This window comes from Algoriphagus sp. SE2 (assembly GCF_039563885.1).
In the GTDB taxonomy this organism is placed as follows: domain Bacteria; phylum Bacteroidota; class Bacteroidia; order Cytophagales; family Cyclobacteriaceae; genus Algoriphagus.
Genome location: NZ_JBCLWJ010000002.1, coordinates 173,014 through 230,684 on the forward strand (window position 1 = coordinate 173,014; position 57,671 = coordinate 230,684).

At 36.6% G+C, this 57,671-nt stretch carries 47 protein-coding genes (2 of these 47 only partly in view); 28 read left to right on the forward strand and 19 right to left on the reverse strand.

Features of this window, described 5'->3' with window-relative positions; translation table 11 throughout:
• Nucleotides 1-569: the beginning of a serine hydrolase domain-containing protein gene (locus tag AAGF08_RS02920; RefSeq protein ID WP_343509449.1), read on the reverse strand. It extends 655 nt beyond the left edge of the window; 569 of the gene's 1,224 nt are visible here — the first part of the coding sequence; the start codon lies at nt 567-569; the stop codon falls past the left edge of the window.
• A 126-nt stretch (nt 570-695) separates the two neighbouring features.
• The gene (locus AAGF08_RS02925) at nt 696-1,271 is read right to left on the reverse strand and encodes a DJ-1/PfpI family protein (RefSeq protein ID WP_343509450.1); all 576 of its coding nucleotides are present in this window, start codon (nt 1,269-1,271) and stop codon (nt 696-698) included.
• A 116-nt stretch (nt 1,272-1,387) separates the two neighbouring features.
• On the opposite strand from AAGF08_RS02925, the gene AAGF08_RS02930 reads away from it, so the two are divergent.
• On the forward strand, nt 1,388-2,224 hold the full coding sequence (locus tag AAGF08_RS02930) for a lysophospholipase (protein WP_343509451.1): 837 nt from the start codon (nt 1,388-1,390) through the stop codon (nt 2,222-2,224).
• Here the strand turns inward: AAGF08_RS02930 and AAGF08_RS02935 are convergent.
• The 3 genes from AAGF08_RS02935 to AAGF08_RS02945 all read right to left on the reverse strand — a co-directional run bounded on the left by AAGF08_RS02935 (nt 2,209) and on the right by AAGF08_RS02945 (nt 5,769).
• Entirely contained in the window at nt 2,209-2,994 is a 786-nt protein-coding gene (locus AAGF08_RS02935) for a hypothetical protein (RefSeq protein ID WP_343509453.1), read from the reverse strand. The two genes, AAGF08_RS02930 and AAGF08_RS02935, sit on opposite strands and share 16 nt — an antisense overlap.
• A 37-nt stretch (nt 2,995-3,031) precedes the next feature.
• Nucleotides 3,032-3,523: a VOC family protein gene (locus AAGF08_RS02940; RefSeq protein ID WP_343509454.1), complete on the reverse strand. Its 492-nt coding sequence runs from the start codon at nt 3,521-3,523 to the stop codon at nt 3,032-3,034.
• An 80-nt stretch (nt 3,524-3,603) separates the two neighbouring features.
• On the reverse strand, nt 3,604-5,769 hold the full coding sequence (locus AAGF08_RS02945) for an alpha-glucuronidase family glycosyl hydrolase (protein WP_343509455.1): 2,166 nt from the start codon (nt 5,767-5,769) through the stop codon (nt 3,604-3,606).
• 170 nt (nt 5,770-5,939) lie between these two features.
• On the opposite strand from AAGF08_RS02945, the gene AAGF08_RS02950 reads away from it, so the two are divergent.
• Nucleotides 5,940-9,143: a UvrD-helicase domain-containing protein gene (locus tag AAGF08_RS02950; protein WP_343509456.1), complete on the forward strand. Its 3,204-nt coding sequence runs from the start codon at nt 5,940-5,942 to the stop codon at nt 9,141-9,143.
• Nucleotides 9,136-12,000, forward strand: a complete 2,865-nt coding sequence (locus AAGF08_RS02955; RefSeq protein ID WP_343509457.1) for a PD-(D/E)XK nuclease family protein — start codon at nt 9,136-9,138, stop codon at nt 11,998-12,000. The genes AAGF08_RS02950 and AAGF08_RS02955 overlap by 8 nt, the downstream gene beginning before the upstream one ends.
• A 37-nt stretch (nt 12,001-12,037) precedes the next feature.
• Here AAGF08_RS02955 and AAGF08_RS02960 read toward each other — a convergent pair whose 3' ends face one another.
• Nucleotides 12,038-12,490 carry a YciI family protein gene (locus AAGF08_RS02960; protein ID WP_343509458.1) on the reverse strand — a complete coding sequence of 151 codons (453 nt, stop codon included), beginning with the start codon at nt 12,488-12,490 and terminating at the stop codon, nt 12,038-12,040.
• Nucleotides 12,491-13,794: 1,304 nt separating this feature from the next.
• Between AAGF08_RS02960 and AAGF08_RS02965 the strand changes: the two genes are divergently transcribed.
• From AAGF08_RS02965 to AAGF08_RS02980, 4 genes are all read left to right on the forward strand, one after another.
• Nucleotides 13,795-14,160: a response regulator gene (locus AAGF08_RS02965; RefSeq protein WP_343509459.1), complete on the forward strand. Its 366-nt coding sequence runs from the start codon at nt 13,795-13,797 to the stop codon at nt 14,158-14,160.
• A gap of 336 nt (nt 14,161-14,496) precedes the next feature.
• Nucleotides 14,497-15,291 (forward strand): ABC transporter permease, encoded by a 795-nt coding sequence (locus AAGF08_RS02970; protein ID WP_343509461.1) that lies wholly within the window; start codon nt 14,497-14,499, stop codon nt 15,289-15,291.
• A gap of 3 nt (nt 15,292-15,294) precedes the next feature.
• The gene (locus AAGF08_RS02975) at nt 15,295-16,047 is read left to right on the forward strand and encodes an ATP-binding cassette domain-containing protein (RefSeq protein WP_343509462.1); all 753 of its coding nucleotides are present in this window, start codon (nt 15,295-15,297) and stop codon (nt 16,045-16,047) included.
• Nucleotides 16,044-17,027 (forward strand): MlaD family protein, encoded by a 984-nt coding sequence (locus AAGF08_RS02980; protein ID WP_343509463.1) that lies wholly within the window; start codon nt 16,044-16,046, stop codon nt 17,025-17,027. The genes AAGF08_RS02975 and AAGF08_RS02980 overlap by 4 nt, the downstream gene beginning before the upstream one ends.
• Before the next feature lie 14 nt (nt 17,028-17,041).
• On the opposite strand, the gene AAGF08_RS02985 is transcribed toward AAGF08_RS02980, so the two are convergent.
• Nucleotides 17,042-18,112 (reverse strand): endonuclease/exonuclease/phosphatase family protein, encoded by a 1,071-nt coding sequence (locus AAGF08_RS02985; protein WP_343509464.1) that lies wholly within the window; start codon nt 18,110-18,112, stop codon nt 17,042-17,044.
• A gap of 157 nt (nt 18,113-18,269) precedes the next feature.
• On the opposite strand from AAGF08_RS02985, the gene acnA reads away from it, so the two are divergent.
• Nucleotides 18,270-21,044 carry an aconitate hydratase AcnA gene (acnA, locus tag AAGF08_RS02990; protein ID WP_343509465.1) on the forward strand — a complete coding sequence of 925 codons (2,775 nt, stop codon included), beginning with the start codon at nt 18,270-18,272 and terminating at the stop codon, nt 21,042-21,044.
• A 327-nt stretch (nt 21,045-21,371) separates the two neighbouring features.
• Here the strand turns inward: acnA and AAGF08_RS02995 are convergent, their stop codons facing one another.
• Nucleotides 21,372-22,157: an energy transducer TonB gene (locus AAGF08_RS02995; RefSeq protein WP_343509466.1), complete on the reverse strand. Its 786-nt coding sequence runs from the start codon at nt 22,155-22,157 to the stop codon at nt 21,372-21,374.
• Nucleotides 22,158-22,354: 197 nt separating this feature from the next.
• Here AAGF08_RS02995 and pgi point away from each other — a divergent pair, with 197 nt between their 5' ends.
• Entirely contained in the window at nt 22,355-23,998 is a 1,644-nt protein-coding gene (gene pgi / locus AAGF08_RS03000) for a glucose-6-phosphate isomerase (protein WP_343509467.1), read from the forward strand.
• Nucleotides 23,999-24,055: 57 nt separating this feature from the next.
• On the opposite strand, the gene AAGF08_RS03005 is transcribed toward pgi, so the two are convergent.
• The 4 genes from AAGF08_RS03005 to recQ all read right to left on the reverse strand — a co-directional run bounded on the left by AAGF08_RS03005 (nt 24,056) and on the right by recQ (nt 29,536).
• Nucleotides 24,056-24,514, reverse strand: a complete 459-nt coding sequence (locus tag AAGF08_RS03005; RefSeq protein WP_343509468.1) for a gliding motility lipoprotein GldH — start codon at nt 24,512-24,514, stop codon at nt 24,056-24,058.
• Complete coding sequence (locus AAGF08_RS03010) at nt 24,507-25,922, reverse strand: regulatory iron-sulfur-containing complex subunit RicT (RefSeq protein WP_343509768.1); 1,416 nt, start codon at nt 25,920-25,922, stop codon at nt 24,507-24,509. Before AAGF08_RS03010 ends, AAGF08_RS03005 begins: the two co-directional genes overlap by 8 nt.
• A 132-nt stretch (nt 25,923-26,054) precedes the next feature.
• Nucleotides 26,055-27,344: a phosphoribosylamine--glycine ligase gene (gene purD / locus AAGF08_RS03015; RefSeq protein ID WP_343509469.1), complete on the reverse strand. Its 1,290-nt coding sequence runs from the start codon at nt 27,342-27,344 to the stop codon at nt 26,055-26,057.
• Between the two features lie 14 nt (nt 27,345-27,358).
• Entirely contained in the window at nt 27,359-29,536 is a 2,178-nt protein-coding gene (gene recQ, locus AAGF08_RS03020) for a DNA helicase RecQ (RefSeq protein WP_343509471.1), read from the reverse strand.
• A 99-nt stretch (nt 29,537-29,635) separates the two neighbouring features.
• On the opposite strand from recQ, the gene AAGF08_RS03025 reads away from it, so the two are divergent.
• Nucleotides 29,636-30,604: a KpsF/GutQ family sugar-phosphate isomerase gene (locus AAGF08_RS03025; RefSeq protein WP_343509472.1), complete on the forward strand. Its 969-nt coding sequence runs from the start codon at nt 29,636-29,638 to the stop codon at nt 30,602-30,604.
• Between the two features lie 7 nt (nt 30,605-30,611).
• Nucleotides 30,612-31,685 (forward strand): mannose-1-phosphate guanylyltransferase, encoded by a 1,074-nt coding sequence (locus AAGF08_RS03030; protein ID WP_343509473.1) that lies wholly within the window; start codon nt 30,612-30,614, stop codon nt 31,683-31,685.
• 14 nt (nt 31,686-31,699) lie between these two features.
• Here AAGF08_RS03030 and rlmB read toward each other — a convergent pair whose 3' ends face one another.
• Both rlmB and AAGF08_RS03040 read right to left on the reverse strand, forming a co-directional pair.
• A complete protein-coding gene (rlmB, locus tag AAGF08_RS03035) occupies nt 31,700-32,476 on the reverse strand; it encodes a 23S rRNA (guanosine(2251)-2'-O)-methyltransferase RlmB (RefSeq protein ID WP_343509474.1) in 777 nt (258 codons plus the stop codon).
• Nucleotides 32,449-33,684 carry a GWxTD domain-containing protein gene (locus AAGF08_RS03040; protein WP_343509476.1) on the reverse strand — a complete coding sequence of 412 codons (1,236 nt, stop codon included), beginning with the start codon at nt 33,682-33,684 and terminating at the stop codon, nt 32,449-32,451. The genes rlmB and AAGF08_RS03040 overlap by 28 nt, the downstream gene beginning before the upstream one ends.
• Nucleotides 33,685-33,745: 61 nt before the next feature.
• On the opposite strand from AAGF08_RS03040, the gene AAGF08_RS03045 reads away from it, so the two are divergent.
• Entirely contained in the window at nt 33,746-34,522 is a 777-nt protein-coding gene (locus AAGF08_RS03045) for a methyltransferase domain-containing protein (RefSeq protein ID WP_343509477.1), read from the forward strand.
• 71 nt (nt 34,523-34,593) lie between these two features.
• Here the strand turns inward: AAGF08_RS03045 and AAGF08_RS03050 are convergent, their stop codons facing one another.
• Nucleotides 34,594-37,578, reverse strand: a complete 2,985-nt coding sequence (locus tag AAGF08_RS03050; protein WP_343509478.1) for a DUF2723 domain-containing protein — start codon at nt 37,576-37,578, stop codon at nt 34,594-34,596.
• 169 nt (nt 37,579-37,747) lie between these two features.
• Here AAGF08_RS03050 and trxA point away from each other — a divergent pair, with 169 nt between their 5' ends.
• The 13 genes from trxA (at nt 37,748) to AAGF08_RS03115 (ending at nt 49,909) form a co-directional block, all read left to right on the forward strand.
• Nucleotides 37,748-38,062 (forward strand): thioredoxin, encoded by a 315-nt coding sequence (trxA, locus tag AAGF08_RS03055; protein WP_343509479.1) that lies wholly within the window; start codon nt 37,748-37,750, stop codon nt 38,060-38,062.
• A gap of 91 nt (nt 38,063-38,153) precedes the next feature.
• The gene (locus AAGF08_RS03060; protein WP_343509480.1) at nt 38,154-39,575 is read left to right on the forward strand and encodes an MBL fold metallo-hydrolase; all 1,422 of its coding nucleotides are present in this window, start codon (nt 38,154-38,156) and stop codon (nt 39,573-39,575) included.
• Between the two features lie 97 nt (nt 39,576-39,672).
• The gene (locus AAGF08_RS03065; protein ID WP_343509482.1) at nt 39,673-41,076 is read left to right on the forward strand and encodes a hypothetical protein; all 1,404 of its coding nucleotides are present in this window, start codon (nt 39,673-39,675) and stop codon (nt 41,074-41,076) included.
• A gap of 20 nt (nt 41,077-41,096) precedes the next feature.
• Nucleotides 41,097-41,678 carry a YeeE/YedE thiosulfate transporter family protein gene (locus AAGF08_RS03070; protein WP_343509483.1) on the forward strand — a complete coding sequence of 194 codons (582 nt, stop codon included), beginning with the start codon at nt 41,097-41,099 and terminating at the stop codon, nt 41,676-41,678.
• A 12-nt stretch (nt 41,679-41,690) separates the two neighbouring features.
• Complete coding sequence (locus AAGF08_RS03075) at nt 41,691-42,176, forward strand: DUF6691 family protein (RefSeq protein ID WP_343509485.1); 486 nt, start codon at nt 41,691-41,693, stop codon at nt 42,174-42,176.
• A 256-nt stretch (nt 42,177-42,432) separates the two neighbouring features.
• Nucleotides 42,433-43,596 (forward strand): MFS transporter, encoded by a 1,164-nt coding sequence (locus AAGF08_RS03080; RefSeq protein WP_343509486.1) that lies wholly within the window; start codon nt 42,433-42,435, stop codon nt 43,594-43,596.
• 5 nt (nt 43,597-43,601) lie between these two features.
• Nucleotides 43,602-44,318 (forward strand): acyl-ACP thioesterase domain-containing protein, encoded by a 717-nt coding sequence (locus AAGF08_RS03085; protein WP_343509487.1) that lies wholly within the window; start codon nt 43,602-43,604, stop codon nt 44,316-44,318.
• An 83-nt stretch (nt 44,319-44,401) separates the two neighbouring features.
• Nucleotides 44,402-45,457, forward strand: a complete 1,056-nt coding sequence (locus AAGF08_RS03090; RefSeq protein ID WP_343509488.1) for a c-type cytochrome — start codon at nt 44,402-44,404, stop codon at nt 45,455-45,457.
• Entirely contained in the window at nt 45,454-46,806 is a 1,353-nt protein-coding gene (locus tag AAGF08_RS03095) for a hypothetical protein (protein ID WP_343509489.1), read from the forward strand. Before AAGF08_RS03090 ends, AAGF08_RS03095 begins: the two co-directional genes overlap by 4 nt.
• Nucleotides 46,807-47,261: 455 nt before the next feature.
• Entirely contained in the window at nt 47,262-48,251 is a 990-nt protein-coding gene (locus AAGF08_RS03100; protein WP_343509490.1) for an acyl-CoA desaturase, read from the forward strand.
• A 4-nt stretch (nt 48,252-48,255) separates the two neighbouring features.
• Nucleotides 48,256-49,449, forward strand: coding sequence for a DEAD/DEAH box helicase (locus tag AAGF08_RS03105; RefSeq protein WP_343509492.1), 1,194 nt, complete (start codon nt 48,256-48,258; stop codon nt 49,447-49,449).
• Nucleotides 49,450-49,458: 9 nt separating this feature from the next.
• The gene (locus AAGF08_RS03110; RefSeq protein WP_343509493.1) at nt 49,459-49,722 is read left to right on the forward strand and encodes a cold-shock protein; all 264 of its coding nucleotides are present in this window, start codon (nt 49,459-49,461) and stop codon (nt 49,720-49,722) included.
• Nucleotides 49,715-49,909, forward strand: a complete 195-nt coding sequence (locus AAGF08_RS03115; RefSeq protein ID WP_296704718.1) for a cold-shock protein — start codon at nt 49,715-49,717, stop codon at nt 49,907-49,909. Before AAGF08_RS03110 ends, AAGF08_RS03115 begins: the two co-directional genes overlap by 8 nt.
• Nucleotides 49,910-49,992: 83 nt before the next feature.
• Here the strand turns inward: AAGF08_RS03115 and AAGF08_RS03120 are convergent, their stop codons facing one another.
• Entirely contained in the window at nt 49,993-51,009 is a 1,017-nt protein-coding gene (locus AAGF08_RS03120; protein WP_343509494.1) for a 2-hydroxyacid dehydrogenase, read from the reverse strand.
• A gap of 5 nt (nt 51,010-51,014) precedes the next feature.
• The gene (locus tag AAGF08_RS03125) at nt 51,015-52,193 is read right to left on the reverse strand and encodes a hypothetical protein (protein ID WP_343509495.1); all 1,179 of its coding nucleotides are present in this window, start codon (nt 52,191-52,193) and stop codon (nt 51,015-51,017) included.
• A 160-nt stretch (nt 52,194-52,353) separates the two neighbouring features.
• On the opposite strand from AAGF08_RS03125, the gene AAGF08_RS03130 reads away from it, so the two are divergent.
• Complete coding sequence (locus tag AAGF08_RS03130; RefSeq protein ID WP_343509496.1) at nt 52,354-52,791, forward strand: Dabb family protein; 438 nt, start codon at nt 52,354-52,356, stop codon at nt 52,789-52,791.
• Here AAGF08_RS03130 and AAGF08_RS03135 read toward each other — a convergent pair whose 3' ends face one another.
• Entirely contained in the window at nt 52,792-53,199 is a 408-nt protein-coding gene (locus tag AAGF08_RS03135) for a hypothetical protein (RefSeq protein ID WP_343509497.1), read from the reverse strand.
• Nucleotides 53,200-53,302: 103 nt separating this feature from the next.
• On the opposite strand from AAGF08_RS03135, the gene AAGF08_RS03140 reads away from it, so the two are divergent.
• Nucleotides 53,303-53,908, forward strand: a complete 606-nt coding sequence (locus AAGF08_RS03140) for an alpha-ketoglutarate-dependent dioxygenase AlkB (RefSeq protein ID WP_343509498.1) — start codon at nt 53,303-53,305, stop codon at nt 53,906-53,908.
• A gap of 49 nt (nt 53,909-53,957) precedes the next feature.
• Here the strand turns inward: AAGF08_RS03140 and msrA are convergent, their stop codons facing one another.
• Entirely contained in the window at nt 53,958-55,064 is a 1,107-nt protein-coding gene (gene msrA, locus AAGF08_RS03145; protein WP_343509499.1) for a peptide-methionine (S)-S-oxide reductase MsrA, read from the reverse strand.
• Nucleotides 55,065-55,338: 274 nt separating this feature from the next.
• On the opposite strand from msrA, the gene AAGF08_RS03150 reads away from it, so the two are divergent.
• Nucleotides 55,339-57,671: the 5' portion of a PQQ-dependent sugar dehydrogenase gene (locus tag AAGF08_RS03150; protein ID WP_343509500.1), read on the forward strand. 319 nt of this gene lie beyond the right edge of the window; 2,333 of the gene's 2,652 nt are visible here — the first part of the coding sequence; its start codon is at nt 55,339-55,341; its stop codon lies beyond the right edge, outside the window.

Sequence of the window (57,671 nt, forward strand, 5' to 3'; positions counted from 1 at the left end):
ACTCGGGCGGCAATATTTTCATGAGGCGTATAATATAGGCCCTGAAGTACCTCTTGATCTACCTTCGACTGCCCTAACCCATGGGAGAAGCCTGCTGTATGACTCATTAATTGATGAATTCTGATTGGAGATTTTGCTGGTTCAAGCCCGCCTTCAGAACCTAATTGGGGATTCTTGGCTACCATTACGTTTTTAAATTCAGGAAGATATTTTGAAAGCGGATCATTCAATTGGAAATACCCTTCTTCATAAAGCATCATAAATGCAGTGGTAATTATGGGTTTTGTCATGGATTGGATAAAAAAGATCTGATCCAAATTCATTGGTTCCTTCGAATTAATATCCCGAACACCCATTGAGTTTTCATGCGCTTTCTCTCCATTTTTATAAATCAATGTTACAACTCCTGCCAAGCGACCTTCGTCAATTTCGGTATGGAGAAAATTATCATATCTGCTCAGTCGTTCTTTTGAAAGACTACTCTTCTCATGAATTACAGTTTGTGAAAAACCTGCATTAGAAATGAAAAGTATCGCTGTAAGGAGTGTTAAAAACTTATTTTTTAGCATTTCGGGCAACTTATTGTTTTTAAAATTTCAATTAATCTATCAAGGTAAGGATTTCAAGGATTAAAAAATCAAAAAAATAAGCCCTTTTAGAAAATCCAAAAGGGCTTATTATTCCGCTATCCCAAATTAAATCTCTATTCTAACTCCTAAAACTTTTAGAAATTCCCGGATCCATGCTGCATGTCCAGGCCATGCAGGAGAAGTTACTAAATTACCGTCAACATAAGCGTCCGTAGCAGGAATATTTTGGAATTCACCTCCAGCTATTTTCACTTCCGGTCCCACAGCCGGATAGGCTGTTAGCTTTCTGCCTTTAACTACTCCTGCAGCGGTTAAAATCTGAATCCCATGGCAAACTGCCGCCACTGGCTTATTTTTATCAAAGAAATGTCTTACGATCTCCAAAACTTTTTCATTGAGCCTTAAATATTCCGGAGCTCTACCCCCTGCAATAGCAATTCCAACATAATCTTCTGGTTTTACATCCTCAAAGGAATAATTCAGAGTAAAATTATGTCCTGGTTTTTCCGTATATGTTTGGTCTCCTTCGAAATCATGAATTGCAGTCTTGATTGTTTCTCCTTTCTTTTTGCCTGGGCAAACTGCATGAACCTCAAATCCAACCATTTCGAGCATCTGGAATGGGACCATGGTTTCATAGTCCTCTGCAAAATCTCCTGTTAGGAATAATATCTTTTTCATTTGAGTTTAAAGTTTAAGATGAAAAATTTCATTTACGAATTAATAACGATATTGAAAATGAAATCATTCGCTTATTAGAATTAATCTTTCCATTACAATTCATAACAGATTATTTTATGAATCATTTAGAAACTTCCTATACAACCCATGATGGGTTGAAGTTATATCTTCAGGCTTGGATGCCTGAAAAGCCAAAGGCTGCAATATTACTAGTTCATGGGTTGGGAGAGCATAGTAGTCGATATTTGCACTTGGTAGATAGACTTCATGCGATCGGGATGGCAGTTTTTACTTTTGATGGAAGGGGACATGGAAAATCAGACTTACCAAAACCTTCTGCATATTTTAATTCCTATGAGGATTACCTGAAAGATATTGATGCACTTTATGGTAAGGTTCAAAAGTATGTGCCTGGAGTCTCAACATTTATTTACGGACACAGTATGGGTGGAGGCTTGGTTGCTGCCTATGTTTTAAAATACCAACCGAAGACACATGGAGTCATATTAAGCAGTCCTGCAATTAAGGAAACTGAAGGGACTTCCAAACTTTTGATAGCAATATCAAGCCTAATCAGTAAGTTGTTTCCTCGAATGAAAGCTCTTAAACTAGACGCAAACAAGGTTTCTAGAATCCCTGAAGAAGTTGAGAAGTATTTAAATGACCCCTTGATTTATACCGAGGCTATTCCAGCAAGGACAGGTTATGAGCTATTGCAAGTAATGAGGTATATTCAAGAAAATGCGACTGATTTTAAATCTCCTCTATTATTGATTCATGGTTCGGATGATGGGTTGACCAATCCCAAAGGATCAGAAATATTATTCAAAAAATCTAAATCAACTGATAAAACCCTCCAGGTTTTTCCAGGAGGTTATCACGAGTTGATCAATGATTTGGACCGGGAAAAGGTCTTCGATCTAGTTGTTGATTGGGTTCAGGAACGAATTTGAGATTTGGGTGTCCCAAGAAGATACAACAGATTGGCAGGGCCTGATTTTATTCGTCCTACCTCCCAATTGAATCTCCCCTGGTTTTTTACTCTCCTAATCAATTCCTCCATTTCAGTTATTGAATAAGTTCTTAAACAAGAGACCATTCCATCCCACCAGACAAACAAAGGAACAATCGGGATAAGGTAGGTAAAAAGTATTCTTAAGAAGGAAAATGGCTTTATAAAAGGAGTGGTAATGAGGACAGTTAAAGGAGAAAAAAACATAGCTAAAAAACTGGGAATACTTCTTTCTTGTCCTTCAGCAGCAAAAATTGGCTGATGCTCATTTACCGCGTTTTCAAGTATTTGGATAGCATCTACAGGTTTGAAATGATGTAAAGAAAGAAACAGTGTTCTCAAGCCTTCAAAATTAGAAGGTATAGATTTGGCATCAATTGATTCTAGAGAGTAGGAAATATTATCTGCTTGTTTTGAACTATATTCAAATGCTTTTCGATTTGGGAAATAGTCTGTCAGAATGATTTTTAGATTTGGTTTCTTTTTAATCAGCTCGGCATTGATGGATAGGATTCCACCACCACCTCCTGAGGCAAGATCAACAATCGTATCTGTGGGAGAAGATTCCAAACCTTTTTCTATTAAAGGAACGAGAGGAATAAACATACCAGTCTTGTTGGTTAGAAATTGAAGAAAATCGGTTCCAAAATCCCTAAGAAAAGAGGGGAACCACTTTTGATCTTCAAATTCAAATAAATTTATTCTGTCCATTTCTCAGCAATTCCTTGCTGAATTTAAGGCTTTTAAATCAAATTTCTCCAAGTAAGCTATTGATATTCAATTGTCTGGTATACATATGAATTGAACCATCGGAGTTCTTAGGCCAATCAGCTTTTGGTCGATCCCAATACAATTCAACTCCATTTTCATCTGGATCATCCAAATATAGAGCTTCTGAAACTCCATGATCTGCCGCCCCTGTGAGAGGGTAATTAGCATCGATCAGTCGCTTTAGCAAAACAGCCAAATCCCTTCTCCTCGGTAACAGAATAGCGGTATGAAAAAGACCAGCTGAATTTTTTGGAGCCGGTTTGCCTCCTTTGCTTTGCCAAGTGTTTAAACCTATGTGATGATGATAGCCCCCTGCTGAGATGAAGGCCGCATCTTTGCCATACATAGTGACCAATTCAAATCCCAAAAGACCTTGGTAAAAATCCAGTGATTTCTGGATATCGGAAACTTTAAGATGAATATGTCCTATTCTAGATGCTGCTGGTATTGTATAAGGAGGTAATTCCATGGTTTAATGTTCAAGAGGTCATCTAATATAAAAAGTAAATGAACGCCTTTGTCAAATAAAATTTTCGGTAAAAATTCCTGTTACCAAGAAGGTCTAATTCCTGGTGCATTTGGGAATGAAAGACTTTTATAGTATTCTAAATCACCTACAGGTTGCTCAATATTGTTTGGAAATGGTAAATGAGAGATTGATTGAAAATAAAGCAAACAGCTATTTCTCCACCATTCGGCCTCTTCAACCTGAATCGCCAAAAGTTGTTCTACATGATGAAACCGTTCTGGATCAATCTCTCCTTCTAGGCTTGCCCAAGTCTTTTCCATTTCCCTTGCTTTTTTAACCCCTGAGTCGTAATGATTTGCTATTCCTTCCCAGAGAGTCATTCCATTTTTCAGTTTAAAATCCCAAGGCAAATGATGAAACCATAGCAAGAATTTTTCAGGAATCTCATTCGGATCAGACCAATTATGAGTTATTTCTGGTGCATATTGAGCAAGAGCATTACTTCCAGTGGAGGTTCTATCGAATCCTATTCCCAAGCTATCCGCTCGGTGGTAATAAAGGGAAGTCCAATCTGCTCTTCCGCCTGTAACCCAAGGCCCCGGGCCGTAATGATGGCTTCTACCCATAATATGATGCAAGCCCAATGGAGTCATATAGTCTACTGCAGCTTCGTGTGATTCTAGCATAATTTTTTCCACTTTTGTAAGAACATCAGGGTTGTCTCCAAAAGTTAATTTAATCCATTCCTCCGCTATTGTTTTAGAATCCAATTCCGGATTCCATGCCAGTTTCCCGAATGCATACCAATTGGCTTGGCCAAACAAATGCCCTGTCCAGTTTCTGTCAGTACCGATATTAGAGACTCCCGCGATTAAGGTTTTATGATTTTTATTGATTGGAGTTTCAATAACTGAGGCAACGGTAGCGTTTTGATTAGGCTGGTATGTTTTACTTTTTAAAACTTCTTCCCACATAGGAGCAAGAAATACCAGCTGGGTGGCCTGTCCCAAATATTCTTGGGTGATCTGGAATTCCATTCCCAGTTGGGTGTTATTGACTGCTCCGAATAATGGATGAAATGGCTCGCGGGGCTGAAAGTCAATCGCTCCGTTTTTCACCTGGATAATGACATTTTCCTTGAACTTACTATCCAAGGGTTCGAATTCCAGATTGGCTTGCTTATGACGATCTTCATCTACCTCATGGGAATACACAAAGGCTCTCCAAATTAGAAGGCCGCCATGTGGAGCAAGTGCATCAGCGAGCATATTGGCTCCTTCAGCATGGTTTCTTCCGTACTCATGTGGCCCTGGCTGTCCCTCCGAATTCGCTTTAACAAGGAAGCCACCAAAATCAGGAATATAAGAATACATTTCATCGGTCTTTTCTTTCCAGAATTTAATTACATCTGGATCTAAAGGATCAGCTGTTTTCAAGCCTCCAATTTGGATCGGAGCAGAGAATCGAGCTGTTAAGAAAACTTTGATTCCATAGGGTCTAAATAAATCTGCCAAGACCTTTGCTTTCTTCATGAAATCCGTAGTCAGAATCAACGCATTTGCATTGACATTCGTGAGGGAAACAGCATTGATTCCTAGTGAAGCATTAGCTCTGGCATAGTCAATATATCGAGGATCCACGTAGCCGGGAAGCTTATGCCAATCCCATATTGAGAAACCGGCATACCCTCTTTCAACAGTCCGATCTAAGTTGTCCCAATGATTTAACATACGGACTTTAACTTTCGGACTATCAGTTATTTTTATTGATTTATTAAAAGTTTTGGTTTGGATAGAATTTAGCAAATTATATACTCCATATAATACGCCTACTGGTTTATTTCCTATAATCGCATAATAGGTTTTTCCTTCAAAATCCAATGGTCCTCTCCAATAACCATCCTGACCAAGATTACTGATTTCGCCTTGCTGTGTAAGTGATAATACTTGTGAAAGTTGATCTCGTGTCCCCATCCAAATCTTAGAATTGCTAAGTCTTTCGTTGGTATAGACTGGTGCTTGATTTAGCATCTTATCTGAGGCTAAATCCAATTCATTTTTTATTGCCTGATAGGTAGGGTTTTCTCCAAAAAAATATATCCCATCCATCAAGGTTTTGAATTGTGATTTTAATTCAGGATTTTGAATAGGCCTGTAATCCAGCCAGAGGTTATATCCATCATTTGCAGAAACACTGAAGAATAGGCTGATACTAATAAATATTGAAAGGAGGGTAGCTTTTAGCATTGCTTTGGGTTTAGATTTAAAAATTCAAAAAATATCCTCTAAAAACAACATCAAATCTTTTGAAAGGTTAAAAGAGTTCATTCCATTATTGTGACAATCTTTGTCAAGATCGATTTTAATGTAGGTTTAAACTAACTCCCTTCCTTATATTAGAATCTTTCATTTTTATTATGGATAAAAAACCATTTATTATTTATAAATCTTCAGCGGGATCGGGGAAGACTTACACGCTGACCCTGGAGTACCTCAAACTTGCTTTGCAAAACCCTTACGTCTTTAGGCATATTCTTGCAGTGACTTTTACAAATAAAGCCACCCAAGAAATGAAGGAAAGGATTTTGGAAGAATTAAAAAGACTTCGAATTCAGGTGAATCCAGGTGAAAAAATGGATTTGGAACTAATGAATTCATTGAATGTGGATGAGTCTGGTTTAATGGTTTTGGCCCAACAAACGCTGACCGCAATTCTTCATGACTATAGTAGGTTTTCGGTGAGTACGATTGATAGTTTTTTTCAGAAAGTTGTTCGGGCTTTTGCAAGGGAAATAGACCTGAATGCCAAGTTTGATGTGGAAATGGATCAGGATGCAGTGTTGGAGCGGGTGGTGGATCGAGTGGTTATGTTGGTCATGGAAGATAAATTCTTGCATAAATGGCTTGTAGATTATGCATATGAGCAGATCCAAAATGGAAAGTCCTGGGACATACGCAGAAACATTCGAGGCCTTGGCAAACAGATTTTTCAAGAGGATTTTAAGAAATATGCTCCTGAAGTCAAGGAGTTTTTGAAGGACAAAGAAAATATAACCTTACTTCAGTCTTTTGCTAGAGAGCGGAAGAATGAGATTGTCACTCTTTCAAAAGAACTTGGAAAACAAGCTGAATTGATACGAATATCAAATGGCTTGGAGTGGAAGGATTTTAATAGGGGTTTTATAAAAATACTGGAAAAACTAGGAGATCGAATCAATCCATTACCGGATTTGACGGACGCGACTTTAGCTAAAATAGATAATCCTGAAAGCTGGCATACCAAGTCAAGTAAAAAGATTGATGCGATTCTAGCATCCTATGATCAAGGGTTGAATCAAATTTTACATCAGATTGTAGCCTTGACTTCAAAATGGAATACGCTTCAGGCAATAGCAAAAAACAGCTATGTCTATGGGGTTTTCAGAAATCTGTTGGATGAACTTACACTCATCAAAGACGAGGAAAATATTCTTTTGATTTCGGATGCAAACGAATTTCTAAAAGAAATTACCAAAGGAAATGATACTCCTTTCATCTATGAAAAAGTGGGGAATCAGTATAAAAACTATTTGATTGACGAATTTCAGGATACTTCAGGGTTCCAATGGGATAGTTTTAGGCCTTTGTTGGAAAATTCCCTTGGAAGTGGACAGACAAATTTGTTGGTTGGTGATGTGAAGCAGTCTATCTACCGTTGGCGTGGAGGTGAGATGAAATTATTGCTTTCACAGGTCGAAGATGATATTGGGAAGGAAATCATTCAACTTGAAAACCTCGATACAAATTTCCGTAGCCTCCCAAATATCATCAATTTCAACAATGCTGTTTTTAAGGCTTTGCCAAAGGCCATGGAGCATGTTTTAAGTTCCAGTTATGGAGTTGAGAATCCTCAGATTTTATCAAAGGCATATTCAGACTCCTTTCAGAAAATCTCTCCAAAAAAGGAAACGTCCGACTTCAAAGGAAAAGTTAAACTTGAATTCATAGATCCTAAAGATGAAGAAGGAAATTTCGAGGAGTTAGCCTTGTCCAAACTACCTTCACTGGTTATGGAGTTGCAAGATCATGGATATGCGCCAGAGGATATTGCTTTTCTAGTCAGAAGAAAATCAGAAGGTGAGGCGATTGCAGATTGTTTGATGAGTTATGCAGCTGAAAATTCAGACACTAGCTATAGTTTCGATGTGCTTTCGGACGAATCCATGTTTTTGAACAAAGCAGCCTCGGTGAAAGCCTTGATTTCTGGCTTCAATTACCTGCACAATCCAGCAGATAAAGTTCAGTATAAAACCATGTGGTATTATCTGGCTGTTCTGATGAATAAGCCCATTGATCATGATCTTTTTGCATTGGATAAAATGCCATCCTTTTTGGAAAAGCAAGTAATGGCTTTCAAAGAAAAGGAGGTTTTATTGCTTCAGTTACCGCTGATGGAGGCTTTGGAGGAGTTGATTCAGATTCTTGGTCTAATGGAATTGGAGCTTGAGAAAGCTTATATCTCTGGATTCAAGGAAGCCGTTTATGACTTTACATCCAATAACCGTGCAGACCTGAGTAGTTTCCTAGATTGGTGGGAAATCAATCAAAACAAGCGCACCGTCAAAATTCCGGAAGGGCATAATGCAATGCGAATTCTGACAATTCACAAATCTAAAGGTTTGCAATTTAAAGTGGTGGTGATTCCATTTCTCAAATGGACCATCTTTGATACGACCAAAGACAATGTGGTTTGGTCTCCATTTGAAGACCATGAAAAGGGTCTTTCAGCTATTATCCCTTTGACCTTGAATGGAAATTTGGCTGATTCTGATTTTAGAGAAACTTATGCGGAGGAAGCTACAATGGCATATTTGGATAGTTTGAATATGCTTTATGTAGCACTGACACGAGCTGAGGATGTTTTTTATGGATATGTGCCTTTTAAGGAAAATATCGGCTCACAAAATTACATTGATGTTCAATTGCAACAGCTAGTCCAATCTCAACCTAATTCAGATGAGAGCTTAAGCCTAACATCTTTTTTTGACCTAGAGTCAAAAATATTTGAAATTGGAGATTGGCCTGATAGTCAGGTGAAAGCTATTTATCCCAAAAAATCTCCTGAACTTCGCTGGGCTTATAAAAACTGGTCTGAACTTCTGAGGCTGAAGAAGTATGCTGTCGATTTTTCTGAGGAGGGAATAGAGCAGCGGAAGAAGCAGAATTTTGGATTGATCGTGCATGAGATCCTGGAGCTATCTGTAAATAAAGATGCTGCGATGCAGAATTTACAGGCATTTTATTTTGAAGGAAGATTAAACGAAGTAGAAAAGCAACTTGTGGAAAGTCAACTCGAAAAGCTTTTTAAGGACTCGCTCTTTGCTTCTTGGTTTGGGAAGTCAGGTATTCTTTTGGCTGAGCAGGGTATCCTTCTTCCTGGTGGAAAGCAGAAAAGGCCTGATCGAATTATAATGAAAGATAAGGAAGCAATGATTGTGGATTTTAAGACTGGTGAGGCCCATAGCCGCTATGCAGATCAAGTTAGAGAATATATGGGATTGGTTTCCAAATTAGCCCAAAAGCCAGTTAAAGGTTATCTATGTTATTTAGAAACGGGGCTTATAGAAGAAGTTTATGCATAGTTTTTTAAGAAATACGGCAAAAGAAATTCTCGAAAGTGGAGTTGATCTTCAAAAGCTTACTGTGGTTTTGCCAAATAGGAGAGCAGGATTGTTTTTTACAAAGCATTTGGGAACTCTGATCAGTGAACCTACCTGGATGCCAGAAGTAAAAACTATTGAGGAGATTTTCTATGATTTGGCTGGAAATAGACCTGCTGATGATCTAACCTTGATTTTTGAATTATATAGGGTCTATCAAGATCTAAATCCAGAAGCGGAGACCTTCGATCGATTTTATTTTTGGGGAGAAATGATCCTGAAGGATTTTAATGATGTGGATCAGTTCATGGCAAATCCTGAAAAGCTTTATCACCATTTGTCTGAAATCAAAGCGTTTGAGTCAGATTTAAGTTTTTTGAATGAAAGTCAAGTTGATTTGATTAAGCAATTTTGGTCCTCTTTTCAGCGTCAGGATAGAGATCATCAGGAAAAGTTTTTAAAGTTCTGGCAATTGTTAAGCCCACTTTATTCTAGTTTTCAGTCATCTTTGGCAGTATCTGGCTTGGCTTATTCAGGTATGCTGTATCGAAAAGTTGCGGAATCATTAAAATCTATTTCCCGACCGGAAAAAGTTCATCATTTCATTGGCTTTAATGCTTTTACAGGAACAGAAGAGGCACTGATCAAACATTATATCACAGAATTCAAAGCAAAAATCTACTGGGATATAGATTCTTATTATTTGGATGATAAAGTTCAGGAGGCTGGCTTGTTTTTTCGCGAGTATCAAAAAGACAAAGTCTTTGGTCCAACATTTCCTAAACATATTCCAACTCAGATAGAGGATAGAAAGGCAGCAATTAAAACTTATGCCACACCCCTAAAAGTAAATCAGGCCAATTTGGTGGGATCGATTTTAGAAAAAATCCCGGCTGATGAATCTTGGGAGGAGACTGTGGTGATTTTGCCAGATGAGCAAATGCTTTTCCCTGTACTTCATACGCTTCCGGATCAGGTAGATAAAGTGAATGTAACCATGGGGTATCCTGTGAAAAATGCTCCTGTTTATTCCTTTTTAGAAGCCGTTCTGGAAATGCAGCGATTTATCAAAGTGGAAGATGGAAAGCTTTTATTTTACCATGTTGCCGTTAAAAATTTACTTAGCTCGATTTACCTAAAAAGTGAAAACCCTGAGTTTACTGAAAAGCTCCTAGAAGAAATGCAGCTTTTGAATCAGATACAGGTTTCTGCAGAAAAGCTTCATTTAGGTGGAGAATTATACCAGTTGATCTTCCAAAAGTTGGAAAATGACTCTCTGTTTCCTTACCTAGCTAATTTAATAGAAGCTTTAGCGGAACGATTGGAAGATGAACCTTTGCAGCGTTCCTACCTTTACCAATGTTTCAAGCAATTAACGCGATTGCGGGATGTTTTTGCAGATCAGGAAATCCTTTCCATCAATCGAGAGTTTTTTATTCGCCTTTTTCGTCAAATTTTTCGGGAAGTTAAATTGCCTTTTGAAGGAGAACCGCTTCAAGGGTTGCAGATCATGGGTGTGCTGGAATCCCGAAATCTAGACTTCAAGCGTGTGATTATTTGCAATATGAATGAGGATAGTTTTCCGCCTTCTACGGGTTTGAATTCAATGATCCCGTTTAATATCCGAAAAGCATTTGGTTTGCCAGTTCAGGAGCAAAATGATTCGATCTATGCCTATACTTTCTATAGACTATTACATAGTGCTGAAGAAGTCCATATGATTTACACCACAGCTTCTGACCAAGGTAAAGCTGGAGAAAAGAGTAGATATTTACAGCAAATGGCTGTTGAACTCGGAAGAGAAATTGGAGAGGAAGTGGTTTTTATTCCAATTGATCAGAAATCTCCAGAAGCAATAACCATACACAAGAACTCTGAAGTTTTGAGTTTGCTTGATAGGTATCTGATCAATGAGAATGGTAAATCGCAAACTTCTTTTTCACCTTCTGCACTCAGCGTCTTTCTGGACTGTAAGTTGAAATTTTACCTACAATATCTCGCAAACATTCAGGAAAAACAGGAAGTGAGTGAAGAGATCGATGCAGCTGTATTTGGAAATCTGGCTCACCTGAGCATGGAAATTCTATACCAGGATTGGGCAAACCGAAAGAAAAGAAATGTGCTGGAGAAGTTTGATTTTGAGGATATAAGGAAGAATTGGGTGTTTCCGGCAATAGAAAAAGCCATTCGTAAGTTTTACCATTTGGAAGGGGAGGCGGATACAAAGCTGAATGGGCAAATGGCGATAGCTAGAGATGTGCTTCAGAAATATCTGCATCAGATTTTGAAAATCGATGAAGCTGATGCTCCATTTAAATTGATTTCTTTGGAGAAAGAGAAAAAGTATATGGCAGGTTTCAAGATCAACACCCTAAAAGGAGAGCAAATGGTTTCACTTAGGGGTATTATCGATAGGGTAGATGAGCATAATGGTTCGGTGAGGTTGATTGATTACAAATCTGGGCAGGATAATAAGACTTTTCCCGATGTAGCGTCTCTTTTTGATCGGGAACACAAGTCTCGGAATAAAGCTGCCATGCAAACGATGTTTTATGGATTAATATATCAGGCAACTAATCCTGAAAATACACTTCCCCTCAAACCTGCTATTTTCAATTTGAGAGAAATGTTTGGAGATGAATTCAACCCGTACTTGCAATTGAAATTGCCATATAAATCAGGAGTTGAAGTTGAGGATTATAGAAAATTCGAGGAACAGTATAGAGCTGGTTTGAAATCACTTTTGGAAGATATATATAATCCAGATGTTCCTTTTGACCAAACTGAGGATCTGAAGAAATGTGAATATTGTACTTATAAGGAGATTTGTGGTCGTTAAAAAAACGAGGAAAGACTTGAGGAAATAGCTTTTTCCATTAAATGATTTCCTTTGCCACCTTGGAATGCATTTCATTCATCATCATTAAAGCTGCAGATCCATACCATTCTTTCAGGTCCATTTTTAAAACTCCAGCTTGAATAGAAGGGTCGGATTCAGTTAAGGCTTTTGCTTCCTCAATACTTTCTACCGCAAAGAAATAAAGACCTCTCAGTTCATCATTTCCAAAAAATGGGCCAGCCATTACCAATTTCCCTTCTTGAGCCATTCGATTGATATTGGCAAGATGGCTTTCTTGGAGCTTTGATCTTTCTGCTTCTGAGTAATCTGCAACTTTATCACCCCGATATAGGAATGCAATTACATATTTTTTCATTCCATACTGATCGGCTCCGACTTCTTCGGCCAACTTTGGATCATATTCTGATTGCGCGAATGAGAATTGTGTGGTGATAAAAATCAGCGAAAAGAGAACAAGAAGATTTTTCATAGAAATATGAGGTTAATAAATCAAGATAGAGCTTACCTTTTTGATTTGATTCTCAATTTTAAGGATTGAGTCTTTATATAAGTTTCGGATTTTAAATGCGGATATGCAAATTCCATCAAGCATTCAAAGGGGAGGAGGGATTTGCTATTAAGAAATCAGTTTATAGGAAGAGATTGGGTTTACTTTTTGAATAGTTTCCTTGAAAACCTAAAGATCGGATAAGCTTCTAAAAAGATAGCTTTTCGAATAGCACATAATTTTAAAAGATAAGATGTAGTAAATTATTATAGACATGTCTAGGGCATTGGAGATAAACAGCAACTCCAAATAAAGTGCAAAAGCAGTGGCAAATGAAACCTCAGGATTGGGATAACTTTACTCCTTTCGGGAATAACCCATATTACCAGAAGTTCACCTAAAAACGGTGATCAAACTTTTATTTTTCTGGGTTATATTTTATCAGTTGTATTCTGATTTGATTACCAATTTAATCCATGAAAACAAGGCGATATATAGCAAGAAAAATCAATAAAAATTTAAAGTATTTTGAGCTAAACTGGTCTTTTACAGAATCAAAAAATGTTTGATTTAAACTCTCTATTCCAGACTCTATTTTGTATCCTATTTTTCGAAAGATCGATCACCTCAAGAATGATTAAATTTCATCGTAGTTGAACCAAGTTGAGAAAGTAAATTTTTTGGAAAAAAAACCTAAGACCAATATTTGAAATCTATACATTCTCTTATTTACACCCAAATATGTTATTGCTTTAATCATGTTGATTGAACTTATATTTTGGATAGGGTAGGGAGCAAATACAATTGATTTTAATATCTGCAATTGACATTTGAGATATCTGAATTCTGGATATAAATCGAGATAGAAATTTTTAAAATCAGGCTCTTTACATTAAGATTTTATATTATTTTTTCGAACTTGAGCATCAAAAGGGAATTTGAAGTTGGAATGATATCTGCTTACAATTCTATTATAATTTGTAATTTTTACCCCTAATTAAAACTTTATTTGAATTAAACTAAATAACTGATTAATAATTTTTTAAGTACAGTTTAGTCTTGGCAAAATTTGATACAACTAAAAAAATTAGGCTAGACTAAAAAAAGAAATTCGAGTATTTTTAATTCAAAACCTCTTTTTTAACTCCCTTTTTCAAAATTCTAAATTTCTAAGTTTTAATAATTAGAATGTTGTTTTAATAAAATTGGAATTGCTCTAGATTTATTGATCTTTGAAAAGAAGTTTATAAGTATCTTTTTCTTAATTATGGTTTATGTCGCAATCTATGAGTAAGCGAATTATATCAATTGATGATGATAAGATTCAACATTTCTTGATCAAGAAAAGAATTCAATTTGTCGACCCTTCTACTGAAATTTTTTCTTTTGAAAACCCAGAAAGTGCATTAGAATGGTTAGTTGAAAATCCATCTGATTTGATCTTTATGGATTTGAATTTTCCTGAAATTTCCGGATGGGATTTGATAGTGAAAATAGGTGAAATTTCTAATTCTCCAGTTGTTATTTTAACAGGAAATATTGGACATGAGGAAATTGAAAAAATGAAAGCTTTCCCTCAAGCGATTCGGCTTATTGAGAAACCAATTTCAAATGAAAATTTAATTGAGATTTTTCAATTTTTGAATTTTTAAAAATGCTAAAACTATAGTTTATTTAGGTGGATCTTGATGTCAAAATATTAAGATCAAAGTCTTAAAAATCCCTATTAATTTTTTGGCAAAGAATTTGAATTATTCTTTTGAGTTAATGTTTTTTCTTTTTGAGATTGATATTGATCCTCAAAAAATCAAACCGTAATTAATAATTTCTAACTATTTTATTTTAGACCTTTTTAAAAATTCGCATTAGGTTTGTTGAATAGTTGAATTGAATGATTTTACCTTTCAAAAGTATTAATATCCATTTTGGCATTATTAGTAAAAAGCCTTTGGAGATTTTTACTTATTTTCAAGCGTTTAAATTAACCTATGGCTGAAGAAGCAGACAGAAAGCCTTTGCTTTCTAAAAAAATAGATAAATTTTTTACAGGTTTAGCAAGTGCCTGGAGTTTTGTGAGCCGGTTCTTTAAGGAAGTATTTCTACCTCCTTATGAGCTGAAGGAAGTTGTGCACCAATGTTATCGTATTGGAGTTGAATCGTTGCCCCTGATTTCTCTTACTGGTTTTATTGTAGGAATAGTGTTTACAAATCAGTCAAGACCATCACTCTCGGAATTTGGTGCAACTTCATGGTTGCCGTCTTTAATTTCAATTGCCGTTGTGCGTGCTATGGGGCCCTTGGTAACTGCACTGATTGCAGCAGGTAAAATGGGGTCTAGTATAGGTGCCGAAATAGGTTCAATGAAAGTGACTGAGCAAATCGATGCAATGGAGGTATCAGCCACTAATCCATTTAAATTCCTAGTTGTAACCAGAGTATTGGCAACAACTTTTATGATACCTATTTTGGTGATGTATACAGATTTTGTGGCTTTAATGGGATCATTCCTGAGCGTGAACGCAAATGAAATGGTCAGTTTAACCACGTTTTTTGTTCAGGTTTTTGAATCTATAAGCTTCTTGGATATCAGTTCTTCTGTTTTGAAATCACTGCTGTTTGGTTTTACTATTGGAATAGTAGGATGTTATAAAGGTTATAATTCTTCCAAAGGAACAGAAGGAGTGGGACGAGCTGCGAATTCTGCAGTTGTAATGGCCATGTTTTTGATATTTATCGAAGAGCTGCTTGTTCTTCAAATTGTGAACGCAATCCGAATGATGTAAACCATGGAAGAAAAAGTAGTTGAAATACAAGGTTTAAAAAAGTCCTTTGGAGATTTAGACGTTCTAAAAGGAGTAGATCTGGATTTACATAAAGGTGAAAACCTTGTTGTTCTAGGCAAATCTGGCTCTGGAAAATCCGTCTTGATCAAGATTATGGTAGGATTGCTAAAGCAGGATGAAGGGTCTATGCGAGTGCTCGGTCAGGAAGTATCAACTTTAAAAACGAGAGAATTGAACGAGCTGAGGCTCAAAATAGGTTTTTCCTTCCAAAATTCTGCCCTATACGATAGTATGACAGTGAGGGAAAACATGGAATTTCCCCTTGTGAGAAATATCAAGAATCTTACAAGAGGAGAAATATCCAGAAAAATTGAAGAATTATTAGATAGTGTTGGGCTTCCTCAATCGATCGATCAGATGCCATCAGAGTTATCCGGTGGTCAGAAAAAAAGAATTGGGGTTGCAAGAACCTTGATCTTAAATCCGGAAATCATGCTTTACGATGAACCTACAGCAGGTCTGGATCCAATCACTTGTATGGATATCAATAATTTAATCCTTCAAGTCAGGGAACAGTATAATACTTCGTCTATTGTCATTACCCATGATCTAACTTGTGCAAAAGTAACGGGAGATCGTCAGGCTGTATTATTGGATGGACAATTTAAAGCCATGGGAAGCTTTGATGAAGTTTTTGCTCATGCAAAAGATGGGCGAGTCAAATCATTTTACGATTATAATTTTATTGATTCATGAAAGGTGAAAATAAACGCAACGTCTTAGTAGGCATTTTTGTATTTATCGGGATTGCCATTTTGGTAGCCGGTATTTTGACCTTAGGTGGCCAGCAAAAGAAATTTGTAAAATCAATCCATTTAAAAGCTGTATTTGATGATATAGGTGGATTGCAGTCAGGGAATAATGTTTGGTTTTCCGGAGTAAAAATCGGAACGGTCAGGAAAATCAATTTTTATGGAGACTCTCAAGTTGAGATTGAAATGAATGTTGAAGAAGAAGTAGTTGAATTTATTCGAAAAGATTCAAAAGCGACCATTAGTTCTGATGGTTTGATAGGTAACAAAATCATCCTCATTTACGGTGGTACAACGATGGCACCTCCTGTAGAAAATGGAGATAGATTAGAATCTGTGATGCCATTAGATACTGATCAGATGATGGAAACGCTTCAGGTCAACAATGAAAATCTTGTAGAAATTACGAACGATTTGAAAGTACTTACGAGTAAATTAGCTTCTGGAGAAGGTATTGTTGGAGCTGTTATGACTGATTCGACCTTAGCACAAAATTTCAAAGCGATCATCAGTGATTTGAGTCGTGCTTCTGCAAATAGCAATAAAATGATCGCTGAACTTAACACTTTCACTTCCAAATTGAATCAAGAAGGAAACTTATTCAATGAATTGGTGTCTGATACAACAATGGCTTCAGAAATGAGAGCGACAATAGGAAGTTTGAAAGCAGCAGCAGAAAACTCTGAAAAGATGTCTGAAGAATTGACTTCACTCACAGAGAAGTTTAATTCGCCAGATAACTCATTTGGAGTCTTGTTAAACGATGAAGAATTTGCAAAAAATCTCAAGCAGACGATGATTAACACAGATTCCGCGACCTACAATTTAAATCGTGGATTGGAGGCTTTGGAGTATACATGGCCATTTAAGAAGGGATTTAAGCGAAAAGCTAAGGCGGAAGAAGAAGCCGCAAAGAATAATTGAAAAATAAAAGGTCCTTATGGGCCTTTTTTATTTTTCTTTATTTTCCCTTTTACCATTTTCTCTTCAGCTTCTTTTTTGTCATCACCACTAGCACTTAACTTTTCAACAGTTTTTTCGGATTTCAATGAGGCTTTTATACAAATGGGAAAATGATCTGATCCTATACCAGACATGACTTTTAGTTCACCCAAACCAAAGTGCTTACTCAAAAATATATGATCTAGAGGCCATCTCATCAATGGGATTTTAGCGTGAAAAGTACTAAAAAACCCTCTTCCTCTCCGAGGATCTGCCATACCTGATATTTTAAGAAATAATTTGGTGGTATAACTCCAAGCGACATCATTTAGATCCCCGATGACCATAGACGGTTTTGGATTGTTTTTAGCTTTTTTTCCTACTATTAATATTTCGGCATCTCTTTCTGAACTTTTCAGATTCTCTGTTGGTACTGGAGGGGTGGGATGAATAGCGTATATAGTTATTACCTTTCCATTTCTGAGTTTTACCTCCAGTTCAATTGAAGGAACATCGTCATCGATCAAATATTCTATTTTGGAATTGATAATCTCAAGTTTACAATAAAGTGCCATTCCATAGGTATTATCCTTTGGAATTAAAATCCTATTAGGATAATTTTCTTCAATTGAACATATCCCTTCAACCCAGTTTTTATCTGTTTCTACTAGGAAAACTAGATCTGGGCTGATCCGATTGATTAGCGATACTACCTTGTAATAGGATTTATTTGACTGAAGTACATTTCCAACTAAAACATGAATTCCATTATTTTTTTCGAATGGAACTGAGTCAATCATTTTTTTTCCAATCGAAGTGAATGTCTTTACTTTGAAAAACAAGTGCAAGGCTGCAGGAGATAATACCACCAACCAAATCCATTTTTCAATTGGGTTTTGATCAAAGTCTATCTTTATCCATATGATTCCACATAGGAGTATTAATACTAACTTTTGAAGTTGGGGGTAATCAAAGATTCTTATCCACCAATAATCCCACTTGATAAAGGGAATCAACGTAGCAATTATTAAAAAGGCACTAAAAATTCGTAGACTATAAATAGGCATACACTTTGAAATTTAAAAGAGTAATATATCCAAGAATCTATAAAAAATGACCCAATTCTCATTCAATTCTAAAATACAACGATGTTTTAGGAATTGTCTAACAAATAATTTGGTTAAATTTTAGTAGGCTTTTCATTTAAACAAAATCATTTTTATCATGAACCAAGATACATTTCATATTAAGTCAACTTTAAAAACTGAATCTGGAAGCTATGAATATTGGAGTTTGGATAAGCTTCAGCAAGCTGGACATTCCATCAAGAAATTACCATTTTCGATTCGGATTTTATTAGAAAATGCACTTCGGAATTTTGATGGTTTTTCAATTACTAAAGATCATTTAAATACACTTTTAAATTGGAAGCCTGAGGCTTCGGATCTCGACATTCCTTTTAAACCCGCTAGAGTATTAATGCAGGATTTTACTGGTGTACCTGCCGTAGTTGATATTGCATCATTACGGTCTGAAGCAAAAAGAAAAGGTAAAAATCCAGAGAAGATTAACCCATTGATTCCAGTAGACCTCGTGATTGATCACTCTGTTCAAGTAGATTATTTTGGCACCAATTATAGTTATCAAAGAAATGTGGAAGTTGAATATGAGCGAAATGCAGAACGCTATCAATTTTTAAAATGGGCTCAAAAGTCCTTTAATAATTTTTCTGTTGTTCCACCAGGAATGGGGATTTGCCACCAGGTAAACCTTGAATACTTAGCGCAGGGCGTGATTTTGAGAGATGGGAAGGTTTTTCCAGACACCTTAGTAGGAACAGATTCTCATACACCAATGGTCAATGGAATTGGCGTTGTAGGATGGGGAGTAGGAGGGATTGAGGCAGAAGCTGCTTTACTTGGTCAGCCTATATTTTTCATTATGCCTGAGGTAGTTGGATTGAAATTAACTGGGAAACTTCCTGCTGGAACCACTGCTACAGATATGGTTTTGACCATTACAGAGCTCCTTAGAAAGCATGGGGTAGTAGGAAAGTTTGTTGAAGTCTACGGACCGGGGCTCGATAATTTATCAGTTCCTGATAGAGCTACTATTTCCAATATGTCTCCAGAGTTTGGCTGTACAGTTTCCTATTTCCCTATCGATGATAGGACATTGGACTACATGACAAAAACCAACCGAAGTAAAGAACAGATTAAGTTGGTAGAAGATTATTGCAAGGCAAATTTATTATGGAGAAAAGATGAGGATTTAATTGAATACTCTTCAGTAGTTGAATTGGATTTGGGAACTGTGGAGGCAACTGTCTCCGGCCCTAAAAGACCTCAGGATAAAATCCTAGTCAAGAACTTTAAATCAAAATTTGAAGAATTGTTAGACTCTGTCCATGGCCGTCAATACATTCCAATTGAAAATCGAGAAGAAGGTCGTATGCTGGCAGAGGGTGGTGCCCAATCCTCAAAAAAAGTAAAAGATTCCCCACAGGACGTTGCTTACAAAACGGAAGTGACGAATGGGTTGAAATCAGTTACCATTGATTTAAACTATGAAAAATTTACACTTTATGATGGATCTATTGTAATAGCAGCCATTACTTCTTGTACGAATACTTCCAATCCTGCTGTGATGTTAGGAGCAGGGCTGGTCGCTAAAAAAGCAATAGAAAAAGGATTGGATGTGAAACCGTGGGTAAAAACATCATTGGCACCAGGATCCAAAGTAGTTACTGATTACTTGAGTAAAGCAGGTTTGCTGGATGAACTTGAAGCATTGAAATTCCATACTGTTGGCTATGGATGTACCTCCTGTATTGGTAATTCTGGACCCTTACCAGTCCATATAGCAAAAGCAGTAGAAGAGAATGATATGGTTGTCGCCTCTGTGTTATCTGGAAATAGAAACTTTGAAGCAAGGGTTCATCCACAAGTTAAAATGAATTATTTAATGTCCCCCATGCTAGTTGTGGTTTATGCACTGGCTGGCAGAGTGGATATGGATCTTTATAATGAGCCAATCGGTTTTGACCCGAATCAAGAACCAGTTTATTTAAAAGATATATGGCCTACTACTGATGAAATCGATGAGATTTCCAGGAAAGTTCTGAGCCCGGATGACTATGCAAAAAATTATGGAGAGATTTTCGAGGGAAATGAAATCTGGAAAAATTTAGAATCTGGTGAAGGAGCTATATATCCTTGGGATGAAAAAAGTACTTATATCAAAGAAGCACCTTTCTTTAAAGGTATTTCCATGAATCTTGAAAGACCCAAGGATATTTTAGATGCAAGAGTTTTGCTTAAACTGGGAGATTCTATTACCACAGACCATATTTCTCCTGCAGGTTCATTTAAGCAGGATTCCCCAGCAGGTAAATACTTGGTTGGAAGAGGTGTTCAAAGACCAGACTTTAATTCATATGGTTCCAGAAGAGGTAATGATGAGGTAATGGTTCGTGGAACTTTTGCTAATGTTCGGATTAAAAATCAGCTCTCTACCCAAGAAGGAGGATTTACAAAATACATTCCAGAGGATAAGGAAATGTCGGTTTTTGAAGCATCTGAGAAATATCAAGCTTCTAATACGCCATTGATCGTATTAGCTGGAAAGGAATATGGATCCGGATCATCGCGTGATTGGGCTGCAAAAGGAACTAATTTATTGGGTATTAAAGCCGTAATAGCTGAAAGCTATGAGCGAATCCACAGAAGTAACTTGGTTGGTATGGGGGTAATGCCACTTCAGTTTAATGCAGGAGAAAGTTCAGAAAGTCTTGGATTATCTGGTTTTGAGTCATTTAGCATTCAGGGAATAGAATATGGATTAAAACCAGGCCAAAGTTTTGAGGTAAAGGCTGTAGATAAGGAGGGGAATAAAAAAGAATTTACTGTGAAATCCAGATTGGATTCAGAGGTAGAAATTGCCTATTATCAACATGGAGGAATTCTGAACTATGTATTAAGAGATTTTTTGAAAGATTAACCAATTGATTCAAAAAAAATAACCCGTCTTCTCTGACGGGTTATTTTTTTAGCTTAATTTAAATCGAATTGGTATATACAACCAAGGTTCCACCGGGTTTCCTTCCAAATCTCTTCCGTGCAAAAACCTACCTTTTTAAGACCCCGCGACTCGAATACTTTCTATTTCTTCTTGATTAAACTACCCCTCTTCAATAAAAGAAAACCTAGAAATTCTCACCAATTGATTTGATGGCGCAAATATTCGTTCTAGGGTAATGCTATTTGCATCTTTGTTAGTAACTCTTTTGAAATGAATGCCAAAAAACTAACTAATGATGAAATTAAATTACCGGTAGAAATAAAATCCAACGGGTAGATAGAGCCAGGCCTTAACAGTCTCCCCATTATAGTTTATTGCCGGATTATATTGACCTCGAAATAATTCACCTACCCTGAGCGCTTCCTCTGTTAATATTCCAGGAAAGTCATTGATGTTGGCAACTTCTGTTTTTACTCTCTGTCCATTTTCATCGATCAAAAATGCGAGAATCACCGTTCCTTCCATTCCTTGTTTTTGAGCTTCAGAGAGAAACCGTAATTCTTTTAAAACAAATTTTTTCCAATCCTTGTCATTTGGAAACAAGGAAGGTTCGAAGTCATTTTTATTCGATTTATAACGGTTTGCTGCTGACTTTCTCCATATTTCATAAACATTGTTTCCTCTATTGATTACGTGACCTACTTGTATCCCATTTTCATAGTAGAAAGTCAGTTTTCTTGAATTTGACTTGCTTCCTTCTGTCCTTAAAATAAGGTTTCCGTCAAGATCAAATACTTTCACAACCTCTTCAAGTTCTCCGTTTTGTTTATTTATTCTGGTTTGAATTGTTTTGACGACCCTGTTTTGTAAATCGCTTATCTGAGTAAAGGTCGAACCATCTTCGTTAGTGTTCCTTAGTTGAGTATATTTGGTTTTTGGATCAGAAATGGACAAAGTCTGAAAAAAATGCTCATTTAATGGCGTGATTTCAAAGTCTTGGGCAATACTTTGAAAGGATACAAAAAACCCAGAAAGGATTAGAAAAACTTTTCCTAATTGAATTCTTTGCTCATTTAAATACGATTTTATCATTTTGATTAAATCTATAGAAATTCTATTTTTTTTCTAGACTCCAAATTTATTCAAGAGAAGTCTATTGGTTTAATCTTTTTAAATTGAATTGATTAGAAAATTGAAATTTCTGAGGTAAAAATTGAAGTACAAAAACGCTTTTATCCCCCAAGATAAGTCTTAATTTTGCCATTCACATTTGTACTTTTATCCATATAATGAAATCTATTAATCCTACTACCACCCCAGCTTGGTCAAGATTAAAACAACTCGCGGAAGACCATAAAGACCTCAAAATAGTATCACTTTTAGGAGAGAATGAGCGATTTGAGCGATTTAGCTTACAATTAGAAGATATCTTAGTCGATTTTTCGAAGAATAAAGTCAACGATGACATTTTAAAAGCACTTTGTGATTTGGCAAGAGAGACTGAATTACATATTGCTATTGAGGACATGTTTACTGGTAAACCTATTAATAAGACTGAAGATCGAGCTGTTCTTCATACTGCGTTGAGAAATAAATCTGATCATGCTGTTTTTGTAAATGGAGAAAATGTGATGCCTGAGATTCAGAAAGTATTGGATCAAATGAAGGTGTTTTCTGATAAGGTTCAAAATGGAAAATGGCTTGGGTATACCGGAAAGCCTATCAAATCATTAGTAAATATAGGAATCGGTGGTTCAGATCTTGGTCCTGTGATGGTTACTGAGGCTTTGAAACCTTACCAAAATCCAGATTTGAGCTGCTATTTTGTTTCCAATGTGGATGGAACTCATATAGCAGAAACATTAAAGAAGGTGGATCCGGAGACGACGCTTTTCTTTATAGCATCTAAAACTTTTACAACTCAAGAAACAATGACCAACGCCCATACAGCGAGGGATTGGTTTTTGGAATATGCTAAAGACGAAATGGCTGTTGCAAAGCATTTCGTTGCACTTTCGACAAATGCAAAAGCAGTTAAAGCTTTCGGAATAGATCCCCAAAATATGTTTGCCTTTTGGAATTGGGTTGGAGGAAGATATTCACTTTGGTCTGCTATTGGACTTTCGATTGCTTGTACCGTAGGGTTTGAAAATTTTGAGCAAATGCTTTATGGAGCACATGCTATGGATAATCATTTCAGACATTCCATGTTTGACCGAAATATTCCAGTAATTCTTGCCTTAATAGGTATTTGGAACACAAACTTTCTTGGAGCTTCTTCAGAAGCAATTTTACCATATGATCAATACATGCATCGTTTTGCGGCATATTTCCAACAAGGTAATATGGAAAGCAATGGGAAATATATAAATAGACAAGGAGAGAAGGTAAACTATACCACAGGCCCAATTATATGGGGAGAACCCGGAACCAACGGACAACACGCTTTTTATCAATTGATTCATCAAGGAACACATTTAATTCCATGTGATTTTATTGCGCCTGCTATTTCTCATAATCCAATCGGTGATCATCATCAGAAATTACTTTCAAATTTCTTCGCACAGACTGAAGCCCTAATGAAAGGTAAAACTTTGGAAGAAGTTAAATCAGAAATGACAAAAGCTGGAAAGTCGGAGAAAGAAATCGAAAAAGTTGCTCCACATAAAGTTTTTGAAGGAAATAAGCCAACGAATTCTATTCTAGTAAAGAAAATTACGCCTTACACTTTGGGTCAGCTGATAGCGATGTATGAACATAAAATATTCGTTCAAGGAGTGATTTGGGATATCTTTAGCTTTGATCAATGGGGTGTGGAGCTTGGAAAGGTTTTAGCAAATGGAATTTTGCCAGAACTTAAAGGAGATGAGAAAGTAACTTCCCATGACGATTCCACCAATGGATTGATAAATGCTTATAAAAAAATGAGATAATTAGCCTCAGGTAATAAACAGAGCCCATTTTCAGATTTCTGAAAGTGGGCTTTTTGTTTATTGTTTTAAAATTTTTAAACCAACAGCTTCAATACCTTGTAGTTGGTTCTCTCTCATGTACTGAAGTATTATAACTGATTTGGCCCCTTCTTTAAATTGGAAAGGAAGGGAGTCATAAAATGTATAGGTATTCCCAAATCCATCTCCCATTGGTTCTCCTGTTTTTGAATCGAATAAGGGGATATTTACTAATTTATTTTCCAAAACAGTCCCTAAGGAATCTTTACTTAAAATTCTGACATAGCAATTTGAAAAAGCGTATTCTTCATTGAACCTAATTGCAATTAAACTAGTATGACCAGAAGGATTTATTTTTCCTAAATCAAATTGAAGACTATCTTCTATCCCCCAGCTCTGAGAGATAATTGGTTTAAATTCTTCGAAAATCCGATCTTGCGAACAAGAGGACAGAATCATCACCAAAAGGCAATAAAGGAAAACAAAAAATCTATTCATTTTCAGGTGAATTAGGATTTGGTCCTTGGTTTTTTCTAGGAGGAAATTTTCTCTTTCCAGCTGGTTTTCTCTCCTTATTTTTGACTTGATCCATTTTCTTTGATTCACCAGCTACTGGTTTTGCTTCAGCAGTTGGCTTTGGGTTTGGCTTTTTATCCCCCTGTCTTTTAGGAGGATTTGTTCCTTGGATAGGAGGCCCTCCTTTTTGATTTCTATTTCTATTCCTGTTTTTGTTTCTATTTTTTTTGCTTCTTGAATCATTACCTTGATTTTGTGAAGCTTTCGGTTGCTTGTTATCCTGTCCCTGTGTAGGATTTATATTTTGATTAGAATTAGATTCAGAGGCTTTCTGAGGTACGTTTTCGGATTTCGGGCCTCTATTTTTATTTCTTGATTTTCTTTTCTTTTTATTAGGGGTATTGGAAGAAAACTTTTTGTCTAGAAGTTCTAATTCCCGAGTTGACTTAGCAGCAAGATCCTCAATATCAGAGGCTTCATTTACCTGGAGATTAAATACTTTCTTGCCTTTTTGGTTTATTTCAAGGATTTCTTTTACCCTCTCACAGGTGATACTGTGCCAATCATTTTCATTATTGTAGCTAAACCACATCATCTTTCTAAAGATGTCGGTCTTTTGAAGTTTGGCTGGACCTGACTCTGTCATAAGCGGTCTTTCAATCTGAGGGATATCCTTTATGGCATCCATATAGGTATCTAACTCGTAATTGAGGCAGCATTTCAGTCTTCCGCATTGGCCGCTTAGTTTTCCTGGATTAAGAGAAAGGTTTTGATATCTGGCAGCAGAAGTACTTACATTCTTGAAATCTACCAACCAGGTGGAGCAGCATAGTTCTCTGCCGCAAACTCCTAAACCACCAATTCTTCCTGCTTCTTGCCGAAGGCTAATTTGCCTCATTTCAACGCGAATTCTGAATTCACCGGCAAGGACTTTAATCAATTCTCTGAAATCAACGCGTTCATCAGCGGAATAATAAAAAGTAGCTTTTGAATTATCAGCCTGATATTCTATATCAGACATTTTCATTTTTAGTCCAAGTTCGTCTACTATCTGCTTACATCGATATAGGGTAGGAATTTCCCTATTTTTAGCTTCAGTCCACTTTTCAATATCTTTTTCTGTTGCTATTCTATAAATTCTGAGAATCTCATCATCATTTTTTATTTTTCGCTTTTGCATTTGAAGTCGCACAAGCTCTCCCTGAAGTGAAACATATCCAATGTGATGACCGCTTGGGACGTCGACTACTACAGGATCGCCAGTAGTAAGTGATAAAAAATCCACATTTCGGTAGTAATCTTTTCTTCCTCCTTTGAACTTTACTTCTACAATATCAAACGTATCGACCTCAGGAATCCCCATGTGGCTAAGCCAGTCAAAGGAATTCATTTTATTGCAATCGCTCGTCCCACAACTACCATTGTTTTGGCAGCCACCGGATCCTCCAGAAGAGGTGGAGCAAGTTGTACATCCACTCATAAGTATATAGTTACAGGACCGTAATCCTGGATAAAATTGGGTTTACTTCATTAATTTTAAGATATCTTGACCGATATCTTTTCTGTAATATGATTTTTCCCAGTGAATTTTTTGAACTGTAGAAAAAGCATTCTTTAGGGCATTTTCAAGGGTTTTCCCCAACCCGGTGCATGCTAACACTCTTCCTCCTTGATTAATTAATTCTCCCTTTTCATTGGTGGAAGTACCCGCATGAAAAACAATAGTATTTTCAGTTAAGCTAGGTAAAGTGATAGGGAAGCCTTTTTGATAGGCTTCTGGATAACCACCACTTACCATTACTACTGTAGTAGCATATTCAGGTGAGATTTCAAGATTATAATTTTCTAGAGTACCTGTTCCAATTCCTTCCAGTAATTCCACAAAATCACTGGTGATTCTTGGTAAAACAGCTTCTGTTTCCGGGTCACCCATTCTTACATTATATTCGATAACGTAGGGCTGGCCATTATTATTCATAAGACCTATGAAAAGGAATCCTTTATATGGAATATTTTCTTTAGCTAACCCTTCGACAGTTGGTTTTACTACCAACTCCTCAACCTTATTCATATAAGCATTATCAGCAAAAATAACAGGACTAACAGCTCCCATTCCTCCGGTATTCAAACCAGTATCTCCTTCGCCGATCCTTTTATAGTCCTTTGCTTCTGGAAGGATTTTATAGTTTTTCCCATCTGTGGCAACAAAAACTGAAAGCTCAATACCGTGAAGAAATTCCTCTACTACAACTTTAGCAGAAGCCTCTCCAAATTTTTGATCCAACAGCATTTCCTTGAAAGAGTCTTTTGCTTCTTTCAAAGATTGGCAAATTAATACGCCTTTTCCTGCAGCAAGTCCATCAGCTTTTAAAACAATTGGTAATTTTTGGGTTTCCAAATAAGCGAGTCCTGCCTCAATTTCATTTGCGGTAAAGGTTTCATATGCAGCTGTTGGTACATTATTCCTCTGCATGAATCTTTTGGAAAAATCTTTACTTCCCTCCAGTGTTGCCCCTAATTGAGATGGGCCAACTACCGGAATGTTTGATGTTTGATCATCTTTAAGCAGGAAATCGACTATGCCTTTTACCAATGGTTCTTCAGGGCCAACTACCACCAAATCAATAGCATGATCTAGGATAAAATTCTTTATCCCCTCAAAATCTGTAATTGAAAGCTGAATGTTTTTTGCAATACTTGCCGTTCCCGCGTTTCCCGGTGCGACGTATAGTTGTGAGCATTTAGGACTTTGTACTATTTTCCAGGCGAAGGCATGCTCTCTGCCTCCACTTCCTAATAAGAGTATATTCATTGACTCAATTCAAGTTAATTGGCATGTTCGGAGATAAACTTAATCCGATAGACCCTCAATTCATCTTCTGCAAAATCCTCATCTTCCAGTTCCTCTAATGCCTCTTTGATACGATCAGTTTCTGCATTCATGAAATAATCATGAAGAAGGTCTTCACGCTCCTCATCCATGATGTGTTCGATGTAATAATCGATATTTAATTTAGTACCACTGTAGATGATTTGCTCAATTTCCTGCAATAATTCAGACATACTGATGTTTAAATTGTCTGCAATTTCATCTAAGTCGATTTTACGATCAATTTGTTGAATGATAGTGATTTTTATTTTTGATCTCGATCCTGCCGACTTCACTACAACCTCTGAGGCAGTCTCAATTTCGTTTTCTTCGACATAAGTCGAAATGATTTTTAAGAATGACGATCCAAATTTAGCGACTTTTCCCATACCAACGCCGTTGACTTGGGCAAGTTCTTCTCTTGTTGTTGGATAAATAGTCGCCATTTCTTCCAAAGAAGGATCCTGAAATATCACATATGGAGGCAACCCTTTTGATTTTGCTACTTTTTTTCTTTCTGCTTTAAGTAGTTCAAATAGTTTTTCATCATAAGCAATGCCTGCTTTTATATCCACATCTGCAGTACCATCTGAATCTTCATTTTCATAATCATGATCTTTGTAGAGATTGACTGAGTAAGGAGAATCTAAAAAGGATTTCCCTTTTTCTGTTAGTTTTAATACCCCGTAAGATTCAATATCTTTTTCGAGTAGGGCAAAAATCATCGCTTGACGAATGATAGAAGTCCAATATTTTTCAGGAACATCTTTTCCTTTACCGAAAACAGGAAGCTTATCGTGCTTGTAACTTATTACATATTCCGTAGGCTCGCCAATGATCACCTTTACCAAGTGATCTAAACCAAAGCGTTCATTTGTTTGAAGTGCCGCTTCGAGAGCAGTCTGGATATAATCCATTCCTTCAAAAATTTCACGCTCTCTCTTACAGTTATCACAGAAACCACAATCTTTTTCGAAAGTTTCCCCAAAATAGTTCAAGATGAATTTCCTCCTACAAACCCCAGTTTCTGCATATGCAGCCATTTCCTGAAGTAATACTCTGGAGTTTTCTCTTTCAGTTACAGGCTTATCTTTATTGAATTTGTCAAGTTTGACAATATCCTCATATCGATAAAACATCAGGCAATGTCCCTCTAAACCATCTCTTCCTGCCCTTCCAGTCTCTTGGTAGTACCCTTCCAAGGATTTGGGAACATCATAATGAATAACATAACGCACATCTGGTTTGTCTATACCCATTCCAAAAGCGATGGTAGCAACTATTACATCCAACTCTTCATTTAGAAAGTCATCCTGATTTTTGATCCTTACAGCTGAATCTAAGCCTGCATGATAGGGAGCTGCATTTATTTGATTGACTTGAAGAAGATGTGCAATTTCTTCTACTTTCTTCCTGCTCAAACAATAAATGATACCCGACTTACCTTTGTGGGATTTGATAAATTTAATCAGATGTTTTTTAGATTCATTTTTCATCTTTGGCCTAACCTCATAATACAGGTTGGTTCGGTTGAAAGATGATTTAAATAAATCAGCCTCTTCCATTTGAAGATTCCTTTGAATATCCTGCTGAACTTTAGGAGTGGCAGTTGCAGTCAAAGCGATTATTGGAAGGTTAGGGGCTATTTGTGCTACTATAGATTTTATTTTTCTGTATTCAGGTCTGAAATCATGTCCCCATTCCGAAATACAGTGTGCTTCATCAATCGCAACAAAACTCAGTTTTGCTGATTTCAGGAAGGCTACATTTTCTTCCTTTGTAAGAGATTCGGGTGCTACATAAAGAAGCTTTGTTTTCTCATTCAATACCTCATTTTTCACTTTTGTAGCCTCAGATTTATTGAGGGTAGAATTCAAAAAATGAGCATTTATACCTAGAGCATTTAATTGATCGACCTGATTTTTCATAAGTGCGATCAATGGAGATATTACTATTGCTGTTCCTTCAGAGACCACTGCTGGGAGTTGATAACATAAAGATTTTCCAGCACCTGTCGGCATTATAACGAAGGTGTTCTTTTTACTTAGCAAATTGTCTACGATGAACTCTTGGTTGCCACGAAACTGGCTAAAACCAAATATTTTCTTAAGTTCAGATTTTACTTTTTCTTCCACTTGAAACAGGTGCTTTAAGGAGTGCGGTGAGCCTGTAAACAGGAATGATTGATTACATTTTATACCTTTGTACTAAATTACTAATAAAAGCAGGTAAAATTGAATTTAATTAAAAATATTAGAAATACAGCCACCCGGGTATTGCAAAATGAAGCGAACGCTGTTTTAAATTTGATCGAATATATAGATGGTGATTTTGAGTCCTGTGTGGAAAGGATTTTAAATTCTACTGGAAGAGTAGTAATTACTGGTGTAGGAAAAAGCGCGATAGTCGCCAATAAAATTGTCGCTACTCTGAATTCAACGGGAACTCCTGCTTTATTCATGCATGCAGCAGATGCCATTCATGGTGATTTGGGCATGATTCAAGGAGATGATATTGTTATTTGTATTTCTAAAAGCGGAAATACTCCAGAAATAAAAGTATTGGTCCCTCTTTTAAAAAAATCAGGTTCTGTTTTAGTTGCATTAGTAAGTAATGTGAACAGTTATTTAGCTGAGCATGCCGATTATGTATTGAATGCTACCATCGGAGAAGAGGCATGCCCCCACAATCTAGCTCCTACGACTAGTACCACGACACATATGGCAATGGGAGATGCCCTCGCAGTTTGTCTATTGGAGGCGCGTGGGTTTACATCCGAAGATTTTGCAAAATACCACCCAGGGGGATCATTAGGAAAACAGTTGTATCTCAAAGTAAAAGATTTGCTAGGTAAAGATCAGATTCCTATGGTTGGGGAAGACTCTGGTTTAGCTGAGGTTATTATTGAAATCTCTGGAAAGCGGCTTGGTGCCACTGCCGTTGTAAATGATAAAGGTGAGTTGAAAGGTATCATTACAGATGGAGATTTGAGGAGGATGTTGGAAAAGAGTTTGGATATCCAAAAGTTGAAAGCTCGTGATATAATGACGGTAAATCCAAAAACAATTTCAAAAGATGAATTTGCTATTAGAGCATTGAATCTCATGAAAGATTATAACATTACACAGTTAGTAGCAATTGATGGAAATAAAATTTCAGGATTTGTTCATATTCACGACTTAATGAAGGAGGGGATTGTCTAAAATTGATATGCAGGAAGAACCTTATATTGTAATTATGGCAGGAGGGATTGGCTCCAGATTTTGGCCATATAGCCGGAATGATCGGCCAAAACAATTTTTAGATGTTTTGGGGACAGGGAGAACATTGCTTCAAATGACTTTTGATAGACTTAAGGAAATTTCTTCTCCAGATAAAGTTTTTGTGGTGACCAACAAAACTTATTTTGATTTAGTAAAAGAGCAATTACCTGAATTAGATGATAAACAGGTTTTGTCAGAACCTCTCCGTCGTAATACGGCTACTTGTATTGCTTATGCTAGCTATAAAATCAATAAAATTGATCCGAAAGCGATAATACTGGTTGCACCAGCAGATCATTTGATAACGCAAGAGAATAAATTCAGGTTAGCAATAGAAAAGGCTATTATCGGGGCCAAAATGGAAGGAAGGTTGATTACAATGGGGATTAAGCCCAATAGACCTGAGACTGGATATGGTTACATTCAATATTTAGAAAAGGCTGGTGAAGAAATTTTTAAGGTTAAAACATTCATAGAGAAACCTAATGTGAAATTAGCTAAGACCTTTTTGGATAGTGGGGATTTTGTCTGGAATTCTGGAATGTTTGTTTGGAAAGTCAGTAGCTTGATTTCGGCCTATGAAAAGTATATGCCTGATGTTGCGGAAGTATTTAATGAAGGGGAAGAGTTTTTAGGAAATGAAGGAGAGTCAGAATTTATTGTCAAAGCATACTCTTTGCTTAAAAATATCTCCATAGATAGTGGGATCATGGAGCAATCAGATCAAGTATATGTTATCCCTGCAGACTTCGGTTGGTCAGATTTAGGCTCTTGGAAAAGCCTTTTTGAATTGAAGAAAAAAGACCGAAAGAACAATGTGATAGAAGGAAATGTAATTCTTTATGATACTGAAAACTCCTATATCAAGGTTAATGGTGATAAATTAGTCGTAGTTCAGGGTCTGGATAATTATTTAATCAATGAAACTGATAATGTGATTTTGATCTGTAAACTGGATGCTGAAAAAAAATTCAGGGAATTTGTCGCAAATGCAAAAAAGAAGGGGAAGGACTTTATTTGACCTTCCCCAATAATTTATTTTTGCCTTTGTCTCATTGCTTCGTATATAGCCACTCCAGCTGAAACTGAAACGTTCAAGCTTTCAATTTTTCCAAGCATAGGGATATTTACTTTTTCATCCACTATGCCCATAAGTTCGTTAGAAATCCCATCTTCTTCTGAACCCATAACCAATGCTACAGGATTTGAAAAATCAGCTTCATACATACTTTTTGTGGTTTTCTCAGTAATGGCCACTAATGTTAATCCTGATTTTTGAAGATCTCTGCACGTATAAAAAAGATTTTTCGACCGAACCACCGGTAGGAAGTTCAATGCACCAGCCGAAGTTTTTACTGCATCTGAATTAATCTGTGCACTTCCTTTAGCCGGAATCACAATTGCATCGACTCCTGCACATTCTGCCGTTCTAGCAATCGCACCAAAGTTTCGAACATCAGTAATTCTATCCAAAATCAAAATCAATGGAGCCTTTCCTGAAGAAAAACAGGTTTCTATTACATTATCCAGTGAGGCATATGCAATAGAAGAAATATATGCCACCACGCCTTGGTGATTTTTCCTGGTAATTCTATTGAGTTTCGCGTCCGGGACTCTTACAACAGGTACTCCATCGGCTTTGCAAAGCTTCAATAATTCTTTGATTAAATCATTGTTCAATTCTTTCTGAACAAGTACTTTATCGATTTCTTTGCCAGCATGGATTGCCTCCATTACAGCCCTTGTGCCAAAAATAAAATCTTTTTCAGTTGCTCCTTTGTCTATCAGAAAGCCATCTTTCCGCTTCTCCATATGGAAATGTTTTTAAACCAAACAGGCTGATAAGCTTTGGAGCGGTTCAGCGTGTAATAGTGTGGGGTTAGAATATTCTTTACTCGGACAAAAGTAAAGCGAATTTTTGAACTCTCATTCAATCCGCCATAAGACCATACCTCACGGTCTAAATAAAAATTCACTTCATTAGGTGGTCCCATTACAATATATACCATACCCTTGTCTGTCTTCCAACCTTCCTTAAAGTCTGTAAATAAGATGTTTGCAAACTCTGTTTGCCGAAAATATTCTCTGATTAAGTCTTTTGCAATGTCTGGGTTTCTTGTAAGATTATACCAATATTCATCCAAAGCTTTCTTTTTATCTTCAGCTAAAAGTAAGGCCTCATGCTCTTTTCGAGTTGAAATATAAGTAACCATTTGAATCATCTCTTCCCAATCTTTAACTTTAGGAAAGGCCTCATTTGTCGTTTTTAGCAATAAACCAGAGGTTGATGCTGTATCACTTTGAAAAAAATAATATCCTTCATCATCTAGACTTTTTGGAACATTTGTGAGGAAGTTACCTCGATCCATCACCTCTAATTCTTTTGGAACTGATGCTGGTTTTGTTTCCATTGGAGGATAGGGAACATCAAAGGAAACAGGGTAATAAAACTCATGGAGGTTAGGTCCAGACTCAGATTTAAACAGAAGGGATTGGCCTTTTGTCAAGAAATTCTGATCAAAAGGAATGTTATTGGCATAATATGCACCAAAGGAAGGCTGACCAAAAATAAAAGGGCTTTTTAGATCTATATGATAATAATATTCATCTCCTTGCCTAGTGTCAAGAACGGTAAGCAAAGCTATCGCCGTTTCCTGATCTGAAGGGATAGTAACTGACTTTTCGAAAAACCAATGTCTTTCTGTGTCGTTTTTTAGATCATTTGAAGTCAATAAGTTTACTTCATCATCTAAAATCTCTTGATCGTAGCTGTTTAAGACCGAATATGAAAAGCTGAACGTATCGAAATTTGGGTTTTCCTCAATCTTCTCAACAATCATTTGTAATCTAAATTCCGTGTTTCCTTCCTTTATTGGAATTATTTTTAACCCCAATCTCGAATATCTTGAGTAACGTAATGTCTGATTTAGATTATTTAATTTTTTCTGAGAAAAGCCTTGATTGAAGGCTCCAATCACCAGAAATAAAAAAGTTATAAGAATGTTTGTTTTAAGCTTCATTGGGTGAAAATATCGGGTTTTAAAAATTAACCTTACTTTTGCCAAAATAGTAAAATTTTGTATGGCTACCTATACAACGGAAATTGCATCCGACAAGTTAATCAGTGACAATCCAATTCATCAACGTTTGCTTAAAGCATACATTGCCGCTCAACCTTTGGTTTCTGGAAAATTACTGGAAATTGGCTGTGGAGAAGGAAGGGGAGTGGAAATACTTCTACCACATGCGTCGGAATATTTAGGAATTGATAAGATTCAGGAAGTAATTGATTCGCTTCGACAAAAATTCCCAAAAGTGAATTTTGAACAAGCTGTAATTCCTCCTTTTCATGGGATAGAAGATAATTCCTATGATACAGTGGTGAGTTTTCAGGTAATTGAGCATATCAAAAATGATAAGCTTTTTCTTCAAGAAATTTATCGAGTGCTTAAACCTGGCGGTAAAGCAATTATTTCCACTCCAAATATCAAACATACCTTATCTAGAAACCCTTGGCATGTCAGAGAATATACTCCAAAACAGTTAATCGATCTGTCGGAATCAATTTTTGATCAAGTTGATTCAAAGGGAGTAGGAGGTAATGAAAAAGTATGGTCTTACCATGCTGCCAACCGGAGATCTGTGCAAAAAATAATGCGATTTGATATTTTTAATTTGCAATATAGACTGCCTGCTGCTGTTTTAAGAATGCCTTATGAAATCTTAAATAGGAGAAACAGAAACAAGCTTCACAAACAGCAAATTTCAAATGTTACGGAAATAACACACGAAGATTACCCTATTGTGGAGGATCCAGAATTGGGATTGGATTTGTTTTATATCTTACACAAAAAATAAAAAAAGCGGCCTATGAAGTGCCGCCAAAAAGTTAGACACTTATTGGGGGCTAGTTCACTAAGCCGCTTTTTTTATCTTCTATCGATCTGGCTCGGAACCACTTCTTCACCCATATAGGCACTAAGCCTTCCTTTTAGTTCGTCTGCTTTTTCTTGATAGCCTCGTTCTTCTAAAAGCGGTATGAAATAGCGGATCATTTCAATGGAAATCATCATTTCTCTGTCATAATCCCTATTCTCATTTGTGTAAAACTCAATCATATCCAATGATTTCTTTGAGACTTTATCAATAATGTCCAACGCTTTCTCTTCTTCTCCTACTTCAAAGAAAAGCGGTACGGATTGACCGCTAGAAAGATCATATGGAATAGCTTCATGAGGCATTACTTTTAATCCATAATTTAAAAGCTCAGTGGCTTTATCCATTTTATTCTGGTCCAATAATGCTATTGCAATAGAATTTAAGGCACTTCTATGGTTAGAAGCAAATCTTCGATACTCTTCATCGAGATATGCATTTGGATCATCCATTCCCCGGAAAGCAAATTTCTCCATATAGTTTTTATAAGCGAGATCTGCATTGACCAATTCATCGCGAATAAAATCAGGTTTTTGAACCGGTAGCAATCTATAAGTCAACCCTTCATTTACAACATGATCTTCTAAGTCTATCCCGATGGTGGAAAGAGAGGTGTTGTTGAAATAAATGGGCCTTTCCCAGTTATTACTTGTGATCAAATCAATCAGCATCAGCGTCCCTTTAGTGAGATATTGTCCCTTTACTCTCAAATTAATCTGAGGGGTAAACAACGGAGTAAACTCATCAGGAATAATATCTTTATTGGCAACAGATGCGCTATCAATATCCAAAACTAGGTTTCTTGACGGCACCATATTAACAACGCTTTTACCACCGGTATTTACATTCAACCTAGGGTCTGCCTCATTTAAAAGGTTTAGATAGGCTCTTACCGATATCGCAGAATTAGGATTATCGTCACCTGTAACATATAATACATCATTCGTACCTTTTTGATAGCGGGATTCATCTAGGCTAAAAGGTAATGCTTCTGATTCATTTACAGGACGTGTCATTTGCTCGACGTACCAATCTGTATCAAAATAACTTAAAACAATCACTCTGACATCTGTTCGGAATCCTTCTACTTCCTGAACGTACCAAAGTGGAAAGGTATCATTGTCTCCACCGGTAAATAGAATGGCATTTGGCGCGCAGGAAGCCAGGAAGTTACGAGCGGAGTCTACTGAAAAGTATCTTCCTTTTCTATTATGATCATCCCAAGTCTGGCTAGCTACAAGGCCAACTACAGGTAAAGTTAAAAGAGTAGCCAAAACGCCTGCAGTTGCTAAATTTTTATTCATTTTTCCTATCGCATGGGCGATTCCCATCACTCCCATACCGATCCAGATAGCGAAGGCATAAAAGCTACCTACATAAATATAATCTCGTTCTCTCGGCTCTACCGGAGGGGAATTCAGGTAGAGTACTAAAACTACTCCCATCATCAAGAAGAGCATTAAATTCACATAAAAGGACTTGGGGTCATATTTAGCCTGAAAGAATAGCCCGATGATTCCTAGGAGTAAAGGAAGCATAAAGAAATTGTTGTGGCCTTTATTTTCTTTGATATAATCTGGATATTTATCTGACAAAGCATCTGTAATTCCTATCCATGGAGCATCAGAAAAATCACTTTCCCTTCCTGAAAAATTCCACATAAAATACCGCCAATACATTTTGCCAAGCTGATGCTTAAACATGAAATAGAGGTTGTCTCCGAAAGTAGGGTCTTGACCTTCTCTTAAACCCAAAACTTGACGATAAATACGTTTGTGGTTTTCCTGAGTAGAATACACTCTTGGTAGTATCGTCGTCTTTGAAGGTTCATAAATATTTTCCAATCCGTAATCTACGATTTCGTATTTATCCTTTCCCTTCATATAAACAGGCTCACCCTCTTTTTGATCTACCAATTTTGCAGTGAAATACTGGCCATGAAGCAGGGGTCTGTAGCCATATTGCTCTCGTTTTAGATAAGAAACATAGCTGATGATATCCTTTGGTGCATTTTCGTTAATGATAGGGTCTTGATTGGCACGGATGACTATCAAGGCATAACTACTATATCCGATTAAAATGAATACCAAAGAAAGAAGAGCTGTATTTAAGGTTGCATTTTCTTTACTTCTGGAATATTTGTAAGCGAAAAATAAAGCAGTAAAGAAGGCTATTGAAAAGAAAATGATGCCAGACCCAAATGGTAAGCCCAAAGAATTCACAAAGAAAATTTCTATCGACCCCGCCAAACTTGGAAGTCCAGGAATAATTAAATTGTTTATAATGATTAGCGCCACACCACCAATCAACATGGCAGCAAAGGCTCCTTTAAGACTTGGTTTTTCGTATTTTTTGAAATAGTAAATTAATGCTAGACCAGGTAATGTTACCAAATTCAGCAAGTGGACACCAATTGAAAGTCCTACTAAATAAGCAATGAAGATCATGTACTTATTCTCTTCTCTTGGATCTTTAATTACATCCCACTTCAAAAATGCCCAAATCACAATTGCGGTAAAAAATGAGGACATGGCATAAACTTCAGCTTCTACTGCTGAAAACCAAAAACTATCAGTGAAAGTATACAATAATGATCCCACAATACCTGCACCCATTAAGGAAATAACCTGGCCTGTACTTTCTTTTCCCTCTTCGATTTTATATAGTCTTCTACCGAAAAGGGTAATGGACCAGAATAAAAATAATATTGTAAAGGCTGAGAACAGAGCACTTCCAACATTCATCCAATAAGCTACTTCCAATCCATCACCTAGCGCCAAGAAGCTAAACATCCTGTAAACCAACAAAAAGAAAGGAGCTCCGGGAGGATGTGGAACTTGCAATTTGTATGATACCGCAATAAATTCCCCTGGATCCCAGAAGCTTGCGGTTGGTTCTGCAGTCAAAATGTATACTACTGCGGCTATGGCAAAAATAAGCCAGCCTGTTAAATTATTGATTTGCTTATACTTGAGCATTAATTCGAGATATTTGACTGGCGAAAATAAAAAAATAATCGCCAACTGCGGATTTTTTAGCACTTTTTAAAAGTTGAAGTCAATCAAGAAAAAAATGCTTTGTGATATAAATTACTGTAGCGAACCTAAAGTCGCTGTACTTTTGTTGTGTTAATTAAATATTATGACCATGAACGTACAACCAAAAACCTTTCAAGAATTGATTGATGGAGACCAGCCAGTTTTGGTAGACTTTACAGCTACCTGGTGCGGTCCATGTAAAATGATGCATCCAATTCTGGAAGATACTTCCAGACAGATGGGTGAGAAAGTCAAAATATTAAAAGTAGACGTAGATAAAAACCCTTTAGCGGCAAGTAAATTTCAAGTGAGGGGGGTTCCAACATTGATTTTATTTCAAAAAGGAAAAATTCTTTGGAGACAATCGGGTGTTGTCCCAGCTCATCAACTGGTACAAACTATTGAATCAAATATTAAGAGTTAATAAAAATCGAATGTGACAAAAGTCATTTAAGATTTATTTTGACCTAAATATCTTTGGGTAATTAAAAATAGAATAACAGAAAAATAACAATATGAAAATTGAACAAATTTATACCGGATGCCTTGCTCAAGGAGCATATTACATCGAATCAGATGGCGAGGCAGCGGTAATCGACCCACTTAGAGAAGTTCAGCCATATATTGAAAAGGCTGAAAGAAGGAATGCGAAAATCAAATATGTTTTTGAAACTCACTTCCATGCCGATTTCGTTTCCGGGCATCAAGATCTTTCAAAAAAGACAGGAGCCCCGATTGTATACGGTCCGACAACTATGAAAATGGGATTTGATGCAATTGTTGCTGAAGATGGTCAAGAGTTCAAAATAGGTAAAGCAAAAGTGAAGCTAATTCATACTCCAGGTCACACAATGGAGAGTTCTTGTTATTTGCTTTATAACGAAGAAGGTAAACCAGAAGCAATCTTTACAGGAGACACTCTATTTATCGGAGACGTAGGAAGACCAGATTTGGCTCAAAAAGTCGTAAAAGATTTAACGCAGGATAAGTTGGCTGCTCATCTTTATGATTCATTAAGAAATAAAATTATGCCTTTGCCAGATGATTTGATCGTTTATCCGGCACACGGAGCAGGTTCTGCTTGTGGCAAAAATATGAGTAAAGAGACTTCAGATACTTTAGGGAATCAGAAGAAGACAAATTATGCGCTTCAGGAGATGACTAAAGAGGAGTTTATCAAAGAGGTGATCACAGGTTTAACACCACCTCCTGCTTACTTCCCTCAAAATGTTATGATGAATATCCAAGGATATGACAGCATTGATGAAGTATTGGAAAGAGGTGTGAAACCATTGACTCCAGCTCAATTTGAAGCTGCTGCTAATGAAACAGGTGCTTTGATTTTGGATACAAGAGATCCTCAGGTGTTTGCCAAAGGTTTTGTGCCTAATTCAGTAAACATCGGAATTGATGGAAGTTTTGCAGTCTGGGTTGGTGCTATGATTCCAGATTTAAAGCAGGAGATTTTAGTAGTTGCAGAGGAAGGTAGAGAAGAAGAGGTAATTACCAGATTGGCTAGAGTAGGATATGATTATGCTCTCGGATATTTGGAAGGCGGAATTGAAGCCTGGAAAAAATCAGGGCATGAAATCGATCAGATAGAATCTATCTCAGCTGAAGAATTGGCAGCTAGAAAAGAAAAAAATCCAGAAATTAATATTGTTGATGTAAGGAAAAATAGCGAATACATGTCAGAACATGTAGTGGATGCTGAAAATGCCCCTCTAGACTACATCAATGATAGCATGCTGAAAATAGATAAGGATAAAACGTATTTCGTGCACTGTGCTGGAGGATATAGGTCTATGATCTTTAATTCCATCCTCAGAGCAAGAGGTTATGATAATCTGATTGATATTGATGGTGGATTTAAAGCCATTAAGGAATCTGAGAAGTTTAAAGTAACGGATTACGTTTGTCCAACAACCTTGCTCTAATCGAGTGGGAAAAGTTGCTTAAACCCAAAAATGGCAAGCCGAAAGGTTTGCCATTTTAAATTTAAAGCAATTCAAAGTGACAAAAGTCACACAGAAAATGAACCCAATAATTCGAGTTATATCGCTTCTTTTTTTATTGTTTGGTTGGTCTCAAATGGCTTTCGCTCAACATGGAAATATGGAGGTGATTGAGGATGATCCAGACAAAACGTTGTTTGGAAAGGTATTGAAAGAAGGAAAGTTTGAATTCCACCTTAGATCCTATTTTATGGCAACTCAAAATCAAGGGTATCTTTTGGATTACCAGACTTGGGGAACAGGAGCAGGAATAGGATATTTCTCTCCTCGTTGGAAAGGCTTAGGTTTAGGCTTTAGTGGTTTTTTTGTCTTTAGACATTTTGAAAATAATGTGACGGCAATTGACCCATTAACCCAAAGTCCAAACCGATATGAGATTCTGCTTTATGATTTACAAAATCCAACTAATCATAAGGATTTAGATAGACTAGAGGAATTCTTCTTAAGCTATGAAAAAGAGTCATTGAGTATTTGGGTAGGGAGACATCATTTTGATAGTCCCTTTCTGAATGCTTCAGATAATAGGATGCGGCCAAACTTATTCAGTGGGATTTCGGTTGAAGTGAAACCTGGTAAACTTGGAGTAAAAGCATCTTGGTTTTCCCATGTTATCTCACGAGGATCATTGGAATGGTTAAGTGTTGAAGAGTCATTTGGACTTTACAATACAGGAAGGAATCCATTGGACTCAGAGGAGTCTTATAAACATCATATCGATTCAAAAGGAATCGCTTCGTTAGGTTTTGATTATGTATCCGATCGGGCAAAATTCGAATCTTGGAGCTACTTAGCGGAAGGTGTATTTGGACTATCCACACTTCAAGCTACAGGTCATTTGGATATGAATTTAGGCCCTGAGTTTCTGTGGGGAATTCAAGGCTTCTACGAGTCGGCTGTTGGGGATGGGGGAAATGAAAATCCTCAAAAGGCCTATATTCTGCCAAATGAGCAAACTAGTGGTCTTGGCTTGCGTGGAGGATTGAAATGGCCAAAAAGTAAGTTGACCCTGAACTATCTGAAAATTTCAGATAAAGGAAGATTTCTTTTTCCCAGAGAATGGGGGAGAGAACAATTCTTTGTCAGTCTTCCTAGAGAGCGATTTGAAGGCCTTGGAGGTGTTAGCGTAAGAATGATCAAATATGATCAAAGTTTGGTTGATGAAAAGTTAAAAATCGGAGTGGGATTCTCTCATGTAGATAATCCAGATCATAATGATTTTCATCTAAATAAATATGGGATCCCTGATTATTTCCAGGTCTCCGGTCTAGTAGATTATCGGTTTAAAGGGTTCTTTCAAGGGCTAGATCTTCAACTTCAAGTAGTGGGAAAGAAAGAGGCTCCAAGTCAGGAACTTCCTCCTGAAAGTATCATTAATAAAGTAAACATGATAAACTACAGCTTAATAGTGGATTATAGATTTTAACAATTGAAAATTAATAAAATATGAATCAATTTATTGAATGGGTATCACAACCCTGGCCATGGTATGTAGCCGGGCCGCTTATCGGATTGACGGTACCAACCTTACTTCTACTTGGGAATAAAACCTTTGGTGTTTCCTCTTCCTTGAGACATGCATGTGCCATCTGTGTTCCCTCTGGAATCCCATTCTTCACATACAATTGGAGAAAGGAAATGTGGAATTTAATGTTTGTTTTAGGGGTATTAATTGGAGGCTTTATAGCCACTCAATTTCTTGCCAATCCAGATGATTTCATACTTGCTGATCAGACGAAAGCAGATTTGATAGCTTTGGGAATAACTGATTTCTCAGGATTGTTGCCATCAGATATCTTTTCGTGGAGTACTTTATTTTCAGCAAAAGGATTATTGTTTTTTGTTTTTGGAGGATTCTTAGTTGGATTCGGTACAAGATACGCTGGAGGTTGTACTTCAGGTCATGCGATTATGGGAATCAGTTCTCTTCAGTGGCCTTCACTTCTAGCTACTATTTTCTTCATGATAGGAGGACTTGTGATGACTCACTTGTTAATGGGACCTTTAATGAGTTTGGTGGGATTTTAATTTATTAATGAAATGAAAGTATTAGAAAAAAATGTACAGGCAGAGGTTTGTGATGCACCAAACTCTCAAAAAGATATAGAAAAAGGGACTGAATTGATCAAATACATGATCGTTGGAATTTTGTTTGGGATTGTTTTTGTGAAAGCTGAGATCATTTCTTGGTTTAGAATTCAGGAAATGTTTCGTCTTCAGTCTTTCCACATGTATGGAGTGATAGGTTCAGCAATAGTTACTGGAATTATTTCCATCCAGTTGATAAAGCGATTTAGGATCAAAACAATGTCAGGAGAAACGGTCAAAATCCCAAAAAAGGAATTTAGAAAAGGGCAGATTATTGGTGGATTTATCTTCGGTTTGGGTTGGGCTCTTACTGGGGCATGCCCCGGGCCTTTATTCGCTCAGATCGGAAGTGGCTTTTTGGTCGTATCCGTGACGCTATTCTTCGCAATTGTAGGAACTTGGGTCTATGGTAAATTTTCCGATAAACTTCCTAATTAAATAGAGTTAGTTGTTGATATAGGGCTGGCCACTTTCTGAAAAGAGAGTGGCTTTTTTAGTCAAAGACCTTTCGGATAATAAACCTGATTAAAAAAATAATAGTGATGATTATTGCACCTACGATGATAAATTCCATGTATAAATTTTCTATGGATAACAGAACTTAACCTAAATAGTTTAGGTCTCTTTTTTCTAAGTAAAGGCATATTAGATGAATCTTTCTAAATTTCGAAACCTATTGATCTATTTATAATTTATGAATCCCCTTTCCAAACGAAGAGTTGCCTTAGGTGCTTTTTTCTTTTTTGCCGGACTTTGCTTTGCTTCATGGGCAGCAAGGATACCTGATATCCAAACAAGATTTGATTTATCAGAAGGACAGCTCGGAACGCTGCTGTTGTTTCTTCCCATGGGGTCTGTATTAGGTTTGCCAATAGCTGGCTGGGCCGTTCATCAGTTTGGAAGTAGGATTATAATTATGGTAGGTGCTTTTTCATATGCTTTGACTTTACCTTTAATTGGATTGGCACCTTCTACATGGGTATTAGTTCCAGTATTGATTCTTTATGGGATGCTCGGTAATACGATGAATATCTCATTAAATACGCAAGCATTAAATCTGGAAGATCAAATGGGTAAGAGTATTCTGGCCTCTTTTCATGGGCTTTGGAGTATGGCTGGGTTTGCTGGAGCAGGTATAGGAGCATTGATGATTTATTTTGGACTATCCCCTGCGGCTCATTTTGCAGTAGTAGCTTTAATTTCAATTGTTATAATTCTTTCTGCCCAAGGCTTTATTGTAAAAGAAAAAGCGGCATCGGCAGATGGAGGGTTAATATTGAAAAAACCGGATGCATTACTTCTAAGAATTAGTTTAATATCTTTTTTAGGAATGATGTGCGAGGGGTGCATGTTTGATTGGAGTGGTGTCTATTTCAAGAAAGTCGTTTTAGCAGATCCCTCTATGATTGCATTAGGTTATGTTGCTTTTATGGGAGCAATGGCATCAGGAAGGTTTATTACCGATAAAATTGCTGCCAAATTCACTAAAGTCGCAGTAATCCAGGTAAGTGGAGTTTTGATATTTTTAGGGCTTATTTTGTCCGTACTATTCCCAACAATTCAGGTCGCAACATTTGGTTTTTTATTGGTTGGATTTGGAGTTGCTTCCATTGTTCCGCTCTCATATAGCATTGCAGGGAGATCAAAACTGTACGCTCCAAGCGTTGCTTTGGCTTTAGTATCTACGATTTCTTTTTTTGGATTCTTATTGGGGCCCCCATTGATAGGTTTTATTGCGGATTTATTTAATCTTAAGACTTCTTTCGCGATGGTGGCAGTGAGTGCTTTGGGTATCACCCTTCTCTCTAGCTTTCGCAAAGCTGTTTTCTTAATTCCGAAAAAAATAAAAGTAATTTAAAATTCATGGATCTTTCTGAAAGATTTCAGTTTGAAAAGGACTTTGAAATTGGGTCTTTTCAAGTTCATCCTGATGGAAAAATCAGGTTGAGTTGTGTAGGTGATTTATTTCAGGAGACTTCTTGGAGACATGCAGACTCTGCCGATTTCGGAAGGAATTTGATAGAAGAGAATAGAATGTGGGTATTATCAAGAATGGATTTTCACTGCTTTAACCTACCCTCATGGGGTCAAAGGGTAAAAGTATTTACTGCGGGAAGGGGAGTGGAAAAGCTTTTTGCTTTTAGAGAATTTTTAATGACAGATGAGAAAGGTCAAGTTTTAGTTCAATGCATGACTTCTTATTTATTATTGAATATTCAATCAAAACGACCTATGAGGCCCGAAGTAGTTTTACCATCACATCTATTTGATCCTTTGGAAAAGCCGGAATGGCAAGCGGCAAAAGTGAAAGTTGAGGGAGAATTAATAGCCAGCGAACAATTAAAAGTAAGGTATTCAGATCTGGATCTTAATAATCATGTAAATAATACCAGTTATATTCTTTGGGTCGAAAATATTCTAAAAGAGAGAAAAATCAACAAAAATAAGTTTTTGATCAATTTTCAAGCAGAGTGTTTACTTGGAGATTTAGTTGAGATAAATCTATTCAAAACAGGCAATAGTTATGTTTTCCAAGGTTTGATTGGAGAGAAACTCGTTTTTTTAGCAGAAGCCTATTAAATTTAGATAATTCAAGCTAGATGTGATTCTTGTCACAGGTTTTCGTGCAGTTTTATTTCATTTTTGTTGCTTGACTTAAGAATATGAAACAGATCGGTAAACCATTTCTGCAATTGATTACGCTGGTATTAAGTTTACTAATGCTGGCAAGCCTTTTAGTGGGGATAATCGGAGTTGTAATTTATTTATCCTATTCTGGAGTAAACCTTCCTTCCTTAAAAGAGGAAACTGTGGTTGCTAAAGTTATAGAAGAGCCTAAATCCAAAGCTTTGATGGATCCAGTAAGCATGTGGAAAGCCCCGGATTGGAGCAAAGTGGATGAAGAACCAAATGCTGATGATATCAAATATGGTCGTGAGCTAATAGCCAATACAGCTGAATACTTAGGGCCAAATGGAAAGGTTAAAAAAATGTCCAATGGCCTCAACTGTCAAAATTGTCATTTACAAGCGGGTACCGTTCCATTAGGTAATAACTATTCAGCAGTAGCAAGTACTTATCCAAAAGTTAGGGGAAGATCTGGAACTGAAGAGGATGTTAAATCCAGAATCAATGGTTGTTTTCAAAGAAGTCTAAACGGAGAAGCACTTCCGAATAACAGTAAAGAAATGATCGCCTTAGTGGCCTATATGAATTGGTTAGGTCAAGATGTTCCAAAAGGAGAAAGACCAGGTGGAGCAGGGATTTATGAGCTTCCATTGTTAGACAGAGCAGCTGATCCAATCAAAGGTAAACTTGTCTATGATAAGCAATGTGTAGCCTGTCATATGGCAGATGGTCAAGGTCTAGCTAAAGCAGATGGTAGCGGATATACCTACCCACCGTTATGGGGAGAGCATAGTTACAATCAAAAGGCAGGACTTTATAGAATGTCAAAATTTGCTGGATATGTAAGGGCTAATATGCCATTTGGAGCAACATATGAAAACCCGATTCTTACAGATGAGGAAGCTTGGGATGTGGCTGCTTATGTGAATAGCTTAGAAAGACCCACCCGAGATTTTCCAAATGATTGGCCAGATATTTCTAAAAAACCTATGGATCATCCTTTTGGTCCTTATGCAGATGAGTTTTCAGAACAGCAGCATAAATTTGGTCCTTTCAAGCCTATAAAAGAAGCTATAGCAAAATTGAAATGAGAAAGATTTTACTAGGGGTATTCCTGGTGCTTTCTTTCCATGCTAAAGCTCAACAATCTGAGAATAAGCTAGAAATAGTACCGGATATCCATTTCCGTACATTTTGGATGAGCACAAGTTATCCAAGTGATTTTAAAAATGATTTTGCATTGGGTTCGAGTTTGAATATTGGTACAAAAATCACATTTAAAGAAAGACTTCAACTGCACTTAGGGTATAGACTCTATGGAAATTTATGGAGCTCTGATTTAACATCTCCTGATCCACTTTCAGGTCTAAATAACCGATATGAAGTCGGATTATTCGATTTGTTGAATGTTGATGATAAATTTTTCGGAAAGCTAGAAACCCTTTCTTTAGGTTATTCTCAATCAAAATGGGGCTTGAGAATCGGTCGCACGGGAATTAATACCAATTGGATCAATGCTCAGGATGGAAGACTAGCTCCAACTGCGATAGAAGGAATCCATACGTGGTTTTCCCCAAACTCCTCTTGGGACTTTGGCTTATGGGCTATAAATAGGATAGGGGTCAGAGGAACCTCAAAATGGCTTGGCTTGGGAGAATCTATTGGTGTTTTTCCGGTAGGGAGAGACGTAGATGGAAATGGATCCCAATATAGAGGCAACACTTCTAGCGATTGGATGGGAATTTTAGAAGTTTCACATGAAGTAAATAAACTTGGTAAAATTAGCTTCTCAGAGACCCTTGTTCAAAATATTTCAAATACACTTTGGTTTCAAATAGAAAGAAACCGGTCTAAATCTATTGAAAAAGGTACTTGGTTTACTGGTTTTCAAGTCGGCTTTCAACATGGTATAGGGGATGGAGGAAATGTTGACCCTATTTTAAGATATAAAGACCCAAGTGACGTAAACTGGGTAGTTTCAGGGAAATTAGGATATTCGAAAAACAACTGGATAACCAGTTTAAGTTACTCTCATTTAGATGGAAAAGGTAGATGGTTGAGTCCCAGGGAGTGGGGAAAGGATGCCTGGTACACTTTTATTCCAAGGGAAAGAAACGAAGGTTTTGGAAATATGGATGCCCTTGTAACCTATGTTGAATATAAAGTTGGAGAAACCGGATTGAGGCCTTATATCCATTTTGGATTTCATTGGCTACCAAGCCTTGAAGATTTTCAAGCAAATAAGTATGGCTTTGCATCCTATCGACAAATTAATGTGGGACTGAAATACAAGCCTAATAAATTGAAAGCAGTTGATTTACACCTAATCCTAATGAATAAGGAAGCTCTTGGAAGCAAATCTCTTACGCCAAGGCAACGATATAATAAATTTGAAATGTTACATATCAATGGCATGTTGAATTGGCGTCCTTTTAAATAAGATTTGAATTTGATGCGTCGAAAAAAACTTTTGTGATAAATCTATCATGCCCATTTTCAAACAAATTAGGAATTTCCAAATAATAGGTAGACCTTTGTGCCAGTCAGGAATTCACTTAACAATATTTATCCTGATCCTTGAAGTAAAGTTAGCGTTGATTATCAACCTGCTTAAGTAGCAAATTCAAGAGTTTACCCTTGCGATTACATAGGTTTTAATTCTCTCCCTTTTCTACTTTTTTAATTCAACAGTGGCCTCTGGCTATTTTTCGAATTAAAACCTGCAGTAAAATCCTCCCCAACAGTACCGAAATTTAATCCATTAAACCAAAACAAGACTTTATTAAAACTATAAGATTCTCAGAGTCTAATCTTTCAGATTTCTCTATCGCCCTCAAATCTAGGGTTTATGGACATTTTAAGTCCAATAATAAATCCAAGTACGCAAATAAGGAAATGGTCATAAAGACTATATCGCTTATATCTCTTTTCTTAGTTCCTCAAATTCTAATTGTATCTGGTTTTGTCACAGAGACTTGGCAATTATTCGGTTGCTACATTCTTTCCGCGTTTGGAATGGCAGGAATCGGTATGGGAGTAATGCATGATGCTTGTCATGGATCGTATTCCAAAAACCCAAAAATTAATAAATATATCAGCTATACGCTCAATATGGTGGGAGCTAGTTCGGAAGTCTGGAGAATCCAGCATAATGTACTGCATCATAGCTATACCAATATTCATGAGCATGATGATGATATAAATGCTCCCTTCTTCTTGAGGTTTTCCCCAGAAGCTGAACAGAATAGGTTACATAAATACCAACATCTTTATGCTTGGATTTTCTACTCATTATCCACCTTATCTTGGGTTACTGCTAAAGATTTCATCAGATTAAAAAGATACCATAAAAAAGGTCTAGTGAAAGGTGAGAATGGTTATAAGAAAACCTTGTGGACTATCATAGGATGGAAAATTGGATATTTTTCAATCATGCTTGGCCTTCCTTTGATCTTTGCTCCATTTCCATTTTGGATGATCTTGTTGGCTTACGTTACAATGCATTTTGTGACGGGGTTTATTATAACCATGGTGTTTCAAATTGCACATATTGTTGAGGAAGTGAATTTTCCTGTTGCAGATGAGCATGGAAATGTTGAAGGAGAAAGAATCCTACACCAACTAGCAACTACTTGCAATTTCTCGCCAAATTCAAAAATAATTACTTGGTTTGCCGGTGGTTTGAATTATCAGGTTGAACATCATTTGTTCCCGGATATCTGTCATGTTCATTATAAGAATATTGCTCCTATAGTAAAAGCTACCGCGGAGGAATTTAACGTGCCTTATTATTCTAAGCCTAATTTTTTCATGGCTGTTTTGGACCATTTCAAAATGCTCTATTTACTTGGAAACACTCCGAAATTGGAGCCACAAAAAGCTTAAAATAATGAACAATACTAGAAATAGAAATACAAAACCGAATCCTTTAGCAAGACCTAAAAGAGGGCCTAGACAGGTTCAGAAAAAGAAAGAATCCACCTTGGATCCCAACTTACTGATCAAAAAAGCTAAACCAACTGGACAGGAAGGATTTCAATCTAAAACTTCTTTTACAAGTTTAAACTTGGCTAAAGGAGTTTTGAGAAATCTTGAATCAAAAGGTTATGAAAACATGACCAACATTCAAGAGCAATCAATTGCCTCGTTGTTAGATGGAAGAGATCTTCTTGGAATCTCGAATACAGGTTCTGGAAAAACCGGAGCATTTTTGATCCCAATAATTGAACATGCACTTAAAGATCCTAGACAGTTTACTGCCTTGATCGTAACTCCAACGCGAGAACTTGCACTTCAGATAGAACAAGAGTTTATAAGCTTGGGTAAGGGTATGCATCTTCAATCGGCAACTTTTATTGGGGGAACAAATATTAACACAGATATGAAGGCCCTATCAAAGAAGCTTCATGTCATTGTGGGTACGCCTGGTAGGTTACTCGATTTGACAAATAGAAGACTTCTAAAATTGAATCAGGTAAAAACCTTGGTTCTGGATGAATTCGACCGCATGTTGGATATGGGGTTCATCAATGATGTGAAGAAATTGGTTGGAGCTATGACTCAAAGGAATCAAACGATGTTGTTTTCGGCGACTTTAGAAGCTTCTCAAAAAGGTCTAATCAATGGATTGTTGAATAATCCGGTTGAGGTGAAAATCAACTCGGGTATAACAACTAATGAGAATATTGAACAAGGGATCATTCGTGTTCCTGAAGGCAAAGATAAGTTTGTCATGCTTGCAGATCTTTTCCAAGATCGCTCAATGGATAAGGTGATTATTTTTACCGAAACCAAAAGACTAGCTGATAGACTAAGTAAAAAATTGAATGAATCAGGTGTTAAATCTGGATTGATTCACGGCAACAAGTCTCAAAATTTTAGAAATAAAACCATAGAGCAATTCAAATCTGGTCAAACCAGAGTGTTGGTAGCTACAGATGTGGCTGCAAGAGGTATAGACGTGGCTGATGTATCCCATGTGATAAACTATCAGCTGCCCATGACAATGGATAGCTATATACACAGAATCGGAAGAACGGGTAGGGCAGGTAAAACAGGTCACGCCATTACATTTGTCAACTAAAATAACTGTATGTCAAAAAATCAGAATAGCTTCATTAAGAAGCAAAAAGCAGAATTAAAGAAAAGAAAACAGAAAGAAAAATTTGAAAAAAAGTTAGAAAGAAAAGCACAGCCAAAAAGCGGGGATCTAGATGATATGATCGTTTATATTGATCGCTTCGGTAATTTCACCGATACTCCTCCAGAGGAGGAACCAGTAAAGAGTACAAAAAATCAAAATCAAAGTAATAAAAACACAAGAACACCAAATTTTAAATCAAGAAATCATGAATGAAGGAACAGTAAAATTCTTTAACACTACAAAAGGCTTTGGATTCATCACACCATCTGACTCTGACGAGGATGTATTCGTACACCAGTCTGGTTTGGTACACGATATCCGTGAAAACGATAAGGTATCTTATGATCTAGTTCAAGGTAAAAAAGGCGTTAACGCAGTTAACGTAAAAGTAGTTAAGTAAGCAAATTCAAAACGGATCCATTAGGATCTGTTTGCTTTTTAATAAAAAACACCTGCTCACTATTGAGGGCAGGTGTTTCCTTTTTAAGGATATAGACTTTTTTGCTTTGAGAATTTTATTTCATTCGTGAGAGACTTGTTTTGTTCAATTTGATCGAGATTTTCTAGAGTCGTCTTTGCAATTTGAGTTAAAGCCTCTTTGGTAAGAAACGCCTGATGACCCGTTATAAGAACATTGGGGAAGGTCATTAACCGAGCTATTTGTTCATCCAGAAGAATCTCTTCTGATAAATCTCTAAAAAATAAGTCTTCTTCTTGTTCGTATACATCTATTCCAAGATATCCTACCTTTCTATTTTTGAGAGCTCTAATTACTGACTTTGTTTCTATTAATGCTCCTCGGCTTGTGTTGATTAGCATAACTCCATCTGGCATTTGCCTCAATGTAGTAGCGTTTATCATATGCTTGGTTCCTGGTGTCAGCGGACAATGCAAAGAAATTATCTGACTTAAAGAAAGTAACTCATCAAGAGTTACATACTCTATCCCCAAGGCCTTTAACCCTTTATTTTCTATTAAGTCATATGCTAAAACTTTGCATCCAAAGCCCAAAGCGATCCTGCAAAAGGCTGTACCTATTGCCCCTGTGCCAATAACTCCAACAGTTTTTCCAAATAGATTAAAACCCACTAAACCTTCCAGGGAAAAATTGTTATCCCGAACTCTGTTGTAAGCTTTATGTGTCTTTCTACTTAAACTTAAAATTAAAGAAAATGCATGTTCAGCAACCGCCTCAGGGCTATATGCAGGAACACGACATATTTTAAAATCTAGTTCTTCAGCGGTTTTAAGATCAACTTGATTATATCCTGCGCATCTTAATACAATATTTTTTACGCCTAACCTAGCCAGTTTTTTTAGTACAGTTTCATCTAAATGGTCATTGACAAATGTGCAAACAGCGTCATAGCCTTCAGATAGCGAAACAGTATATTTATCCAACTTTGCCTCTAGATAGGTGAACTTGTGACCATGTTCCGGTAAAATCCGATCAAAGCTTTCCTGATCATATGATTTGGTACTAAAACATGCTACTTTCATTTTAGTTAGTTTGTCGTTAATTGGTAGATTGAAAATTTAGTGAATTCCTCTTCTACTTCCTTGTTTTCTGGCTCTTGAACCAATAATCTTTTCCCAGGGAGTGAAGTGATCAGAAGTCCATCTAATCCTGGAAGTTCTAAATTTAATTGCTTTCCATCTTTAAAAATAAGAATTCTTTGTTCAGATGTATCTAGACTTGCAGAATAAGGTTCATCTTCGGAGTTTCTATTTTCAAATTCAGCTTCGGTAATGCCTGTAAAATACTGCAATAAATAAATCCCATCCCCCAAATTCATTAGTTTTTGGTTTTTTGCTGCTAATCTTCTTAATGGAAGGACAATCTCTTCTGAGATTCTTGTGCCAATAGGGACAGGATCATAAGTTAGAAATTCAGAATAAGTAATTGGAATTCGATTCTTAAGACTTAGGTCTTTAAGATCATAGATTAGAATTTCAGGATCTAATCCTTGAACTAGGACCAGTTCATTATTTTCCGAATCAACAAAAAATGATTTCCCCATTAATTCCATGTATACACCTTGGGTGGAATTATAGATAGAATTACTTTCATAAGGAATTACAGATTTCACATCCCCAGTCAAAAGGTTTAATTGGTAGAAGTTCTGTAAAGTGTCTTTGCCTTCTTGGTTATAAATTAAATTACTGGCAGTAATGTAATTACTTGGTCCAACAAGAAATAGGGTTGTGTCATTTTTTTGATAAAATGGAGGTATCCCAAGCGGTGAATTGGCTCGGATCGGTAAAGGTGACATGATCCTGTGTGAATGGATTATTTCGTAGTCCGGACTGTAGGCAATAACCTGAAATGGTAATTCTACTATTCTCAGACTGTCAGGCCCAAAACCAAGGCCAGTCGGGTTCCAAGACCCATAGTTTCCTGGACCATCTCCTTTTTTATGAACTCTTTTAAGAATTTCGCCTGATTCAGAAATTTCAAGAATATCGTCTTCTGTTAAAGAATAGCCTAGATAAATATTTTCAATTGGGCTGTAATCTCGAATATTAACTCTAGTGAAATTGTTGACCTGAAAAGAATCCACCTTTACCAAAGAATAATTAGGATTCTCCGGATTCTCTGATTTATCTCTCTTTTCAGTCGAACAACCGACAATAATTAGAAATGTGACAATAATTGCGAATGATAGGCTCTGATTAGTTTTCATTTATTTTAATTTCGTAGATCTACTAATATTTCGTTAATTTAAAATAAGATACCTTCATTCCCTATTTTAATTCATTATTTAATGACTTGCATTCACAAATCCTAAAAGGCTTGGTATAATTTGTCTATTCTGCCTAGATTAGATTTTTAAATAAACGAACATGAAAAAAATGTATAAAGGAATCTTGTTAGTCGGTATCATAGCCTTTTTTTCCGCTTGTAATCAAAAAGTGGAAGAACAAAAAGTAATAGAAGAAATAAAAGAAATAGAAATGGAAAAACCAATGGAACCTGATTCCGTCTTGCGCCACGTAGTTTTGTTTGGATTTACAGAAACTACTTCTCCTGAAAAAGTTGAAGAGATAGTAGAGGCTTTCAAGGCTTTACCAAGCAAAATAGAGCAGATTAAAGGTTTTGAATGGGGTACAAATAATAGCCCAGAAGGCTTGAATGATGGACTGACTCATGCTTTTACTTTGACTTTCCATTCAGAGGAAGATCGGGATATTTACCTTCCTCATCCTGACCATAAAGCTTTTGGTGAAGTTCTGGGTAATAGTCTTTCAAAAGTTGTAGTCGTAGATTACTGGACTCATTAATTATTGATCATAAGGCAAAGCGGATCCGTCCGTTTTGCCTGCATCTTGTATCGTAAGTACTTCCGTGACTACAAAATTACTGGTGCCTCTCCAGGGAAGCATCCCATTAAACTCCTTATATCTAAGTTCTACAAATTTTCCAGAGGCTCTTTCTAGCTGAGAAGCAACCTCTTCGCTTTCTACACTAAATCTAAATTCATTGCTTTGCAATCCACCAGCTGTTGGACTTTGAAACCCTTCTTGGACAACTCGTCCTTCATAGGTTTTAAAAATTACTCCCTTTTTAACAAAGTAATTTAGACTTCCTGCTTTTACTCCTTCGCCAAAAACAAAATAGAATTTCCACCAAAAAAAGATAAGGAAGATAACAAGCGTACTAATACCTAGGATCCAAGCAAACTTTTTCATAAGTCAATTTTAAAAGATTTACTAAATATAGAAAGTCGACTAAATATATTTGAATAGCCAATGTAAAATTATCTTTTACAAATTGATAAAAAGCCCAATAATCATGCAGTCAGATCTATTCCACGATTCTAAAAAAAATTTATTGCCCTATGATGGATTAACAAAATATTATGGGAAATTTCTTTCAAAAGAGGCTTCTGATAGATTTTTAAAACTACTTTTAAATGGAATAGAATGGAAGCAAGAACCTATTAAGATTTTTGGAAAAACTTTACTGCAACCTAGATTGACTGCTCTTTATGGAGATCAAGGGAAAATTTATAAATATTCGGGAATTCAAATGATCCCCGTCCAGTGGACCGATTTTTTGTTGGAAATCAAAGAAAAAGTAGAAAAACTTACAAATTCTGATTTTACACATGTACTGCTGAACCAGTATAGAAATGGGGAAGATTCGATGGGATGGCATCGTGATAATGAATTAAGTCTTGGGAAAAAGCCTACAATTGCCTCTGTAAGTTTTGGAGCAGTCAGAGAGTTTCAAATTAGGCACTACAAAGAAAAAACCAACAAGATAAAAATACCTTTAGAGCATGGAAGTCTTCTCTTGATGGGGGATGTCAGTCAACAGTATTGGGAGCATCAATTGCCTAAATCAAAAAAAGTCAATTCAATAAGAATAAACCTTACATTTAGAAAAATAGTATAAAAAAAGGCCTGGTTTTCCAGGCCTTTCAAATTTTTTATACAAAAATCTCTTAATCAACTAACCAAAGATAATCTCCATATCCTGCAGCTTCCATTTCTGATTTAGGAATGAACTTCATAGCTGCAGAGTTCATACAGTAACGTAAATTTGTTGGGTTTGGCCCATCATAAAATACATGTCCTATGTGGCTGTTCCCTAATTTACTTCTTACTTCCACTCTTACCATACCAGCAGATCTATCGATTGGTTTTTCTATGACTCTGGCATCGATTGGTTTTGTGAAGCTAGGCCACCCTGAACCGGACTCATATTTGTCTTTAGAGCTAAATAGAGGAGCACCACTTACGATATCCACATAAATTCCAGCCTCCTTATTTCCATTATATTCGTTTTGGAAGGCATACTCAGTAGCATCTTCCATTGTGACTTCATATTGAAGATCTGTTAATTTACTCTTCAATTCTGCCTTAGAGGGAGCTGGGTATTTTTTTTCGCTTAATTCAGGCCAATGGGCCTTGATAAATGCATCCCTTCCGCTACCATTTCTATAAGCATAATATTCTTTTGGATTCTTTTTATAATAGTCCTGATGATAGTCCTCTGCAGGATAGAAATTTTTATACTTAATAATAGGGGTTGCAACGGGTTTATCAAATTTCCCAGATGCATCTAGAAGTTTTTTAGACTCCTCAGCAACTCTCTTTTGCTCTTCATCATGATAGAAAATGGCAGATTCATATTGTGAACCTCTATCATAAAATGAACCTCCTACATCAGTTGGGTCGAATGTTTGCCAAAAGATATCCACTAATTCAGAATAACTGATCACCTCTGGGTCAAAAGCAATCTGTACCGATTCTCTGTGAGAAGTAGATCCGCTACTTACTTCTCCATAGGTTGGGTTTTTCTCTTTTCCTCCAGAATATCCAGATGTGGCAGCGATTACACCATCTATTCCTTCAAATGGTGCTTCAACACACCAAAAACATCCACCGGCAAAGGTTGCCAGCTCAGTTTCTCCTTTGTATGAAGCAATTTTTTCACTGTCTGTACTATTACTCTGCTTACTTTCTGCCGGTGAATTCCCACAGGCTGTCAGCAAAAGTGCAATCCCTGCAACTAGAATTTTTGAAGACATTTTAGTTAAATATTTCATTGGTAATTGAAGATTATTTGAATAGGATGAATCTTATCCTATGAAGTTAAAACCATAAATCAAGACATTGTGTTTTGACTACAGCTTAATAAGATGAAATTTCTCTTTTTTGTTCCAAATACGTAATGGAATCAAAATTGGATATGACTTTATTAGAAAAATTTAGATTTATCCATGGCTTTATTTTCGATAGATAAGTAAATCCATGATCGGTAATTTTGGGAAATTCTTATTTCTTTACCTTTGACACCGATAAATTAAAAAGTTTATTTTTATGAGAAAACTGTTGTTGGTTTCATCTTTCATGGGTCTTTTCATGATTGGTTGTACCAAACAAAATTCAGATCCTTTCGCTAATGTCAAACCTGATGAAAGTAGATTTACAAAAGTCACCCTAGTTGAGAAGCTTAATGAACCTATGGAATTAGAGGTTCTTAACAATTTGGACGTTTTGATAATCGAAAGAGCCGGAAAGATCAGGCTATATCAAAATAAAACTGGTAATTTAATTGAAGTAGGATTTCTAGAGGTTTACCCTGAAAGAGAAGATGGTTTGATGGGTTTGGCAAAAGATCCAAATTTTGAAATAAACCATTGGATTTACCTCTATTATGCTCCCCCAAATACATCCATTAATAGACTTTCAAGATTCGATTTTAAAAATAATATTGTAGATCTCACTTCAGAAAAAATAATTTTGGAGATCCCTGTATACAGAGATTGTTGTCACTCTGGAGGATCTTTGGAATTTGATGCTCATGGAAATTTATTTTTGTCTTTAGGGGATGATTCCACTCCTTTTGAATCCATTAATTTTAACCCTATTGATGAGCGCATGTTCAGACCTGAAAACGTGGATGCACAGCGTTCTTCCGGTAATACCAATGATTTAAGAGGTTCAATAATTAGAATTCACCCTGAGGCTGATGGAACTTATACGATTCCTGAAGGAAATTTATTTCCTGTTGGGACAGAAGGAACCAGACCTGAGATTTATGTGATGGGAAATAGAAATCCTTTTCGGATAGCCATTGACCAGCATAATGATAATTTGTTTTGGGGAGAGGTGGGGCCGGATGCGTCCGCAAGTGATTCTTCAAGAGGTCCAAAAGGATATGATGAATATAACTTAGCCACCAAACCGGGTTTTTATGGTTGGCCCTATTTTGTGGGAGATAATAAATCGTACTGGAAATTTGACTTTGAAAAACAAGAGTCTTTATTCCTTTTTGATCCAGAAGCTCCTATAAATACTTCGCCAAGGAATACTGGACTCCAGAATTTGCCCCCTGCACAAAAGCCCTTGATTTGGTATCCCTATGATGAGTCTGTTGAATTTCCAATGTTGGGTACTGGAGGAAGGAATGCCATGGCGGGTCCTGTTTATTATAGAGAGGATTATGAAGATTCGGAGGTAAGGTTTCCAGGCTATTATAATGGAAAATCCCTTTTTTATGATTGGATGAGAAATTGGATTTTTATGGTCAGCCTCACTGAAAATAATGAACTGGATACCTTAGAAAGATTTATGCCCTCAACTGTTTTTGATAAACCAGTTGATATGCAATATGGCCCAGACGGAGCACTCTATGTTTTGGAATACGGTACTTTCTGGCGATCACAAAATGATGATTCAGGTTTGTATCGAATCGAATTTGCTGCTGGAAACAGAAAACCTTCTGTAAAAATAAGTGCTGACAAGCAATCTGGAACTGCTCCATTGGAAGTAAGGTTTTCTTCCGAAGGTACAGTAGATGTTGATGAAGGTGACCAATTGACTTACCAATGGGATTTTGATGGTGAGGCGAGTTCTTCTGAAAAGAATCCAACTTTCAAATTTGAAAAAGCAGGTGAGTATACAACAACCTTGACAGTAACAGATCAATCCGGAGCTTCAACAGCAGAATCCATTGATATTTTGGTGGGAAATGAAGCACCTACAGTTTCAATTGACTGGGGAGCTAACAAAAGCTTTTATTTTGGAAATGAAACAGTAATGTATGAAGTAAGGGTTTCAGATAAAGAAGATACTTCCATTTCTGATTCTGATATCAACTTTAGCATTGACTACCTACAAGGAGGCTATGATATCATCCAAACTGGACCTGAAGAAGAAGTGATAAGTTTAGGGGAAGCACTAATAAACCAATCAGGATGTATAGGTTGCCATGCCATGGAAAATAAATCTGTTGGCCCGACCTATTCTGAGGTATCAAAAAAATATGCTGATGATACCGAGGCTAAATCCTATTTGACTAATAAAATAATTAATGGTGGTTCAGGAGTTTGGGGGGATACTCAAATGCCAGGACATGTTCATCTTGAAAAGGATAAAGTTGAAGAAATGGTTGAGTTTATCTTATCCTATTCTAATCCAAATTCAAAGAAGATAAAATTGCCATTATCAGGGTCTTATAAGTTAGATGAGCCAGTTTTACCAGATTCTTATTATTTGATTCAAGCGAGTTATGAAGATAAAGGAGCCAACGGAATTGGTGCTTTAAAAACTTCTAAACAACTAATTCTTCGAAGTCCTAAAATATCTCCTACAATTGCTGACGAATTTGTCAATGTTGCAAAGTCAAATGAGAATAATTCCCGCTTCAT

Excerpts from the sequence above, each read along its gene's own strand:
- AAGF08_RS03050 (WP_343509478.1), bottom strand. The coding sequence starts at position 37,578 with ATGCTCAAGTATAAGCAAATCAATAATTTAACAGGCTGGCTTATTTTT.
- acnA (WP_343509465.1), top strand. The coding sequence starts at position 18,270 with ATGAACCAAGATACATTTCATATTAAGTCAACTTTAAAAACTGAATCT.
- AAGF08_RS02930 (WP_343509451.1), top strand. The coding sequence starts at position 1,388 with ATGAATCATTTAGAAACTTCCTATACAACCCATGATGGGTTGAAGTTA.
- rlmB (WP_343509474.1), bottom strand. The coding sequence starts at position 32,476 with ATGGAGAAGCGGAAAGATGGCTTTCTGATAGACAAAGGAGCAACTGAA.
- AAGF08_RS03075 (WP_343509485.1), top strand. The coding sequence starts at position 41,691 with ATGAAAGTATTAGAAAAAAATGTACAGGCAGAGGTTTGTGATGCACCA.
- AAGF08_RS03140 (WP_343509498.1), top strand. The coding sequence starts at position 53,303 with ATGCAGTCAGATCTATTCCACGATTCTAAAAAAAATTTATTGCCCTAT.
- AAGF08_RS03065 (WP_343509482.1), top strand. The coding sequence starts at position 39,673 with ATGAACCCAATAATTCGAGTTATATCGCTTCTTTTTTTATTGTTTGGT.
- AAGF08_RS03130 (WP_343509496.1), top strand. The coding sequence starts at position 52,354 with ATGAAAAAAATGTATAAAGGAATCTTGTTAGTCGGTATCATAGCCTTT.
- AAGF08_RS03045 (WP_343509477.1), top strand. The coding sequence starts at position 33,746 with ATGGCTACCTATACAACGGAAATTGCATCCGACAAGTTAATCAGTGAC.
- AAGF08_RS02940 (WP_343509454.1), bottom strand. The coding sequence starts at position 3,523 with ATGGAATTACCTCCTTATACAATACCAGCAGCATCTAGAATAGGACAT.
- AAGF08_RS03115 (WP_296704718.1), top strand. The coding sequence starts at position 49,715 with ATGAATGAAGGAACAGTAAAATTCTTTAACACTACAAAAGGCTTTGGA.
- trxA (WP_343509479.1), top strand. The coding sequence starts at position 37,748 with ATGAACGTACAACCAAAAACCTTTCAAGAATTGATTGATGGAGACCAG.
- AAGF08_RS02980 (WP_343509463.1), top strand. The coding sequence starts at position 16,044 with ATGAAAGGTGAAAATAAACGCAACGTCTTAGTAGGCATTTTTGTATTT.
- AAGF08_RS03125 (WP_343509495.1), bottom strand. The coding sequence starts at position 52,193 with ATGAAAACTAATCAGAGCCTATCATTCGCAATTATTGTCACATTTCTA.
- AAGF08_RS03060 (WP_343509480.1), top strand. The coding sequence starts at position 38,154 with ATGAAAATTGAACAAATTTATACCGGATGCCTTGCTCAAGGAGCATAT.
- AAGF08_RS03120 (WP_343509494.1), bottom strand. The coding sequence starts at position 51,009 with ATGAAAGTAGCATGTTTTAGTACCAAATCATATGATCAGGAAAGCTTT.
- AAGF08_RS03085 (WP_343509487.1), top strand. The coding sequence starts at position 43,602 with ATGGATCTTTCTGAAAGATTTCAGTTTGAAAAGGACTTTGAAATTGGG.
- AAGF08_RS03080 (WP_343509486.1), top strand. The coding sequence starts at position 42,433 with ATGAATCCCCTTTCCAAACGAAGAGTTGCCTTAGGTGCTTTTTTCTTT.
- AAGF08_RS03095 (WP_343509489.1), top strand. The coding sequence starts at position 45,454 with ATGAGAAAGATTTTACTAGGGGTATTCCTGGTGCTTTCTTTCCATGCT.
- AAGF08_RS02970 (WP_343509461.1), top strand. The coding sequence starts at position 14,497 with ATGGCTGAAGAAGCAGACAGAAAGCCTTTGCTTTCTAAAAAAATAGAT.
- AAGF08_RS02995 (WP_343509466.1), bottom strand. The coding sequence starts at position 22,157 with ATGATAAAATCGTATTTAAATGAGCAAAGAATTCAATTAGGAAAAGTT.
- AAGF08_RS03090 (WP_343509488.1), top strand. The coding sequence starts at position 44,402 with ATGAAACAGATCGGTAAACCATTTCTGCAATTGATTACGCTGGTATTA.
- pgi (WP_343509467.1), top strand. The coding sequence starts at position 22,355 with ATGAAATCTATTAATCCTACTACCACCCCAGCTTGGTCAAGATTAAAA.
- msrA (WP_343509499.1), bottom strand. The coding sequence starts at position 55,064 with ATGAAATATTTAACTAAAATGTCTTCAAAAATTCTAGTTGCAGGGATT.
- AAGF08_RS03110 (WP_343509493.1), top strand. The coding sequence starts at position 49,459 with ATGTCAAAAAATCAGAATAGCTTCATTAAGAAGCAAAAAGCAGAATTA.
- AAGF08_RS02985 (WP_343509464.1), bottom strand. The coding sequence starts at position 18,112 with ATGCCTATTTATAGTCTACGAATTTTTAGTGCCTTTTTAATAATTGCT.
- AAGF08_RS03070 (WP_343509483.1), top strand. The coding sequence starts at position 41,097 with ATGAATCAATTTATTGAATGGGTATCACAACCCTGGCCATGGTATGTA.
- AAGF08_RS02935 (WP_343509453.1), bottom strand. The coding sequence starts at position 2,994 with ATGGACAGAATAAATTTATTTGAATTTGAAGATCAAAAGTGGTTCCCC.
- AAGF08_RS03100 (WP_343509490.1), top strand. The coding sequence starts at position 47,262 with ATGGTCATAAAGACTATATCGCTTATATCTCTTTTCTTAGTTCCTCAA.
- AAGF08_RS02950 (WP_343509456.1), top strand. The coding sequence starts at position 5,940 with ATGGATAAAAAACCATTTATTATTTATAAATCTTCAGCGGGATCGGGG.
- AAGF08_RS02975 (WP_343509462.1), top strand. The coding sequence starts at position 15,295 with ATGGAAGAAAAAGTAGTTGAAATACAAGGTTTAAAAAAGTCCTTTGGA.
- AAGF08_RS03005 (WP_343509468.1), bottom strand. The coding sequence starts at position 24,514 with ATGAATAGATTTTTTGTTTTCCTTTATTGCCTTTTGGTGATGATTCTG.
- AAGF08_RS03010 (WP_343509768.1), bottom strand. The coding sequence starts at position 25,922 with ATGAATTCCTTTGACTGGCTTAGCCACATGGGGATTCCTGAGGTCGAT.
- AAGF08_RS02945 (WP_343509455.1), bottom strand. The coding sequence starts at position 5,769 with ATGCTAAAAGCTACCCTCCTTTCAATATTTATTAGTATCAGCCTATTC.
- AAGF08_RS03030 (WP_343509473.1), top strand. The coding sequence starts at position 30,612 with ATGCAGGAAGAACCTTATATTGTAATTATGGCAGGAGGGATTGGCTCC.
- AAGF08_RS03105 (WP_343509492.1), top strand. The coding sequence starts at position 48,256 with ATGAACAATACTAGAAATAGAAATACAAAACCGAATCCTTTAGCAAGA.
- purD (WP_343509469.1), bottom strand. The coding sequence starts at position 27,344 with ATGAATATACTCTTATTAGGAAGTGGAGGCAGAGAGCATGCCTTCGCC.
- AAGF08_RS03040 (WP_343509476.1), bottom strand. The coding sequence starts at position 33,684 with ATGAAGCTTAAAACAAACATTCTTATAACTTTTTTATTTCTGGTGATT.
- AAGF08_RS03135 (WP_343509497.1), bottom strand. The coding sequence starts at position 53,199 with ATGAAAAAGTTTGCTTGGATCCTAGGTATTAGTACGCTTGTTATCTTC.
- AAGF08_RS02955 (WP_343509457.1), top strand. The coding sequence starts at position 9,136 with ATGCATAGTTTTTTAAGAAATACGGCAAAAGAAATTCTCGAAAGTGGA.
- AAGF08_RS02965 (WP_343509459.1), top strand. The coding sequence starts at position 13,795 with ATGAGTAAGCGAATTATATCAATTGATGATGATAAGATTCAACATTTC.
- AAGF08_RS02925 (WP_343509450.1), bottom strand. The coding sequence starts at position 1,271 with ATGAAAAAGATATTATTCCTAACAGGAGATTTTGCAGAGGACTATGAA.
- AAGF08_RS02960 (WP_343509458.1), bottom strand. The coding sequence starts at position 12,490 with ATGAAAAATCTTCTTGTTCTCTTTTCGCTGATTTTTATCACCACACAA.